This is a genomic window from Mycobacterium colombiense, from assembly GCF_001665835.1.
Classification (GTDB): domain Bacteria; phylum Actinomycetota; class Actinomycetes; order Mycobacteriales; family Mycobacteriaceae; genus Mycobacterium; species Mycobacterium colombiense_A.
In genome coordinates this window covers 170,963-219,177 of record NZ_LZSX01000088.1, presented here as the reverse complement: position 1 = coordinate 219,177, position 48,215 = coordinate 170,963, and the positions used below count along the sequence as shown (strand labels likewise).

Genomic DNA, 48,215 nt, shown 5'->3' with positions numbered 1-48,215 from the left:
ACCGCCCATGGAACAGAATCTGCCCTTTGACCTCGATGCCCTGCTGGTATTCGGCAAGGTGGTGGACTGCCGCAGCATCTCGAAGGCGGCGACGGCGCTCGGCATGCCCAAGTCCACGGTGAGCCGGAAGCTGACCAAGCTGGAATCCGACCTGGGCATCAAGCTGCTGCGGAAGAACACCCATCAGCTGACGGTCACCGACATCGGCGAGCAGATTTACGACCACGCGATGAACATCTTGACCGAGGCCAACGGCGTACGGGCGCTCGTGGAGGGCAGTCGGCAGGAACCCCAGGGTGAACTGCGGGTCGCGATACCGGTGAGCCTGGGCATCGACTACGCATCCCGTGTCGGCGCGACGTTCTTGCAGCGTTACCCGAACTCGCGCTTGGATATTCGGTTGGTCGACAACATAGTCGATCCGGTCAAGGACGGTTACGACGTCGTGTTCGGACCCGGACCGCTTCAGGATTCGACGCTGATCGCGCGAAAGGTTTTCGACCTGAACCTTTTCCTATGCGCCTCAACCGATTTCGTGGCGCGACTCAATGATCCGATCACCGAACCCGCGCAGGTGAACACTCTGCCGTTCATCGACTTCGGCTTCTGCGGGCCCCAAAAGCTCAAGCTGGCCGTGACCAGACTCGACAGACGACACGAGTTGTCACCACGAGTACGCGCGCGGGCCAACAACTTTCAGGTGTGCAAGGAGTACATCCTGCAGGGGCTCGGTATCGGCGCCATGCCCACGCAGATCATCTGCACCGAGGAACTACGCGACGGCACCATCGTGCCGATACTGCCCGACTGGGCGGTCGAGCCTCTGGCCGTGCACATGATCTATCCCTTCGAGCTGTCCTTCTCCACCCTGATCAGCGCCTTCTACGACACGGCCTGCCAGATCATCGTCGAGAACATCGCCAGGGCGCAGGCCTAGAGTCGTCCGAATCGAGAGATAATCGCCTCATGCCCAGTGAACCCCGACATCCACCGCGGCCCGCGCCGAAACCCGAGCAGGTGCACGTCACGCCCGAGGACGTGGAGCGGTTCGGCGACGAGGAGCAGGTGCGCGAGGCGTCCGACGAGCGCCGGCTGCGCGACGAGCAACCGCCGCATCACCACTAGCCCGCCGCGCCCGGCAGAAGGCACTGGCGAAGCTCGACGCCACTGAGTGAGACTGGAAGGTATGAGTTTCGTGGAGAAGCTGCTCCCGCAGGTGCTGCGGGTGCACAACACCGTCTATCAGAAGACGAACGGCTGGATCGGTCACCGCACGCTGTGGATACCAAGTCTGCTGCTGCATACCGTTGGCGCGAAGACCGGTAAACGACGCACGACCTCGCTGACCTATGCCCGCGACGGGGACAACTATCTGGTGGTGGCCTCCAAGGGTGGTGCGCCCGAGGCCCCCGGCTGGTACCACAACCTGAAGGCCAATGCCGACGTCGAGATCAACGTCGGCCCAAGATGTTTCGCCGTCACCGCGCGACCGGTGCTGTCCGGCGATCCTGACTATCCGCGGCTGTGGCAGATCGTCAACAAGAACAATCAGAACCGGTACAACGAATACCAGAAGAAGACGTCGAGACCGATTCCCGTGGTCGTCCTGGCCCCGAAATCTTGAACTTCAGCTGAACAAACCAAGAACCGCCGGTGTGAGTGCAATCGGTTCCAGCGGGCGTCTTGCCGGACGTCACGTCGGTCATGGAAAGCTACGTCGTGTTCGATGGCCGGAACTAAGGAGAACAAGCAGTGAGAGCCCTCGTCGCGGGCGCCGCCGGGTTCCTGGGGTCCCATCTGTGCGATCGTCTCCGCCGCGACGGCATCGAAGTCATCGGACTCGACAACTTCTGCACCGGCAGGCGCGAGAACATCATGCAGCTCGATGAGGACCGGGGATTCAGTTTCGTCGAGCATGACATCACCCGGCCGGTCGACGCGGTCGTGCCGGGTCCGCTGGACGTCATCTTCAACCTGGCCTGCCCCGCTTCGCCGCGCGCCTACCAGCGGGATCCCCTGTTCACCCTGGAGACCAACTACGTCGGGACCAGAAACCTTCTGGAACTGGCGCGCGAGCGGGGGGCGACGATTCTGCAGGCCTCCACCAGCGAGGTCTACGGGGATCCGACGATCCATCCGCAGGCCGAGAGTTACTGGGGCAACGCCAACTGCTTCGGGGTGCGGGCCTGCTACGAGGAAGGCAAGCGGGTCGCGGAGACGCTGATGCTCGAGTACGCGCGTCGGTACCGCGTCCCGATCAAGGTCGTCCGCATCTTCAATACCTACGGTCCGAGGATGGATCCAGCGGACGGCCGAATCATCTCGTCGTTCATCGTCCAGGCGCTGCGCGGGGAACCGATCACCGTCTTCGGGGACGGCAGCCAGACCCGTTCCTTTTGTTATGTCGAGGATCTCGTCGAAGGGCTCGTGAAGATGGCGGCGAGCGACGCTTGGTTCACCGGACCCGTCAACGTGGGCAGCCCGGCCGAACGCACCGTCCTCCAAACCGCGAGCGTTATCAAGGAAATGACCGGATCGCCTTCGGCGACGGTCTTCGAGCCACTGCCGCCGGACGACCCGAAGCAGCGCAGGCCGGACATCGCCCTCGCCGAGTCCACCCTCGGCTGGGTTCCACGAGTCTCGTTCGAAGAAGGCGTCGAACGGACGATCGAATATTTCAGAGGCATCGTCGGCCCTGGCTCCGATGGGGGCGTCCAGCGATGAGAATTGTGCTGGCAACCTTGGGAACTCGGGGTGATGTCGAGCCGTGCGCCACCATCGGCCGGGAGCTGCAGCGCCGAGGTCACGATGTCACCATGGCGGTGCCGCCCAACTATGTTGGCTTCGTCGAGTCGGCGGGCCTTGCCGCGATCCCCCACGGCCCCGACCAGGTACGGCAGAACGCGGATATCGCCCGGAAGTACGGGGAGACACCGAATCCCGTCTTCATGGCGTGGGTGATTTCCGAGGATCTCAAACGACTCTGGCCGCAGCTGGGCACGGCGCTCACGTCACTGGCGGACGGGGCCGACCTGTTGTTGACCGACGCAAGCCAGCAGGGGCTGGCCGCCAATGTTGCGGAATACTACGATATTCCGCAGGCCGCGCTGCACATCTACCCGCTCGGGCGTGACACGTGTTCGCAAGTCACCAAAGAGGCCGAAGACGCCTTCCGCCAAACATTAGGCCTGCCGGAGGAAACGGGGCCCTCGGCCCGACAACCGCTGGAGATTCAGGCCTACGACGAACTCTTCTTCCCGGGACTGGCAGCCGAGTGGGCGAAATGGGATGTCCGACGGCCTTTCGTCGGCGGGCTGACGCTGGAGTTACCGACCGATGTCGACGACGAGGTCTCGTCATGGATTGCCGCGGGAACGCCGCCGATCTACTTCGGCTTTGGCAGCAGCGCGCGAGTCGCCTTTCCCGCCGGCTTGCTCGAGATGATCAGCGGGGCCTGCGCGCAATTGGGCGAGCGCGCGCTGATCTGCAGCGGCGTAAGTGATTTGGCCGGCATCCCGCAGTTCGACCATGTAAAGGTTGTCGGCGCGGTGAACCACTCGGCCGTCTTTCCCGCTTGCCGCGCGGTCGTTCACCACGGGGGTCCCGGCACCACATTCGCCGGCATACGCGCCGGCAAACCCACGCTGGCCCTTGCGGTTTCGGTCGATCAGCCGATGTGGGCCGCCGCGGTCGGCCAGCTGGGCGTCGGCATCGGACGGCACTTCTCCGCAACCACCCCGCATTCGCTGCTCGCCGATCTGCGTGCCATCCTCACCCCGCACTGCATCGCTCGAACCCTTGAGATCGCCGCCCAGATGGCCACACCCACCGAAAGCGCTGCCACGGCCGCCGATCTCCTGGAAGCCACGGTCGGCCAAACCTCGGGCTGACCGCCCGTCAGTGCTCGTCGGCCGAGTGGTGAATCTGCGTGTCCGAAACGCTCCGATATGAAGGGAAGTCGAAGTCGGGGAAGGCGCAGATGTCACCGCGATCCCGGACCCGTTCCAACCAGTAACTCTGATCAGCGGCCGACGTGCAGGCATAGAGCTTCATATACGTCGCCGCGAACGGGAACACGAAGCCATTGCCGACGGCCTGCCAGACGGCCGCCGCCACGCCGGGGGTTTCGACCCCTCGATAGTCGTCCATCACGATCACGCCCCGTTCGGCCGTGTGAGTCACGGCGAGGCGGATGTCATTGGCCACGCACTGGTAGGCGTGGCAGCCGTCGATGTGGACGAAGCGCAGCGCCCGCTCTCCCAGATCGAGCGCCGATGATTCGCAGACCTCCAGCGTCGGCCGGCGGGTGTGGAACCGATCCCAGTTGGTCAGGAACTGCTGCTGGTCCAGGCCCGAGTACTCCTGGCGTGGGGCCTGCGCGATGTCGGCGTGATCCATCACGGCGCCGAACAGATCGCAGATCACCAAGTCTTCATCGTCACGCAGGCCGTAACCCATCAAGATGGCGGACTTGCCCTGGTACGCGCCGATCTCCAGCATGTCACCCTTGATGCCCTCGGCCGTCTGGCACGCGAGCAGCTGGCTGAAGAGCTCGACGTCGGCCTCGAAGAACCAGCCGTCGACGTTGTTCATCTGCTCGGTATAGAGAGCCCAGGCGGCATCGCTCATGACGCGCTCCTGCGCATGAACTCCTCCAGTGCGGTTGTGGGCTGGCGAACTTTACGGCGGCCAAATTGGCGGCCGTGGGTTGACCGTATCAATTCTGCGCCCAGCCGCAATCGATGCTTTAGCCAAGCACTGTTCTCAGTGCGGCTTTCGGTCCTGTAGAGCAAGAGTGAAGACTTGCACTAAAGCGGATTTGCCCTTCAAAGCGTGCGTTCCCCGATCGAGCAGTCCGTGCGGTCGACTGGTCAGCGCGTCCACGCACGAACCGGTGAGCAGCATCGCATCGCCCGTGGCCTTGGTGAGCTGCTCGACGCGGGCCGCGACGTTGACCGCATCACCGATCAGCGTGAACTCGAGCTTGCCTCCGCCGCCGATGGTGCCGGCGATCACCTTTCCGGTATTGATGCCGATGCCGATGCGAAGCTCACCGCCGAATCGCTCGCCGACGAGACGCTGAATCACCATGGCGGCGTCCACCGCGGCATCGGCATGGTTTGCGAGATCGTTGGGGGCGCCGAACACGGCCAGTGCGCCGTCGCCGAGGAACTTGTTGACGTGCCCACCGGCGTCGACGACGGCGGGCACGACGATCTCGAACAGCGCGTTGAGCCGGGCGACCGTGTCCTCGGCGGTGTTCGCCTCGGCGAACGGTGTGAAGTCGCGGATGTCCACGAACATCACGGTCACCTCGCGCCGTTCACCGGTGAACACGTCGTCGCCCTGTTGAAGCAGCCGCGCAGCGAGAGCCGGGTCGACGTAGGTGCCGAACGCGCCCTGAAGTCGTTGTCGCTCAGCCAAACCCGTCTGCATGCGGTTGAACGATGCGGCCAGTACGCCGAGGTCGTCGTCCTGAACGACCGGCAAGCGTTGGCTAAAGTCCCCTGCCGCAACACGTTCGGCGCCTTTAGCGAGGTCGCGAACGGGTTGCAGAGAGTGTGAAAATCCGATACCGACGGTGACCGGCACCGCGAAAGCCAGCGTCAACACGCATCCGATCACGGCGGACAGGATCGGTGCGTCGCTGATCGGGTTGAGCACCGTCGCGAACATAGCGCCGGCGACGGCGTAGGCAAACGCGGCTGCAAGCATGGACACGTTCGACCGCGTGGCAAAACTCGGGCGCGAGTGCGGCAGCGAGTCCCCGATCCCCGTGTCGCCGGCAAGGGCGATCCTGACCGGACGCTGCATCGCCTCCAGGATGCTGTGATAGGCGATCAGCTGCACCGCTATTCCGACGACGGCGCCGCGGATCCCGTATTGCACCAACCGGGTCCATGCGGCTCCGGCGATCGCGGCGACGACGACCGACAACGCGGCGGCCCATACGCCGGTGGCCCAGACCGTCAAGGCCGACGATTTGCGGCTGTAGCGGTAGGTCTCCTCGAGTGCGGCCGCTCGATCGATTTTGCGACCGGCTGCCCACTGCTGCATAAAGCGAATCCATTGGCGACCAGGAAGGACCATGATGCATACGAGCAGCAGCACGGTGATAACGGTGACGACGGTCGCGTCAACGTACCGTCCGGACTTCTCCGAAGCGACGATTGGCACCAATATGAACACGGAGTAGACGGGAAGCGAAACGAGATACGCGGCAACGCACAGCGCCCACCAGTAATACCTCGGCCCACAGCGATCCCAAGTCCACTGCCAGATGCGATCCATGTCGGGAGATTAAATCGTCGTCGCCCGCGATGTGCGGGAAAGGGGCCGCATCGGATCGGCTGCAGCGTCGAGGCACCATGTCTCTCATGGTCGCCGTCTACCGCGCGCCGATGCGATCCCGCAACGCTGCCGTCGAGCCACAAGCCACCATCGATCGCGCTCGCCGGCTCGGCGTGTGCGGGTTTGGCCGACTTGTGAGCAGTTCAGCCGAACAGGGCCGGCTTGCCCGTCGGGTCGCCCGATTCGCCGAGCTCGACGAAGGCTCGTTCGTCTGGACCCGCGACACGCACGGCTGGTTCTGGCTGGGCCGCATCTCCGGGCCTTACGGCTACGACCCCGGCAAAACCGCTAAGGCGGTGGATTTGGTGCACATACGCCCCTGCGAGTGGCTGTCCATCCCAATCCTGGAACAGGATGCGCCCGCCGCCGTCGTCGCCACATTCAATCGAGGTGGACGGAACTTCCAGGAGATCGACAACCCCTCGGTCGGTGTGGAGACACAACGGATTTGGGATTCGCGGATACATCAGCCGGCCGAAACCTAGAGCACGGCGGAAGCCGTATCCCGTCAACCCTCGACGGCGAACAGCCCCCACTCGCCCGCCACACCCTTGAGGGCGTGCTCGCCGCGAGCGGCGAAGCTGAGGCCCGACCCGGCGACCAGGTCGACGACGATGCGCGAAACGAGCACCTCGCCGGCCCCGGCCGCTGCCGCCACACGCGCTGCGATGTGGACGGCGATGCCGCTGATGTCGTCGTCGCGCAACTCGACCTCACCCGTGTGGACGCCTGCCCGCACCTCGAGGCCCAGGCTCCGCATTACGTCGCGGATCGCCATGGCGCAGCGGATGGCGCGGGCGGGCCCGTCGAACCGGGCGAGGAAGCCGTCGCCCGTCGTGTTGACCTCACAACCCTGGAATCGTGCGAGCTGGCGCCGTACCTGGACGTCGTGCCTGCCGAGCAGCTCCTTCCATCGCTGGTCGCCAAGCTCGACCGCCCGCTTTGTGGAGTCGACGATGTCGGTGAACAGCACGGTGGCCAGGACGCGCTCGACCGCCGGCTGTGGGCGGACGCCGGTAAGGAACTCCTCGACCTCATCGAGCAGCGCATCGGCGTCGCCAGTGAAGAACAGATGGTCGGCGCCGTCGATCTCGATGAACTTGGCCCCGGGGATGCGGTCGGCAAGGTAGCGACCCATCTGGCACCTCACCATCCGGTCGGCGCGCCGGTGCACCACGAGCGTCGGCGCCTGGATCGCGGGCAGCACGTCACGGATGTCCAGCTGCGGATAGAGCGCGAAGATGTTGCGGACCATGCCCGGGCTGGCGGCCACGCGCTGCAGCCGCGCCCACCACCGCCGGAAATCGGCGTCGCCCCGCCGGCTTGGAGCCCAGGCACCCAATCCGACGCCCTCACCCCAGCCCTTCGCACTCACCTCAACCAACGCCGACAGCTGCTCCTCGGTGACGCCGAGCGGGTAGTCCGTCGTTCGGAGCAGACGGGAGAACGAGCCATATAGGACAAGCGCATTCACGCGATCGGGATGGCCGGCCGCTGTCAGCATCGCCATCGTGCCACCCTCCGAAACGCCCACGAGGTCGGCGCGTTCACATCCGGCCGCGTCCATGACGGCGCGCAGATCATCGACGGACTCTTCCAACGTCGGCGCGTGCATCACCGGATCCGAGAGACCGGTGCCCCGCTTGTCAAAGGTGACGACGCGACGAAAGGACGCGAGCCGCGAGTAGAAGTGAACGACCGACGGCTCCTCCAACATGATGTCGAGGTGCGAGATGAAGCCGGGCGCGACGACGAGGTCGGGACCCTCTCCGGTCACCGAGAACGCGATGTTGAGGCCACCGCTCTTGGCATAGTGAATGTCCGGCGGGGCGTTCATGGTCGAACCTTACGCCTGCGTGGGCCACGCCAGGTGCCACCGGGCGATCCGCCAACGACGGCCGCGCATGCAGGGCAATATTGACGCGAACGTCTCCGCCAAGGTCTTGCAGCAGTTGAACCTCCGCCGGTCTGGGTAGGTCCTGCCTTTTTTGGGGCGGATGCCTCATGCGCCGCCAACGGTGTGCGGTGGACGATTCCTGCATAGAAACTTCGACATCGCACGCGAAGCCGCTCGTGGATCAGCGGCCTCCCGCGAAGGAATTGGGAGGCAACCGTGTTCACCATCGAAGAGCTGGCCACCATTCCGCTCTTCTCGACGCTGGGGGACAAAGAACTGGAGTACCTTGCTGGCGCCGTGGAGGACATCCACCTCGTCGCCGGTGAGTACGTGGGCCACGAGGGCGAAGGAAGGTCCCTGGCGATCGTGGTCGAAGGTAAAGCCGAGCTGACGAAGCTGGTGAACGGAGTCGAGGAAGTGATCGGCGAACGGCTTCCGGGCGAAGTCGGAGGCGAGATTCCGATGACACTCGGTACGCCGTTGCCCGCCAGCATGCGAGCCGTCGAGCCGTCGCGGGTAGTGAAATTGACGGTCGAGGTGTTTCACACGCTCGCCGCCATGGCCCCCCAAATTTCCGAAACGGTCGGTGCCGCCGCGTTGGAGCGCATGGAGATGCTCAAAAGGGCCACCGCGCACCCGCGCGAGCCAGCGATGTTCGTGATCGGCCCGCGCGTCGACCCCGGAGTGCACGCCTGTGGCGTCTTTCTCCACCGCAACCAGATTCCTTTCGAACGCCTAGGCCCGGACGATCCTGCAGCGCTCGCACGCGCCGGAGGCAATCCCTCCGCCTGTCCGACGGTGATGCTGCGCGACGGCACGCGACTGACTACCCCGACGATGCGCGCGGTTGCGAAGGCCGCTGGACTGACGGTCGAGCCAAACCGGTCGCATTACGACGTGGTGATCGTAGGCGGCGGCCCGGCGGGTCTGACGGCGGCGGTCAACGGCTCCTCCGAGGGTCTGCAGACGGGCCTGATCGAATCCTTCGCTCCCGGCGGGCAAGCCGGCACCTCAACCCGGATCGAGAATTACACAGGCTTCCCGTTCGGTATCTCCGGTGACGACCTCGCAGCGCGGACGCTGCAGCAGGCGAAACGGTTGGGTGCCGAGATCGTCGTGACCCGTCAGGTGGAAGACATCGACCCCACCGACATGACCGTCACGCTGGATGGCGGCGATGTTCTCCGAACGAGGTCGATCGTGCTTGCGACGGGTGTGGAGTGGCGACGACTCCGGGTCGATTCGATCGATCGATTCGTCGGCTCCGGTGTCTACTACGGCGCGGCGCGTAGCGACGCGGGCCTGGCGCAGGGCAACGATGTGTATTTGATTGGTGCGGGTAATTCGGCCGGCCAAGCCGCCGTCTTCCTCAGCAACCACGCCCGATCGGTCACGCTCCTCGTGCGGGGCGAGTCGCTCGCCGAGAGCATGTCTCACTACCTCATCCAGCAGATTGCGACAAAGGCGAACATCCGGGTGGAGACGCGATCCGAGGTCGTCGCCGTGCACGGAGACGAAGAACTCAAGGCGATCGAGGTGATCGATCGAAGGGCGGGTATCTCATCTCGGCGGGACGCAAGCGTGCTCTTCGTGCTCATCGGCGCCGAAGCGACGACAGATTGGCTGCCCTCCGAGATATCGCGCGACGAGCACGGATTCGTATTGACAGGGACCGCAGCGATGCAAGCGGGACAGTGGAACGTCGATCGTGAGCCGTTCGCTCTGGAAACGAGCGCCCCCGGGATTTTCGCAGTCGGCGATATTCGCTCGGGATCAGTGAAGCGCGTCGCGGCATCGGTCGGTGAAGGCAGCATAGCGATCGCCCTCGTACATCGCTTCCTGCAGCTCCCAGCTAGACACGGCTGTCCTGCGCCTATCCCGCTCGGCGATCCGTAGTCGCACCTGTCAGCCGTCCGTAGCGCGCACACCTCGTGTCGCACCGCGCAAGGTAGCCAGTGGCCGCAAGAGGGCGGGGGACCGCTCATAGCGGAAACCGCTACGGTGCCCTCATGCGTCGTGTGGACTACGTCATTCACTATGTCGAGTCGCTGCGCGGATCGGTGGCGTTTTACCGCGACGTGATCGGTCTTCGGGTGCGCATCGAGGGCGACGGCTATGTCGAGTTCGAAATGGAGAACACGAAGTTCTCGCTCTTCGAACGCTCGAAGCTGCCGGAGCTCATCGGTCGCGAGGGCGGCAACCCGCCCTGCGGTGAGATCGGCTTCCTGATCGACGACGTCGACGCGGAAGCGGAACGGTTGCGTGGGCTCGGTGTCGAGATTCTCAGCGGACCGGTGGATCGGCCATGGCACGAACGGACGCTGCACATCGCCGACCCGGACGGCAACATCATCGAATTCGCGCAGAAGCTGCGGTGATCCTCGCAGTCGACCTCGGTAAGACCTCCTGCCGGGCCGCGGCAGGTGGCCGCAGGGCCGAGGGCGCGGGCGCGCCGGGGCTCGCGGCGCCCGGCGGCGTACGGGCCGCGGAGGCGGCGATTCTGGCAGTTGCACGCGAGCTCGGCCCGGTCGACGAGGTGATCGTGGGCGCTGCGGGGGCGCTCGCGGCGCCGGACGCAACGCGCTCGCTGGCCGACGCGTTGCTGAAATCGCTTCGGGCGCAACGCGTCGCCGTGACGAGTGACGCGGTGATCGCGCACGCGGGCGCGCTGAACGGTGAGCCGGGCGTCGTGCTGATCGTGGGCACCGGCGTCGTGGCGCTCGCCATCGACGCGAACGGCGCGCTGCGCACGGCCGACGGTTGGGGCCCTTGGCTGGGCGACGAGGGCGGCGGCGCGTGGATCGGCGCCGCCGGGCTGCGCGCGGCGTTGCGCGCTCACGACGGCCGCGGACCGTCCACCACGCTGCTCGAGGCCGCCCGCGCCCGCTTCGGCGTCCCGAAGACCTGGCCCGCGCAGCTCACCGGTGCAGCCGCACTCGCGTCGTTCGCGCCCGACGTCCTGGCCGCGCAGGGTGACGCCGCGGCGCTGGCGATCATCGGCGCCGCCGCCGAGGCGCTCGCCGCGACCGCCCGCGCGGCCGGGGATGGCCCGGTGGCGATGGTCGGCGGACTAGCGGGAGTCCAGGCGCTGCGCGCGCAGCTGGATCTCATCCCGGCCGCCGGCGATGCGCTCGACGGCGCGCTGCAACTACGGGCAATCCACGAGCCGTATGTGATTCGCGTGCACGAGGATGCGAAAGCCGTTGTTCCACAAGGGCTCGATGCGCTCGCCACCGAGGCGGTTCGGCCAGACCTCTACGATCTCGACGCGCGCCCCATCGCCGAGGTCGTCGCGCTGCTCGTCGCAGCCGAAGCCGAAGCGCACGGCGCGGTGGCCACGGCGGTCCCGCGGATCGCGGCGGCGGCCGAGGCGATCGCCGCGCGGCTCGAGCGCGGCGGCCGCCTGGTCTACGCCGGAGCCGGGACACCTGGGCGGCTCGGGGTGCTTGACGCGGCGGAATGCGCGCCGACGTTCGGCACCGACCTGGTGCGTGGCGTGATCGCCGGTGGACCGGCGGCGCTGACCGAGGCGATCGAGGGCGCCGAAGACGCGTTCGATCACGCCGATCTCGCCGACCTCACCGCCGCCGACGCGCTTGTCGGGATCACGGCGTCGGGCCGCACCCCGTATGTGCTCGGGGCGCTCGAGCACGCGCGCGCGGCTGGTGCCCTGACCGTCGCGATCGTCAACAACCCGGGCAGCGAGGCGTCCGCCGACGTGTTGATCGAGCTGCTGACCGGGCCCGAGGTGCTCGCCGGCTCGACGCGGCTGACCGCGGGCACGGCCCAGAAGGTGGTGCTCAACGCGCTCTCGACGAGCGTGATGATCGCACTCGGCAAGGCGTACGGACCGCGGATGGTCGACGTGCGCGCGACCAATGCGAAGGTGCGCCGCCGGGCGGTGCGGATCGTCCGCGACGCGGCCGGCGTCGACGAGGAGACCGCGACCGCCGCGCTCGCCGCCGCGGGCGGTCACGCCAAGACGGCGATCGTGGCGCTGCTGAAGGGCGTCGACACGACCGAGGCCGCCGCCCGGCTCGACCGGGCGCGTGGACGCGTGCGGGACGCCCTCGGCGGGACATGAATGAAGGCGTCCCACGGGCGTGCGTCACGCCCGTATCGTGAGGACCGTGTGTGAGCCAGCGTGCGGCCGGCCAGCTCCTGTCAGCCGCCGTCAGCTGCTGATGGTGGCCGGCAGCGCCGGCGTGGCGTCCCTGGTCGGCGGCTGTTCGAGTGCGACATCTGAGACGACCTCTGAGACCCGCCCGAAGCCACCTTTGGCTCCGGCTCCTCCCCCGACGTCGACAATCGGTGCAAGCCTGACCGCTGCGGATTCGGCACTGTTGCTATGCCGGGACGCGTGGGGCGCGCGACCGGCCCGCTCCGGGGGGAAGCGCCACACCATCACCCGGATGACTCTCCACCATGAGGCCGTCGTCCTCGGCGAAAACCGCAATGCCCCAAGCCATCTCCGCCAAGATCAGCGATATCACCAGGACCAGCACGGTTGGATCGACATCGCCTATCACGTCGGCGTCGACCGCAATGGCAACATCTACGAACTGCGCAGCACCGAGATCGCGGGCGATACCGCGACGGACTACGACACGACGGGCCATTTCCTGGTCCTCTGCGAAGGAGACTTCGATCAAGAGGCGGTGCCGGAGGCCCAGCTCCAGGGAGCAGCTCGCGCGTTCGCATGGGCGGCTCAGAATTTTCACATTTCGACCGGCACGCTGGCGGGCCATCGGGATCTGGCCCAAACCTCTTGCCCGGGTGCAAACCTGTACACCCACCTTTCGTCGGGCGCCCTCAAGCGCCGCATTGACGACCTACTCGGCGGGGGCGGAGTGGACCTCCAGCGCTTCTGCGGTCCCGACGCGGCGGCAAGAGTCGCGTCAATCGAGGCCGGCAACTGACCCCTGCTCCCCTGAGGCGCTCGTCGGCGGAGCCGGCCGGGACTCGAATCGCCGGAATGTTTGTAGTCCCGCAACAGCGGGCATTTCGCTGAACACGCGCAAAAAAGGGGTCAGCATGTCGGTCACACATTTCAGCGGTTTCGCCAACGCCTGCCAGGAGGCCGTGAAGGCCGTCCTTCATGCCATCACCGCTCAGGGAGAGGAACGACGGGGACACCTCTCGGAGGCCAAATCGGCAGTAGACATGGCGTTACGCGATGCCCATAGCGGTGAGGAATGGTCCTTGGCCGAACACCTGCGCCAGGGAATCAAGGACGTGGAGACCCGCCTGCGCGACGCTTCCTAGTCGCGGACCGATCCCCTTGGCAGACCGAGACAACCACGAAGCCCCTGGCGATTAACCGGGGGCTGATTTGCGGAAATCGCCACGGCGATTTCGGCCCTGGACGTACACTCCCCAGCTATGACCAGGGGGAAGAAGGTCCTGTTAGCGCTGGTGTTCGCGTTCGCCGTCTCAACGACGACGTCGAGTTGCGTTCCTATTGTCAGCATCCCCAGCTGCCCCGCAGGTGGCAGCTTCGTCGGCTGCTGATCGGATGCCCGAGCCAGTCAGCTGGTGACGCGCAGTCCCTTTCGCTCCTCAAGCTCCTCGTCGGTAACCCGTTCGAGCATCGGTTGCCCTGGCACGCACACCAACGTGAGGACGAAGCTGCACGGAATGTCTGTGCGGTTGTTGGCGTCCCGATAGTGGATCACGTCGCCGCCGGGTCCCCAGAACGCGTCTCCAGCCCGGAGGACGCGTGGCGCTTCACCCTCGAGCTCGAGCAACATCTCACCGTCAATCATGTAACCGAATCCCGGACCGCCGGGAAGGCGATGTGGTGGGTAACCGGGAGCGCCCGGTGGATGTTTGATGAGAACCGTCATCACATGGGCGTCTTGTGGAATCAACGGTGACGGCACTTCCTGCAACACGGTCATGGTTGATTTCGGTTCCGAGTCAGTCGTATTCAACGGTTCAGCCTCCTTAACTGCGGCGCGCGTCGATCCAGTCGGAGTATCGAGTAGTGAAGATGGTGGCGTTCTCGTCGGGCGCGAGGGTGCGATCGTCGATCACCGCACCGAAGTATGGCGCCCGGGCGTCGGTCACGACCCGACGTCGATCACCATCGGCGGCAAGGCCCCTACGGACAAAGTCGTCCATCCTCATTACCTCGGGTCCAGCGATCTCCGTCACTGCGTTGGTTGGACGCCCGACAGCGGCGCGGGCCACGGCGGTGGCGACATCGTCGGCGGCGATAGGACGAAACAACGCGTGCGGCAACCTGACAATGTCTCCCTCCGTCGCGGAATCGGCCAAACCAACCGCGAATTCGAAGAAGGGAGTCGCTCGCACGATCGAATAAGGCCGGCCCGATTCCCTGATCAGGTTCTCCTGGGCCGCTTTCGCGGTGTTGTAGCCGCTATCTGGCATGACCTGCGCACCCACCACCGACAACGCCACATGGTGTTCGACTCCGGCTTCCCGTTCAGCTGCAAGGAGATTCGTGGTCGTGGTGGTGAAGAAGCGCATCACAGGTTCATCGTCGAACTCTGGCGAATCCGCGACGTCGACCAGGACATCCGCACCGGCGAGCGCGCTGGCAAGGCCTTCACCGGTGAACGAATCGACACCTGATCGACGTGAGGCGATGACGACGTCGTGGCCCTGCGCGCTGAGCTTGGACGCGACTTTCGAGCCGATCAGCCCGCGACCGCCGATGACTACGATCTTCATGATGAACCTTTCAAAGTTGCGTTCAACTGGTCACTTCGGTTTCGTGCCTTCCGCCGCCGATCTAATTCCTGCAACGATCCCTCGCGCCCGGCGCAGCCCGGTTAGGTGCTGTCGGGCGCAGCGGGCCGCGACACCGGGCGGAGCAATCCCTGATATTGGTCCGTCACCAGATCCCGGTATTCAGGATGGCGCAGGATGTAGTCACCCGTGATCTTGCACCGCGGAATAACCGTGTGCCCCGCCCTGCGGATCAGTGTGAGCACACCACTGATCATCGCTGAGGAGACACCCCGATCACGCCATTGCGTATCGACTTCGGTGGCCATCAACACGATGTGGCCGCGGTAGCGGCGGTAGGGCTGCCGACGAATCACCTGGTCGTCTACGGTGGCCTCGAACCGCCCTTCTTGGGTGTTGTCGGTGATGATTGTCAGCAGTCCATGTTGAGCACTGCGTTCGATACTGCCCATCGGCGTTGGTGATTCACTCACAGTCAAAAATCCCTTCCATGTCATCACAGGCGGCAACTCGGCGCACATCAAGCTCGTGCAGCCGCGTCCTCATGCTGTTGCCCGGCCTCGCTCGTCGGTGACTGCCTGTCAATCCAGTCAGCAGCGAATTGTGTTCGGAATCATCCTGGAGAGTGATGCCTTGATCACCAACTGGCGCACGGGACCTGGGCTAGCGGTCAGCCGACGTCCTCGTCGTCCTGGTCAAACTCTTCGCGCGCCACACCGTAGAACGATGGGCCGTCGTGTGGGCTGCCACTGATCTGACCGCGGTGGCGCCGGGGCCTTAGCGGCGGTTCCTCGGTGTAGTCGAACTCGGGCTCCTCAGCGGCTAGGCGCTTATCCAGCGTCAGATTTTCCTTAGGCGAGATCCAGCGCAATGGTGCGTCGACCACGATGTCACCATCGTCGTTGCGCACCTCGTCGGAGTCCAGAGATTCGCTGGGACCCAGGGTGTTATCGGGCCCCGGGTCGTCGTAATCGCCGTCCATGGTTGTCCTCCTTGATGTTTCGCTGGCGCACGGCTGGCCTTCCCGCCGACTTTGCTTGGGGATACAGGGATTTCAGACCCCGCGGTTCATTATCAAATAGGTTCACCGGGGAATTTCAAGTCGAACCGTTTGCATAGTTCTGGGACGCTGTCGACGTCCATCTCCAGCTCGTACCGCGCACAGAGTTCGTCTAGCGTCTCTGTCGATATCTTGTCTATGCCGCCGAGGTCAGAAAGTTCGTCGAAGAACTGCTCAAATCCTGCGGGGGAAATAATCTCCAGGATGCGGGCCGGCTCATCGCCCGCGTTCCAGAATGTATGCCATTGGCCTCGTGGCTTGAAAATGAAGTCGGCTGGTCCGCCGTAGAGCACCTCGTCGCCAAGCAAAGCGCCTACGCGTCCCTCGATGATCCAGCTGTACTCATCTTCATTGTGGTGGCGATGAAGTGGTGCGGCCAGCGCTCGGGGTGACATTGGATGCTCGAGCACTGAGAAACGCCCTTCCGCCTGAAACTTATCCAGGATGTGGCGGACACCGACCGTCCCATTGAACACGGACTTGCCTTCGGTGCGGCCGACAGACTTGGCCGGCGGGCCGCCTGGCCTCAATATATCGATTGTCACTGCAATCTCTCCTCGACTGCTTCTATTTTCAAAGAACACTAGATTTTGAGGGTATAGTCAATTGTCCTGCGCGCCAGAGGGTTTCAGACTGGCTTCCTAACGCCCCCAGGAACTCCATCGGGTTAGTTGCGACCAGCCATGATGCCGCCGTCGACATTGAGAATCGCGCCGGTGACCCAGCTGGCCGCGTCGGAGAGCAGATAGCTGATGGCGTTGGATACGTCGGCGGGGGTGCCGACTCGCCCCAGGGGATGAATCGGCGCGAAAGTGTCCAGGGTGGAGTCGATCTCGTCCTTCGGGACCCACCGCTCGAGAGCGGGCGTCTTGACGGCGGCCGGTGCTACGGCGTTGACGCGGATCTGGTGCCCGGCCAGCTCGATGGCCAGGTTATGGGTGAGCGCATGCAGCCCGGCTTTTTGCATCGAGTGCCCGGTCGACGGGGTAACGCCGATCGCCTGATGCGCCCACATGCTGCCGATGTTGACGATGGACCCGCCCTCGCCGCGGGCGATCATCCCCGCAACGACGGTCTGCGTCAGGAAGAACAGCGCAAAGTTGAGCTCCATGTAGGAGTCGTAGTCCTGCGAGTCGTAGGCGAGAAACAGCTTCGGGATGAAGAATCCGGCCGCGTTCACCAGCAGCGTCGCATCGCTGTGATTCTCCGAAAGCGCGCGCTGCGCGTCGGCGACCGTCGCGCGGTCCGTCAGGTCGGCGGCGATGCCCCAGGCTTCGCCGTGGCTCGTCAGGTCGGCGACGGTGTCGTCGACGCGCGCTTTCGAGTGTCCGACGATCACCGCGCTACCGCCGTGACCGACGATGTCGATCGCGACCTGCCGGCCCATGCCGGCACTACCGCCGACAACAATGACCTTCTTGCCATCAAAATGCATACTCGGGGTCCCTTCCTGGTTCTCCTGACGGCTATGAGTGGACGCCGCTCTTCGTTTCGACGACGCGTAACGCCCTCTGCTGGGACGCCCCGGAGTGACAATCGCGCCGGGCCGTGCTCGTACTGAGACTGCGGCCGGCCCGGGTGAGCTGTCATCACCCCAACCACCCATTCACCCGGGTGAGTAATGCGCCGCCGTGCGGCGAAGCGTGAATGAATAGGGCGGTGAAGATAGTTAATTTCGTTCGCGTAAATGCGGTGGTTACCTTCAATTGCACGCCATTTGCTTTGCGAAACTAGTTTGTTTGCCTCGATCTGAAACAGCTTCGAATTAGGGCTAAAGCGCGTACCCTGAGCGGTATGGCCAAGACCAAGGTCTGCGTACATTGCGGCCATACGTTCGATCCGAACGACCGGCCGCGCGAGCTGTCCGATCCGGAATGGCTTCCGGCCGCATCAGTCTATTGTTCGCATGATTGTAGTGACCGGTTCCATTGCGATATGGGGCATTGCTGCTCGGCCCACGCGAAGGAGAAGGCTCGGCGCGACGCCGCCAAGGCGGCGCGTTAGCCGACACAATCCGCAATCGGCGACGCGGCTGATGCTACGTCTGCGGATCCGACGGGACCCCGTGCCGCGGGTGGTACAAGAGGGCACGAACCAACGGACGCGGCCCCACCGACCGAAGCATCTGGCTGGCCGGGCGGACGCGTACCCGCTTCGGCCACCAGAACCAGCGTCCCATCACCGTCATGATCGACGGCGTGATGAGCGATCGGACGACAAAGGTGTCGAACAACAGGCCGATGCCGATCGTCGTGCCGAATTGGCCGATCGCCCGGAGATCGCTGGTGATCATCGTGGCCATGGTGACGGCGAACACCACACCGGCGGCAGTCACCACCGGGCCTGTCACGCCCATGCCGCGGATGAGTCCCGTTTTCAGGCCGGCTCCGATCTCCTCCTCGATTCGGGACACCAACATGAGGTTGTAATCGGACCCGACGGCCAAGAGCACAATCAACGCGAATTCTGTTGCCACCCAGTGCAGCTGGAAATTCCCAAGGTGCTGCCAGATCAGTGTCGAGAACCCGAATGCTGCCCCCAGCGACATCACGATGGTGCCGACGATGACACCCGCTGCGACCAACGCGCGGGTGACGATCACCATGATGATGAAGATGAGCACGATCGAGGCCACCCCGGCGATCATCAGGTCATACTTCGCGCCGTTGGCGATGTCGTAAAACGTCGCGGCCGTACCGCCGAGGTAGATGTCGGCATTTTCCAGTGAGGTGAGTTTCAAGGCCTCCTTGGCCGCTTGACGCTCCTGATCGACGGACGCGATTCCCTTTGTGGTCGCCGGATCCACTGCGTGAGTGATGATGAAGCGAGCGGCCTTGCCGTCCGGCGACACCATCAAGCTCAACCCCAGCAAAAAGTCTGGGTTCTGGAAGATCTCGGGTGGCAGGTAAAAGAGGCTCTCCACCTGAGAGTCGTTGAAGGACTTGCCCATCACGGCGTTCGTGTCGGTTAGCCGGTCGAACTGATCGATCAGACTGTCGAACGAGCTGTAGATGGTCAGCGTCGTATCCCGGATCGACTTCGAGACAGCGATATTCTCGGGAATAATTGCCAGCAATTCGCGCGTGGCCGCAGCCGTGTTGGTGAGGTCGCTAGTGAGGGCGTGGAACTTTTCGGCCAGCTGATCGAACCCGTCCAGGGCGTCGAACAGGCTTCGTAGCGACCAGCAGATCGGGATGTCGTAGCAGTGCTTCTCCCAGTAGAAGTAACTGCGAATCGGTCGCCAGAAGTCGTCGAAATCCGCGATGTGGTCTCGAATCTCGTCCGTGATAGCCGCCGTCTCCCCCGTGGTTTTCGAGCTGTCGTCCGCGGCGTTCGCGAGCTTCTGGGTCACCGCGTACTGGCGCTCCAACAGTGCGATCTGAGTGTCGAGGAAACCGGTGATCTTCTTGATGTCGCCGACGCGGTCCTTCAGGTAGTTCAGGTTGCTGCGGATCGGCGCGCTTTGCACACTGAGCTGGAACGGAATGGATCCGTCTTGAATCGGCGGACCGAGAGGTCTGGTGATGCTCTGCACCCGTTCGATGCCGGGCACCCGGAAAATGGCGCCGGCAATCTTGTCCAGGACCAGCATGTCCCTGGGATTGCGCAGATCGTGGTCCGATTCGATCATCAGTAGGTCCGGGTTCAATCGGGCCTGGGTGAAGTGTTGATCGGCCGCGGTGTACGCCTTCACTGATGAAGCACTCTGCGGCAGGTAGTACAGGTCGTTGTAGCGCGGAGTGAAGCCCATCAAGCCAATTGCGCCGACGATCGCCAGGATGACGGAGGTGGCGAGGATGGGCGCCGGCCACCGCACGATGGCCGTCGCCAAGCGGCGCCACCGGGTGTAGTTGAACTCGCGCTTCGGGTCGAACAGGCCGAAGCCGCTTGCGAAGGCGATCAGCGCCGGCGTCAGCGTGACCCCGGCGGCCACCACCACCAGCAGACCCACTGCGCACGGAAACGCCAGCGAACTGAAGTACGGCAGCCGGGTGAATTTCAGACACGCCAATGCCCCGACGATCGTCAAACCCGAACCCAGCACCACTTTGGTGACCCCGGCGAACGTGTCGTAGTAGGCGGCTTCCCGATCCAGCCCCCGTTCGCGGCCCTCCTGGTAGCGGCCCACCATGAATATCGCGTAATCGGTACCCGCCGCGATGGCCAGTGCCGTCAGCAAGTTGACGGCGAAGGTCGACAGCCCCATGATGCCGGTCTCGCCCAGCAGCGCTACCACCCCGCGGCCGGTGGCCAGTCCGACGAACAGGATGACCATCGTCAGCAACACCGTGCCGATGGATCGATAGACGAACATCAGCATGATCGCGATGATGATGATGGTGATGATCGTCATCTTGGCCAGGCTCGCGTCGCCGACAACGATCGTGTCGGCCGTCAGGGCTCCCTGACCGGCGACGTAGGCCTTCACCCCCGCCGGCGGCTTCGAATCCGCGACTATTTGGCGAACCGCGGCCACCGATTTGTCGCCGATGGCTCCGCCCTGGTCACCGCGCAGGTTGACCTGGACATAGGCGGCCTTGTGGTCGTAGCTCTCGACACCGGAGGCCGTGAATCGCTGCCCCCAGAAATTCAGCGCATGCTCGACGTGTTCGTGGTCCTGCTGCAGCTTCGTGACCAGATCGTCGTAGAACCGGTGAGCGTCCTCGCCGAGAGGTTTGTCACCGACCAGGGTCACCAGGACGAGGTTGTCGGAGTCGTACTCCTTGAATTTCTCTCCGATGTGCTTCATCCCGGTCACCGACGGCGCGTCGGATGGCGAGAGCGGCACCGAGACCTCCTCGGCAACCTTCTCCAACTGTGGGACGAAGACGTTGACGCCGACTGCGATCAGCAGCCAGACCGCGATGATCGGCAGCGCCAAAACGCGGATTGTGCGGGCTAGACGCGGTTTGTGCTCAACAGTGGTGGGTTGCGCGACGGGGATTCTGTCGGTGTCGCTCGTGTCGTCGGTCACGCGGACTTGTCCAAGCAGGAAACCTGCGCGTCCCGGGTGTTGGCCTGCTGTTGATCGACCAATTTGCCGTCGACGGTGATGCGGCAGCCGATGGAAGGACTGTCACCTTGGGCGACGACGTAGGCGAAGATGCCGGGCATCTGGGCGACGATCGTCTTCGACCACGGCAATGTGGTGAAGCTGGCCTTCTGCGGTAGTGAGTCCGCGTCCATCCAGTTGACAACGCCGGTCGTCCCGGGCGGTCCCAGGATTTCGTAGATGGCGGTCTTGGCCGCATACGGCGGGGTCGCGTCCCGGGGATCGGGCTTGGGCAGGCCAGGTCCCGGGAAGACGCCATTGAGTCGGAGCACTGCCACGCCGCCGATGATCAGCGCCACTGTCACGACCAGCGGAACCCATGCCCGCTTGAGAAGCGTCAACACCGTGCCCCCCGATCAGGAATGCTCGATGGGCTGATATTAAGGCATCTCTTCGAGTGCGCCACGGCTAGCCGAACGCCATAGCGGTCGAGTTGATTCCCGGGGTGGTCGCCAGAGCGGCGCTGCATCAGCATCTTGTCCACCATCTCCAGCTCGCGGCCGTCAAACCCCTCGGTTACAGTGTTTCTCACTATTACCTTTCGGCGATCGCGTAAACGACTACTGCGGAGGGACGGATTCGGTTGCGGCCGAAGGGCTGCTGGCCAGGGCCGGTTGCACACCGGGCCGGTCACGGCACAACGCCGCGATGTCGCACGGCACAGGTTGGCACCCGGCAGGCGGATTGGTTATCAACAGCGCGGCGCACAATGCGCCCAGGGCGAATAGTGCGGCGCTGACCTCTAACACGTGGGCGAATCCGGTGGCGCTCACCGTGCCAACGCTGATCAGGCCGATCGACCCGATCGACATCAGCGCGGCGAGTCGTGAGACGGCGTTGTTGATGGCCGACGCCAGGCCGCTGTGTTCGGTTGGGACCGAGGCCAACGCCACCGATATCAGCGGTGTGATAGTCGCGACCAGCCCGATGGCCAGCACGGTCATCCCGGGAATCAGGTCGGTGATCGCGTGGAATCCATTGGGTTTCGGGCGGATCAGCAGCAGCCCGATCCCCGCTATGGCGGGGCCGGCGATCAGGAACGCGCGCGGTCCCACGCGTGCGGCGATGCGGCCGACGTGACGGGCGAACACGAATGACAGCGCCGGGATCGGGAGGGTGGCCAGTCCGGCCGCGGTGGCTGAGTAGCCGCCGACTTCTTGGGTGTAGAGGGCGATGGCCAGCGATGCCAGAGTCAACGCGCCGTAGACGAACGCGGTGACCAGATTCGCGGCGGCAAAGTTGCGAAATGTGAACAGCGGCAACGGTATCATCGGGCGCCTGCTGCGGCACTGCCAGCTCACGAAGGCGGCCAGTGCGGCCATCCCGATCACCAACGGTGTGATGACCATCGGGTCGGTCCAGCCGTCGCGTTGCGATTCGATCAACGCGTACACGGTCGCGGCCAGCCCGACCGCCGACAGACCCGCCCCGGCGGTATCGACGCGGGCTCCTTCGACCCGCCCCGACGTCGGGCACAGCCAGAACGTCAGCGCATACCCGACCGCCATGGGGATGGCCGACAGCACGAAAATCCAACGCCAGCCGAGGAAATCGACACACAATCCGCCCAGCAGGGGGCCCAGCGCGAAGGCGGTTCCTGTCCACCCGGTCCAGACGCCGATCGCCGCGGACTGGTGCGCTTTGTCGAACACCGTGTTGATCAGCGCCAGCGAGCCCGGCACGAGGAAGGCAGCACCCACGCCCTGGATGAGGCGCCCGGCGATCAGCATCGCGGGTGAGGCGGCGACCGCCGCCAGAACCGACCCCGCCCCGAAAGCCAACAGCCCGAACCGCATCACCGGGACGCGTCCGAACAGATCCGAGATCGACCCGCCGGGCAGAATCGCGGCGGCCATCGCCAACAGGTAGCCGTCGACGATCCATTGTTGCAACGCCAGGCCGCCGCCAAGGTCGTGCTCGGTGGCCGGCAAAGCCAGGTTGATCACGGTGGAGTCGAGGAACGCGACCATCGACACCATCACCGCGACCACCATCGCACGGCTGGTCGGTGCCGCGTCGCGCAATGTCACTGCCGGCGCCGTTGCGCGCGTGATGATGACTGGGCACTAAACCTGTTGCGGCTCACCATCGGTCGAAATGCAGCACGTCGTCGAGCGGAATCCGTTTGGCACGGCGGAAGGTCGTGCCGGTGTAGTACGCGGTGGGGATGGTCGTGGCGTGATAGACGTTGTCGGGCAGCCCGAGGATGGCCCGCATCTCGTCGTCGGCCATTATGGTCACCCCGGTCCACGTGGTTCCCAAGCCCCGAGAGCGCGCGGCGAGCATGTAGCTCCAAGTGGCGGGCATGACCGAACTCCAATACTGGTTGGCGTTTTCGGCCGTCAGCCTGCCGTCACCGTCGATGACCTCGACGCACGGGATCATCAACACGGGAACCTCGCAAAAGTGCTCGGCGAGATACGCCGCACTGTCGGACACTTTGCGCTGCTCGCGATTGCGCGCGGGGTCGTTCTTGAACCGATCAGCGACCGCGAAAGGGGACGCGACAATCAAGTCCCATGTGCGGCGGTACACATCACCAATCGCGCGACGCTGTTCGGCATCGGTGACGACGATGAAGCTCCAGTTCTGCACATTGGCCGACGTCGGTGCCTGCACCGCGATCTCCAGGCATTCCCGGATCAGGCCGATGGGAACAGGTTTGGTCAGATCGAGACGTTTGCGCACCGAGCGCGTCGTGGTCAGCAGCGCGTCGGTGGACAAGTCGACGATGGGGTACTCGCTCATGACCGCAGGATGGCGGTGACTTCGACTTCCACGCGGATGTTGGGCCACACCAGCCCGTCGATGATGCTGAACATGGCGGCGGGTTCGTGGCGGATGATCTCTTTGCTCACCGCCAGGTAGGCGGACGCATTGTCACGGCTGGTGACCCATTGGCGCATGTAGACAATGTCGGTGAGCTTGGCGCCTGCCTTGCCGAGCGCGTTTTCGACATTGGCCCAGCACTGCCGGGCTTCGTCGGTGAAGTCCTCGGGCAGGGTGCCGTCTTCGCGTACCCCGGGCGTTCCGGAAACGAAAATCTGTGTGCCGCCGCCGGATACGACGACAGCGTCGGCGTATTTGCCGATGTGATCGGCCACTCCGGTACGGATCCGGGTCATGGTGGTCATCTCGAGACTCCTTGGTGGTGGGAGATTTTTTCGGCGTGTGATGGCGAGCTTCGTTATATGTCTTTCGTGATGACCACCCCGTTGGACTCGTAGCCTGCGACGACGTGCGCGAGGGCGGAGGCGGCCTGATCCAGGCCGCAGGAGCGCGGGGTCGGCATGCTCAGCCGGCGGGAGGCGAGTAGCGCGGTCAGGCGGTCGAGTTGAGCGCCGTCGGAACGGACGTAGACCGCGGTTACGTTGATGCCGCGGGTGGGTGCGGGCGGGTCGGGGGTGATGGTGGCCAGTCGGCCGCCGTCCGCAAGCGCGGTCATCGCCGCAGCAGCGCCTCCGGGGGCCGCGTTGGCGACGGCGTCGATAGGGCCTTGTGCCAACGCCTTTGCGTGCTGTGGCCACAGGCGATCGCCATAGTCGATTACTTCGCGGGCGCCATGCCCGCGGACTCGGTCGGCGCTGCGCGGGCCGGCGGTGGCGAGCACATCGGCACCACGCAGGGCGGCCAGCTGGACAATGAGCCCGCCGGTGATTCCGCCCGCGCCATGAACGAGCAACGTTTCGCCACCGTGAAGGGCCAACGCCTCGCCGACCACCTGCTCGGCGGTCAACGCCGGCACCGGAAAGATCGCTGCGGTCTCCCACGGAATCGCGGGCGGCTTGTGGGCGAGCGATCCCACGGGTGCGATCAGAAACGGTGCCCACGTGCCTTGGTCGCGCAGCGGCACCGGGTGGCACAGCACCTCATCGCCCACACTGAATCCGCTCGGACGGTTACCAACGGCCTTGATGACTCCGGCAGCCTCGACGCCGAGCGCCAGCGGCGGCCTCGTGCCAACGTCCCAGCCACCGTAACGAATGATGTTGTCCCAGTTGCCAATCCCAGCGCTCCGAACGTCGATGAGGACCTCGTCCGCTGCCAACGGTCGCGGGTCGGCCACGTCGAGCATCTCCACTTTGCCGCCGAGCGTGCGGACCCCCGCTACCAGCATGGTCACAGGGAGACGACCGGCCAGTCGTAGGTCATTGTGGTTCCTCTCAAGGATCGAGGTCTAACGGGTTTGATGGGTAAGGCGATTCGCTTAAGCGCTCTTCTGTGCTTTCTGCGTCCCGTTTTTCAGTAACGGGGCATGGTCGGACTCTTGGGCGACCAGCAGATCCCAGACCTGATTAACCGTCGGATGCGGCGCGACAGCATGGCGTAGCAGACTGACCGGGACCTTCGCGACGATAGCCAGGGTGGCTGCTTGAATTAGTTCCGAGAACTCCGGGCCGACGAACGTCGCTCCGAGCAATGTGTTGGTCTCGGCGTTGATGACCAGCTTCGCCCACCCTTGGAAGCCATCCCTGAAAAGGGACAGAAATGACAGTGTGCCGGGGTAACGGGCGGTTCGCGTCCGTACCACGAACCCTTCTGCTCGAGCCTGACTTTCCGTGCGCCCCGCCCAGGCCACTTGAGGCTCAGTGAAGATAACCTGGGCAAGACTGCCGGCATCACGCGCGATCAACTCGTCCTCGGACAGTTCTCGCCCTGCGGCTCGGGCCGCGATGATGTCCGCCACGACACGGCCGTGGTAGGTGGAGATATGAGACAGCCGAGCACGCCCGGTGGTATCTCCCAGCGCGTAGAGCCAGCCGCCCGCGACGCCGACCGCCTGTAGATGGTCGTTCACAGAAACGAACCCGCCGCCTGGCAGGCCAAGGGTTTCCAGCCCGATGTTGTCGGTGTTGGTGCGCCGTCCGGCCGCCAGGACGATTTCGTCTACCTCGACGGTCTGACGGTGGAAAGTCGCGGTGACGGGGCCGCCCGCCACGGGGCGGGCTACCGTCGACAACTCTGTCTCAAAGTGAATCGTGACGCCTTTGCTTCGCAGTGACTGCGCGACTAGCTCACGGGCTTCGGGTTCGCAGTTGGGAAGCAGGGTGTTGCCACGTACCAGAAGGGCTACCGCGGAGCCCAAACCGTTCAGGATGGTCGCGAATTCGACGCCGACGGGGCCGCCTCCCACCACCAGCGCGCGGGGTGGCACCTCTGTCATCGTCGTCAAGTCCCGATTGGTCCACGGGCGTGCTTGCGCCAACCCAGGTATCTCCGGCACGTTAGGACGAGTGCCGGTGGCCAGCACGACCGCGTGGCGTGCGGTCAGGACGGCTTCGGTGGTATCCCCCAGGGTGTAGGCCACGCGCACTGTTCGTTGGCCGCTCAACTGGCCGAACCCATGAAACACTGCTACACCGGCTTGCCGCAGTGATGCTGTTCTGTCTTGATCCGAGAGGTGCTCGATGATCGTGTCGCGTTTCGCGAAGACGGCCGCAACATCCAGTTCTGACTTCGAAATGGCTTCTCGCACACCAGGAACAGCCTTCGCGAGATTGAACACCTCGATCGGGCGAAGTAGCGTTTTGCTCGGGTTGCAGCCCCAGTAATGACACTCTCCACCGAATAGACGATCCTCAACGAGCGCTACCGAAAGGCCTATGGACGCAAGCTTCCGCACTGCGGCCACTCCACCCACACCGCCACCTACGACGATCACGTCGAAGTCTTTACCAGCTTTCATCTACCCTCGTTCCCGATGATCGGTGCGTCCAGCTGTGTTCGCGACTGGACAAGGCGCCCGTGGTGTTTGGCGCCAGGGGTATGTGGGGACCATGATGTGCCGAGTATGGCGTAGGCCGCGGCTGCGCTTGCCGCAGAGAAGACGTTGTAGCTAAGCGGTGATTCCATACCGAGGGACACAGCCATCGCGGTTCCAAAAATTATGAGCAACGAGCAAGTTGCCGCGCCAACGAGTTTCGGGCGCCAGCCCGCGATCAGCAAGGCCCCCAGGGTCGCTTCGGCGGCGGTAGCAGCCCACACAATGAAGGTCAATAACCATCCAGAAACAAACGGAACCAGCTGGTGGGCATAGTCGGTGAAGCGGGCCATGCTCCCCCAGCTACCCTGCCCAAACGGCTCCCACCAACCGAACCGGTCGGCAACAGCGGACAGAAAGGACGCCGCCAGCGAGAACCGCAATGCCATCCGGACAACTTGGATCGGATCAGGGGTGCGCATGGACTTCTCCAGGAAATAGGAGCGTCAAACTATGAATGTCGAACGGTGCGAACATTTTTCATCGTTGACGCGGCAGCTCATTTTCGCGCGTTGTCGTCCGTGGTAAGCGGGCTGTCTCCGGTATCGAGCAGGAAGACTGCGAGTAATTCAGCGGGTTCGGTGGCGCTGGCATTTTCACTGATCGTATGGTGCGCGCCCGGGGCTTCACTCCACGTCTCGCCGGCGTGATAGACGCGTTCAGGCTCACCTTCGACTTGGCTGCGGATCGCTCCGGAGATCACGTACGCCATGATGAAAGCCGATTTCGCGTGGTGGTGAGCTCCGCTTTTAGCTCCGGGCGGATAGCTGACGGTCACTGATTCAAGTGATTTGCCCGGAACATTGGTAGGTTGATTGAAAACTGGGCGGACAACCGGTTTTTGATCCGAATTCTCGGGTGCCGGCTCAGCGTGGGCCGCGGGCGCGAGCATCACCGCAACTGTCAGTGCGGTGAGTGGCATTCTTAGGGCCATTCTTGGCTGCCTTCCGTCTTCAGTCTTCGGCGACGCGCAGGATCGTCTTGCCAGGGATGCGCTTGCCGGGAGCGAACGCAGCGGCAGCTTCGGCGAGCGGCAGCACGGCACCCACCACCGGCTTGAGGCGTCCATCCCGTACTCGCGCGGCGAGGTCGGCGAGCTGGGCGCGATCGGCTTCGACAAGGAAGAAAATTGCCCGCCCATCGCGCGGCAGGGTCTTCGGCGGCTCGGCGATGGTGACCAGCGTTCCGCCGGCCCGCACCAGAGCCGCCGAGCGGGCCAGAATGTCTCCACCGATCACGTCAAACACGACGTCGACTTCGCCTGCGTCCTCGAGGTTTTCGGTCTCCAGGTCGAGGAAGGTGTGGACGCCGAGCTCCCCCGCCCGGTCGCGGTCTGCGGTCCGGCCGGTACCGATGACGCGCGCACCGACCTCGCGAGCGAGCTGCACCGCGATCGATCCAACCCCACCGGCGGCGCCGTGGATCAGAACCGTTTGTCCGGCGGCGAGGCGGCCGTGGTCGAACAGACCCTGCCAGGCGGCCAATCCAGAGATCGGCAGCGCCGCGGCCACAGTGTGGTCGATGTCCATCGGCAGCGGTGCGAGATTACGGGCTTCCACAGCGGTGTACTCGGCCAGCGAGCCGTTGCGTGCCCAGTCGGCGAGCCCGAAAACCCGCTGACCGACGCTCAAAAGGGTGGTGCCGTACCCCAACTCAACCACGACGCCTGACAGCTCGTGGCCGGGCACGCTTGGTGTCCGGTCATGACCCGCGCGGTCGATCCAAGTGTGCGGCCACTCAAGCTCCCCGGGTGTGAAACCGGCGGCGTGTACCCGCACGACGACATCGTTGTCGGCCGCCTCGGGGTAGGGCAGGTCCGTCAGCGACAGGCCGGCGACACCGGCGTCGCGATCTGAAACAGTGATGGCTTGCATTACGGGTCCTTTCTGATGTGGGGTTTTGTCGTCGGGTCGGCCGCAGGCTGCGGTTGTACGCTGACGAGCTCGAGGCCTAGATCGCGGACCCGGTCGAGAAGTCCGTAAAGCTGTGACTGGTCGCGGATTTCACCGGTGAAGACGGTTTCGTTCGCACCAGCCTCGAGGCGCATCCCTTCAAATACGTACCCCAGCCGCTCGGTCACGCGGCCTTGAATGCACATCCGGTACGTTGTCGGCTGCATCTGCCCTCCGCTCGCCAGCTGCTGAGTCAGCATTCACCGACGCGGGGTGAGTCGTCATCACCCGGCGAGCTGATTCACCCGGGTGAGTACAACGGCATCACTGGGGCGGATCGGCGCGCATCAGGGCCCGTTGTGGTTATCCGGCGGGCGCGGCGTCACAGTGATGGTGATCGTGGGCCGGCCCTGAGGGGGAGCGCCGCGGATGCCGCGTACGGCCATACCCGCCAAAAGCATTTCGTTGAGCAGGTTTTCCGGGATCGCTGCCAGGACCGTCGGGGCGGCACCGGGGAGGGTGTTCGGCCACGCTACCGCGGCGCGTCTGATCGGCGGGGCGGCTGCGGACCAACTCGGGGGCACCGACAGCGCGCCGATTGAGGAGGCTCGGCTTAAACCCGCCGACGACACAGGTGCCGTACCGCTGCCTGTCCCCAGGTCTGCCGAGCCCGATGACGCTATTGCGCCAGTTCCTGAGCCTGCCGGAGCCGCCCCCAAACGTTGCAATATGGCATCCATCTTGCTGGCACCGTCTGGGTCGTAGTGCGCCGCATATCCCAAGCCCGCGTACCACCCGGCCATGCCCGTCGACGTGATGGCCGTCGACCCCGACGCAACGGCCAGGTTCACCGGGCTCAGTAAGCTCAGCAATTGCGAGCACGATGGCAGTGATGCCGCGGCGGCCGGTAAGGGCAGTGCAAGTCCCTGAAGCGCATTGGGTACTGCAGAGAGCAGCTGCGATCCCGTCGAGATGATGGTCTGGGTGGCTGTGCCGGCTGGCTCGGCGCTGGCGTGGGCAACCGCAGCAACCTGGCCGGCGACCCCGGCTGGATTTGTGGTGGGCGGGGGCGGGGTGAACGGCGGTAACGCCGAAGCGGCAGCGGACGCGGCGGCATACTCGTACATCGCCCCGGCATCCTGGGCCCACATTTCGCCGTACTCGGCTTCGGTGGCCGCGATTGCCGGGGTGTTCTGGCCGAGGATGTTTGTCGCGATCAGCAACATCAGCCGCGCGCGGTTGGCTGCGACCACCGGTGGGGGCACCGTCATCCGCAAATGCGGCCTCGTAGGCCGCTGCGGCGGCGCTGGCCTGGGTGGCGGCCTGCTCGCACAGCGCAGCAGTCGTCGTCAGCCACCAGACGTAGGGTGCGGTGGCGGCCGCCATCGCCACCGACGCGGGACCCAGCCATGGTGCGCTGGTCAGGTCCGAGATCACCGACTGATAGGAGCCCGCTGTGGAATACAGGTCGGTGGCCAACCCGTCCCAGGCTGCCGAGGCAACCAGCATCGACCCACAGCCGGGCCCGGAATACATGCGGCCGGAGTTGATTTCTGGTGGCAATGCCCCGAAATTCATCTTCGAAAACCTCAGGGTCCCTTGGTCATCCGGTCGCTTGGCGGATGTAACGGCCGATCTGGCGCAGTGAGCGGGTGGCTTCGGGGATCATCGGCGCGGCAAGTTGGAACACGTGGATTGCTCTCAGGCCGGGGCGCGGTGAACCCGACGCGGTGGCTGGTGCGCTCATGTCAATACTTCCGGGCCGCGCTCATCGTGCTCTCTCTTAGTTGAGGACCGGCGCGCACGCCCCGCATAAGCGCGCGCCCTGCCGGTCAACGAATCTGGGTGAGTCGCTTGGTTTTTGGCGCGCGGCTCCGCATAACGGGCACTGTTGGTCGGCAGCCGCTTGCCGGTCACGGCGCTCCCAGACGGCCGCTCGTCCCCGCGCCACCGCCTTGCGGCGTCGCCTGCCCGCGTAGGCGATCAGCCCGGCCGCGACAGAGGATCCCGCGCAAACGGCAGCGGTGACGACGAAATCGATTAGCTGACCATTGATCAACATGAGGACCGCGTTATCACCGGAAACCACAGCCACAAACAGCAAGGCAATGTGTAGTCGTCGGGTCATGGTGCCAGCCCCTCGGGCCCGATCGGGCGCACAGCGAAGACACTGCGCAGGTATCCAGTGGCACGCCCGCAGGTGGTGCACACCGGGTGGGCGCCGCATCGCGACGCCATCTCGCGTTTGTCTCCCACGTAGCTCGCCATCGCCCATTGCAGAGTGGACAGGCAGGCTTGACAGAGCGTCTCGACAAGGTCGCCATCTGGGCTCAGCCCCATCTGGTCGCATCCGTCGATGGCGTGTATCTCGGCGACCGCCACCGCCGGTGCACCGCATATAAAGCCGGTCGACACCCGCTGGGCACTGCAGATGGGCTGCAGCGCGTGAAGTTGATCCTCGATCGCCGGGACGGTGTCCATCGCGGCATCTCCTATCCGGTGCGCCCAACGCCGTGCAAAGGCGGCGGCGTCCCGCATTCGATGCGGCAGCCATGGTGCTCGCGCGGCGCCGGAGCCGTATTCAGCAGGCGGTCGTTGAAATTGGCGACGCTTCATCTGGTTTCTCCAATTTGTCGCGATGGCGTTCCGCGGTGATCAACGCAGCCAGGTCGTCCACCGTCATCGCGACCCGTTGCTCGCTTATGCGGCCCCGAACGCAGATCCGAAAAAACATGGCCGGCTCCACGTACCGTCTGATCGCCATCTGTCAAGCGAGCATTAACCGATGTGGGATGAGTGGTCATCACCCGGCGAACTGATTCACCCGGGCGATTTGGCGACTATCACGAGCGGCGAGGGAGAACTCAAGTTTGCTATTGCGGTAATGGCGATTAGGGGAGAAGCGCCCGCCTATGCGAGCAAATGATGAGGGACGCGGCGCTTCGCATTATGCTTGTGGGCCAATGCTTTTGGGCTGACAAACGTAGGGGTGTTACGCGATGCCGCAGTCGTTTGTCTTGCGGTAGATGGTCGCCCGCGACCTTCCCAGGGCGCGAGCCGTCTCTGCTTGTTGCCGCCGTTGTCTTGCAGGCTATGGAGCCGTCGGTCAATCGAAGTCAACGACCGCGACCTCACGGCGATCACCGACACGTGGGGCATGCGAGTCTTCTGACCGAGGTGGGTGCGCGGCGTCCCACTGCGCATCGATGCGGGTCACGCGGCGAAGCTCCATGGCGAGCCACAGTGCTCCGGCGACCGCGCCGAGAACGGCGATGAGCACCGTGGTGGAAAGCCATTCGTAATGCCGATAGGCCGCGGCTGCCGCCGTGCTGATCAGTCCGAACATCGCTACGACCAGCAGGATCAACCCTGGCCAGAAGAAGTTATCCTTCACCGCGATACCCGCACGCGGCTGCGTGGTCCGTGAGTGATCCGTCGGATCGTTATGCGTGTCTCCCATCACCGCTCCCTCCGTCGCCGGATGGGATATCAAATTTTGTCCACTGCGGGATCCGGGCGAAATGCAGAATCTCGACGCGGACCACCGACGTACACCCGTTTGCGCCGGCGTGTATTTGGTCAGGTCGAGCCGCCCCGGCGCGGATGAGCAGCTCGGGCAGCGTAATCGCCCCGATCGTTGTCACGAGCCACACCACAACCGTCGTGGCCAGCCAGGATGCCATGCCGTCAATAGTGATCCCGTGCGTCAATACCGACGCGAGGATCAACGCGACGATCGTCAATGCCAAGCCGGTGCCCCCAAGGACCAGGGACGCATACCGACGGGGCAACGTCAAGATCGACAAGGACAGGATCGCCTGCGCTACCGCGAACACCACTACGGCGACCATGAACCCAGGTACCGACAACGAAACTCCAGGAACGATCCACGCCGCAACCAGTAGTCCCATCGCCCACGATGCCAGAAGCACAACTGCCCGCAGCAGGATTTTCCTCATCGCAATAAGCGTGGGTCGCTGCGCTGGGCCCACGTCCAACCGTGTTGGGCACCGACCTCGTTTCCGATTGTGAATCGCCAGCCATGGAGGTCGATGCCCGGAGTCGGTCCTGCCTGCAGGACTGGGAAGTCCGCGGTCAGCCGTTGACCGGGTGGCAACTGGCGGGCCGACTCCGCGTGGTGGCCGCTAAAGCGTTTGTTGACGATCGTCATTGGTGCTCCCGTCGTAGCAATGATCAAGTTGGCCCCAGGCTTGACCCCGCCGGTCAGTCAGCTCGGCCACGGTGTCATCGACACGACCTTTCGAGCGTCCAATGATCACCGCGCTGCCCCCGTGATCGATGACGGCGAGCGCGGCTTGGCGTCCTATGCCGGCGCTACCGCCGACCACTACGATCTTCTTACCGCCGAACTCTGCGCTCATCGCTCAGTCCCTTTCCCGTTTCTTCACCTGCTACACCGTGCGCAACGTTTGGTTGCGTGGCGCCGAAAACGATCGGTCATCACCGCGCAGGTCCGTCGGAAGTCAAGCCTGGCCCGCCGCGGGGTGAGCTGTCTTCATCCCGCAGCGCCAATCACCCGGGTGAGACATACCGGGGGCGCGATTGAGACCAGTCATCCCCTCGGGCGCGGTGTAATTGCGCCGCACCAAAGGGCCACGCGTTCAGAGATAGTCATTGACTTCGCGGACGAGGTCCGATTTTCCGCGTGCGCCCACGATGCGGCGACGGGTTCGCAATCCTTGACAACGATCAGGGGGGATGGACACAACCTGGTACTGCTTGAACCGGCAGGGTTGGCGTCAACGTCGAGCGTTGCCACGCTCGGCACATTCCCCCGCTTTGGCTACCCGGAGCTGGTGGGAGCAAATGGCGAGGGACGCGGCAATTCACGATGAAGATTGTGGCCAACGTGTTTGGGCCGACGATGCTAGCGGTGTTACGCGATGCCGTAGCGGTTTAGTTTGCGGTAGATGGTTGCGCGTGACATGCCCAGGGCGCGTGCCGCCTCTTGCTTGTTGCCGCCATTGTCTTGAAGGCTACGGACAATCGCGTCGCGCTCGAGGGCTTCCATTGGAGTCAGCTTGTGCCGCGTGACGGAGCGGCACTCCGGTGGCAACTTTTCGGCGCTGATAATGCCGGATCGTTGTCGGGCAACGGTTTCGGTCAGAACCCGACGCAGCTGCGAGACGTTGCCCGGCCACGGCAGCCTACTGAGTTGTCTCATGGCATCGGGTGCCAACTCCACATCAGCACCCCGGGTGATCTCGCGCAGCAGCAGCGGCACCAGTTCCTCGAGATCGTCAATCCTGTGTCGCAGCGCCGGCACGCTGACAGTATGGGTAAACAGCGGCAGCAGCTGCGTGATCGGTGCTGAAGAAGTCGCGCCACTTGTGGTCGCCGCGATCCATCCCCGGCCTGCGCGCGCGGCCAGCATCGAGGTGATCGATTCGAGCGTGTCCTTGTCGATGGCATCTACGTCGGCGATCACCACGGCGAAGTCCTCATCGCCGGACAGTGTCGCCAGCTCGGCGACGAAAGACGCGGCGCTGGCATATGTTTCGGCGCGCATCACCCGAACCGTTCGGCCCGACTTAACATACTGCCCCACTGCCTGGGCCAGCCGTGTCCGACCAGATCCTCTCTCCCCCTCGAGCATCACCCATTCTCGGTCGCGACAGCATTGCCGTACCTGCTGACAGCAGCGCAGCCACGCGCTATTACGACCTGCCAGGCCAGGGATACGAATGTCCGCCAAGCGGCCGCTTTGAGGCGGGTGCGAGCTGGTCTCGGTGGAAAGATCAACGTGGAAAACGACGTTGGCGCGGCCGGCGCCTGTAGTCGACCGGTCGGCGGTAGAGATTTTGGCGACTCGCCCGCTTGGCAGAACAGCCAGCGCCGTGCCCGACAGCGTGCGGCCGATCAGATCCGAGGCGTGTTCGAGCAATGCGGTCTGCTCGTGGCCGTCCAGTGTCCGGCGCAGATAGGGGTTCATCAACACCACATCGCCACCCATCGCAACCACACCGCTCGTAGATCGCCGCGTCTGCTGCAGGTACGCCTCCAACAGCGCGGTCTCACCTTCATGAGCCTGCACCCGCATGCGATCCTCGATGTGACGACCGGCGCTGGTAGCCAACGCGAGCAAGAGTGGATCGGATTCGCTGGCAAGACAACTCAGATTAACGGCGCCGATTACCCTGCGCGTTATAGGATCCCGGATCGGCGAACCTGCGCATGCGAAACCGGTGAACATCGCGACGTAGTGCTCGCCACCACGGATGAACGCGGGCCTCCCAGTCTCGAGCGCGGTGCCAATCCCGTTGGTGCCCGCCACCTCTTCAGCCAAGCTATAGCCCGGTATCAGGCTCACCGTATCCAACGCGTTGAGGATGGACACTTCTGCGGCGGTCCGTTCAAGCACCACGCCGTCAGTTGATGTCAGGACAACGCTGACAGCTTGCGCAGCCAGGTCATCGGTAACGCGATGCAGCACCGGCGCGGCCGCACGCGCCAACCGCGAACCCCTGTTGGGTTCACGCACATACGGGAGCTCGACCCGGTCGGGGTGTACGCGCAGGGCCTGCGACCGACGCCAGGAGTCCAGAACAGTCGGCCGCAGAATGTCCTCGTCGAGTGGGCGCGCAGCGTCAAGGGACTCCACGGACAGGAACTTTTCCCTGGCGGTCTCCGCCTCCAAGGCCCCCTCGGACAAGAAGCGTTCCCTCACCCGGCGAACGTCGGTTTGGAGGTCGGCCTGCAAGCTCATCGCGGCATGGACCTCGCTCCCCCACCGAGCGGTGCAGGCGCCCCGCAATTCCGGCGTCTCAGATTGAGACGCGCAACCCTGCTCAGATTGAGACGTTCAGCATACGCCCGCGGCTGTGTCATGGGTCACATCAGCTAACACATCGGACCCATCGGAAGAGTGACGGTGAGGCAAGCAACGGCGGCTCGGCTGTCAGGCGTATCGATGCCGGCCATCCCGGCACGAGCGCCCGATGCAGCGCAACAACCACAACGTGATCCAGCGAAAGGTATGGAGAAATGACTATCTATCAGGTGACCGATCGCCTACACGATGGCCGTACCGTACGTGTCCAAGGAGCAGATCACATCGCGGCGACGGTGGCCTCATGGCTGGCCGAGTTGGACGCCTGCAGTCCATTAGTCGAGTTGCTTAGCCGAGCGTTGCGCGATGGTGACTGGCCTGCAGCACACGGCATAGCCGACTACCTGTCGGTGGAAGTCCAGGTGGCAGCATGACATCGGGCGGGGAGTCGAAGCGTCTTTTCGAGGCATACTCGGTCAAGCCAGCAGCTTCTGTCACATATGTTCCCTTGGATAATCCACGCACACCAGGGCGCCCGAATGTGCCGGGTCCGTCGCAACGAATGGTCGTACGCGCGACGCGTGCTGCGGCGCCCGCCCAGCCCGACAAGCCCAATGGCGCTATCCACGAGCCTCCGTTAGGCTTCCGGCAATCCGGGACCACGGACCCGGGGGCGGGGGTTCGCATGAGCACCGCGAGGGCGTCAGGGAAGCTGCGCATACCGCCGATTCGTGGGCGGGCGAGCGAGCTGAAGGAGATCGGCGCACTGATCGCGGCCGTCGCTCACGGGCGCGGCGGCGTACTGGCCATCGAGGGGCCGCCGGGCATCGGGAAGAGCCGCTTGTTGACCGAGGTCTTCGCGCTCGCCGAGAAGGCCGGTGTTCGGGCACTGTTCGGCGAGGCGTTCGAGTACCAGCAGACGGTACCGTTTTTCTCGCTATTCATGGCGACCCTGCGCGCGGAGCCCCCTGTCGGTGATGCGGAGGCTTTGCGTCGCTTGGGCACGTCTGCCGATCTCCGCTACTGGGTGGTGCGCGATCTGCAAGCCGCCATACATGCGGCTGCGTCCCGAATACCCTTGGCGATCGTTCTTGAGGACATCCACTGGGCCGATAACGCCACCCTGTTGGCGCTGCGGTCGCTGGCCGCGACAAGGCCCGATGCCCCGGTGCTGTGGGTGCTAACCGCACGAACCGGCGCCGGCGGCCCCGTCGTTCGCGAGACGCTGACCGCGCTGGAACGCGAGGGTGCCAGGTTTCTGCGGTTGACGGCCATGACACCGAGCGCGGTCGCCGACATTGTGCAGGACGCCGTGCGAGCCAACGCGGATGTGTCTCTCCTGAGCCTGGCCGACAAGGCGCACGGCAACCCGTTCCTGCTAACGGAACTGCTGCGGGGACTGGACGAGGAGGGCCGACTCGATGTCAGCGGCGGGCGCGCGGCCGCCACTGGAGACACGTTGCCGCGACGGCTCAGCGACACTATGCAGCAACGACTCGACCAGCTCTCCCATCCCGCGAGCCAAGTCGTGCAGGTAGCCGCAGTGCTGCCTGACCGGTTCTCGGCCCGGCTGCTCGCCGCGATGTTGGAACGCCGGCCCGCTGCCCTGGTATCGGCGGTAGAAGAGGCTGTCCGCGCCGACTTACTCGTCGAAGACGGTGATCAGATGAGATTCCGTCACGATTTGCTGCGCGAAGCGACCCGGCAGTCGTTGCCTCAGTCGCTGCGCCGAGCGATGGAGCGGCAATCGGCAACCGTCATGCTGGACATGGGGGCCGCGCCCGAGGAGGTCGCAACCCAGCTCGCCCGCAGCGCAGAGGTGGGCGATCAAGCCGCGATCGCCGCACTCCGCGAAGCCGCACAGTCTCTGGCCTATAGCGATCCGAGCGCCGCGTCGGATTTGAGCAAGCGCGCGTTGGAGCTCCACCCCGCCCAAGACTCAGAACGCGCGCCACTCGTGACAGAAACGATCGTGCTGCTCAATCGGGCCACACGCTACGAGGAGGCGGAAAGGTTGGCCAGCACCACCCTGTCTGCCGCGCTGGCGCCCGAAGAGGAGGCCGAGATTCTTCTCCGGCTCCGGACGCCAATCACCGATACGACAACGCGACACATCGAAGACAACCGCCGGGCACTTCAGTTGCCCAACCTCAGCGAAATCACCCAGGCACGACATCGGGCATGGCTGGCATACAACCTGGCGATGTACGGCCAACACGGACATGACAGCGCGGCAGCTAACGAGGCGGCGGCCGCCGCCACATCCACCGGTGATCTCGAGTCGAGGATTCTGTCCGGAGTAGCACTTGCCTGCCTCGACTGCGCGGACGGGTACGCGGACCGCGCTCTCCACCGCGTTGAGCCGCTGCAAGACCTGACCCCCGCGGGCGATATGACCGCTCATAACCTCGCCGCATGCCACCTAGCAAACCTGCTTGCGGTGGTCGGGCGGTTGGACGATGCTGCGGCGCTGATCGCGAACTGCACGGAGAAATCCAAGAAGGAACGCGACGGCATGGCGCTTCACATCTGGGCCCTGACGGCGGGGGTCGTGCAGGTGGCCGCGGGCCGATTGTCGGCTGCCCGCGCCGCCATCGAGTGGCTGCCCACGCCAGAGCGAACGGGGTCGACGTTCGTAACCGCGATGCGCATGTTCACCCTGGCGGAGGTGGCGGCGCGCACCGACGACCGAAGGTTGTTGCTAGAGACGATGAGTGAGGCACGTGATGCTTACTCCGGCGGTACACCGGCCGTACGTCGCGGGGCGGCGGCCGCGCTGGGGCTGGCGGCGTGGCAGCGCGACGACGTCCACGAAGCGGTGCGGTGGCTCGGCGGGGATATCTCGCTACTCATGACACCGGTCTTACCGATCGTCTTTGATCAGCTGACCTTGACCGCGCGCGTAGCGTCAGCCGCCGGTGATGCCGGCCTGCGAGCGCGCCTTCTGGACGCCGTTGACGTGCTGGAACGCGAGCGGCCCGGGGTTCCGTTGTTCTCCACAGTGGCCCAACACACCCGCGGGATACTCGAGCGTGATGCGCAGGCGCTGGTGGCTGCCGTGGAGTTGCTTGAATCGTCGTCGCGGCCGCTCCTTTACGCCGCGGCTGCCGAGGACGCCGGCCGCGAGTTCAGTCGTGCACAGCGCAACGCTGAGGCGATCGACCAGCTGAACGCGGCATTCGACACCTACATCGAGTGCGAAGCGGTTGCCGATGCCCGCCGGGTCGGCCGCGCACTGCGCCGATTAGGTGTGGAGCGGCGCATCGTCACCGCGCGGGCAAAAGCGGGCTGGGACAGCCTCACCGATTCCGAACTCAGGGTCGTCAACCTCATTGCGCAGGGCGCGACCAACCGCGACGTCGCTACCGAGCTCCACCTCTCCCCCCACACGGTGAAGACCCACATCCATAACGCATTTACCAAGCTCGGCGTGTCTTCCCGCGCCCAATTGGCGCAGCTCATGCGCGGCGCTGATTGACCGGCAGCAAATCGGATAGATGGCATGCGCGGGCCTACAATGACGTGCACTGCCATGGCAGTCCGGTCAACGGTAGATAGGACACACACCCGATGGGGCCTTCAACCGGTCTTTTTGACGTCGATGGCCCGGGCCTGGTCACTCCGCCGATTCGGGGGCGGGCAGACGAGCTGAAACTGATCGGCGCACTGGTCGCGGCGGTGGCCCAGGGGCGCGGGAGCGTGCTGGTGATCGAAGGCCCGCCCGGCATCGGCAAGAGTCGGTTGCTGACCGAGGTGTTGGCGCTGGCCGACAAGTGCGGGGTGCGCACGTTGTTCGGTGAGGCGTTCGAGTATCAGCAGACGGTGCCGTTTTTCTCGCTGTTCATGGCCACGCTGAACGCCGATTCCCCGGTGGGCGACGCCGAGGCGTTGCGCCAGCTAGGCGGCTCGGCCGATCTGCGCTACTGGGTGGTGCACGACTTGGCCGACGCGATTCATGCCGCGGCCGCGGAAACGCCGCTGATGATTGTGTTGGAGGACGTTCACTGGGCCGATAACGGCACGCTGTTGGCGCTGCGGTCGATCACCAGCGCGCGGCCGGATGCGTCAGTGTTGTGGGTCTTCACTGCCCGCACCGGGGCCGGCGGGCCTGCGGTGCAAGAGACGTTGTCTGTGCTGCAACGCGCGAATGCCACATTTTTGCGATTGGCGGCCATGACGCCGGATGCGGTCGCCGACATGGTTCAAGACGCCGTGCGGGCGAAAGCCGATGTGTCGCTGCTGAACCTGGCCGCCAAGGCGCACGGAAATCCGTTTTTGGTCAGTGAGCTTGTCGGGGGGCTGGGCGAGGAGGACCGACTGAACGTTACCGGTGGGCGCGCGGTGGCCACCGGATATGAGCTTCCGCGGCGTCTGGGCGCCAGTATGCATCAGCGACTCGACCTGCTCTCCGAGGGCGCTTCAGAGGCGGTCCGGGTGGCCGCGGTGCTACCGGACCGGTTTTCGGCTGGCTTGCTGGCCGCGATGCTGGAACGATCGCCGACGTCGCTGCTGTCGGCGCTCGAGGAGGCGGTGCGCGCGGATCTTTTCGTCGAAGACGGTGAGCAGTTGAGGTTTCGGCATGACTTGCTGCGCGAGGCCACCCGGCAGTCGTTGCCGCAGTCGTTGCGGCGGGCGATGGAGCGCCAATCGGCGTCGGTCATGCTAGGTATGGGCGCGGCGCCAGCCGAGGTGGCCACCCAGCTGGCGCGCAGCGCCGAGCCGGGAGACCGTGAGGCGATCGACGCACTGCGCCAAGCCGCGCAATCGGTTGGCCGCGGCGATGCGAGCGCGGCCGCGAACTTGAGCAAGCGCGCGTTTGAGCTATTGCCCGCCGACGACGCCGAGCGTGGATCCCTGGTCGCAGAGACGGTGGGGTGGCTCAACCGGGCCAGTCGCTATGGCGAGGCCGAAGAATTGGCCGACGTGGCGCTCTCGGAGGCAGCGTCGCCCGAAGTAGAGGCCGAGATCCGTCTCCGGCTTCCAGTCCACACCAAGCACACTGACCGGCGGCGGGTGGCGGAGAATCGGCGGGCGCTCGAGTTGAGCGGGATCAGCGAGGTCACCCGGGCACGGCATCTGGCGTGGCTGGCGTACAACCTGGTGTTCGACGAAGGTGGGCAACGGCGCGAGGCCGCCGACGAGGCTGCCGCGGCCGCGGTGGTCACCGGCGATCTCGAGGCCACGATCATGGCCGACGTCACCCTCGCTCTGCTCGATGCTGGGGAGGGGTACACAGCCCGCGCACTACGCCGTTTCGAAGATCTCAGCCCGCTTGCTCACACGAATGAAACGGCGTTAGCGCATGCCTATGCCGGAATGTACGACGCAAACCTGCTTGCCGTGGTCGGCCGGTTCGACGACGCGGCGGCCCGGGTCACCGACGGGATAGAGCAAGCCCGCCGGGAAGGCAACGCGATGGCCCTCGCCATGTGGGCCGTCTTCAGCGGGCTTGTGCACCTCGCTGCGGGCCGGCTGTCGGCCGCTCGCGATGCGACGGAGTCCCTTCCGCCCCCACAGTCGACGGGGGCAACCGAGCATGACGTACTTCGCACGGTGATTCTCGCCGAGGTGGCGGCGCACACCGATGACCGGAACTTGCTGCAGCAGATGGTCAATGATGCGCGCGATGCCCACTCCACTGGCTCCGCCGGCATACGCCGAGGGTCGGCATATGTGCTCGCGCGGGCGGCGTGGCAGCGTGACGACGTTCATGACGCGATGCGCTGGCTCGGCGACGTGATCCTATTGGCGACACCATTTTTCCCCCACGCATTGGTTCGGCTGATCTTGGGTGCGCGGGTGGCCTCGGCAGCCGGTGATGCCGGTTTGCGCGCCCGGGTCTTGCAGGCCACCGAGGTGCTTGAGCGTGAGCGGCCTCCGGTGCCGCTGTTGGCGGCGGTGGCCGGGTATGCCCGCGGCATCCTCGAACACGATGCCCAGGCGTTGGTGGCTGTTGCGGAGTCGCTTCGCGCGTCGGCGCGGCCGCTTCTTTATGCAAGCGCTGCCGAGGACGCCGGCGGCGAGCTGGCTCGCACACAGCGCAACGCCGAGGCGATCGACCAACTCAACGCGGCATTCGACACCTACATCGAGTGCGGGGCGACCGCCGACGCCCGCCGGGTCGGCCGCGCGCTGCGCGGGTTGGGCGTGGAACGGCGCATTGTCAACCACCCACGGGCAAAAACGGGCTGGGACAGCCTGACCGACTCTGAACTCACCGTCGTCCACCTCATCGGCGAAGGCGCGACCAACCGCTCCGTCGCACAGCAACTGCACCTCTCCCCCCACACCGTGAAGACCCACGTGCGCAATGCGTTTACCAAACTCGGCATCACTTCCCGCGCCCAATTGGCTCAGCTCATGCGTGGCGCTGACTGATCGACGCGAATCGGGTGGCTGCACGTGCGCGGCCTAGAATGACGTGCACTGCAGTGGCAGTCCGCTAGACGGAAGACAGGGAACCCCGTGGGGTCTTCAACCGGCCTATTTGATGTCTGCGGCCAGAGGCTGGTCACTCCGCCGATTCGGGGGCGGGCAGACGAGCTGAAAATGATCGGCGCACTGGTTACCGCGGTGGCCCAGGGGCGCGGTGGCGTGCTGGTCATCGAGGGCCCACCGGGCATTGGCAAGAGCCGCTTGTTGACCGAGGTCTTGGCTCTCGCTGAGAAGGCCGGTGTTCGGGCACTGTTCGGCGAGGCGTTCGAGTATCAGCAGACGGTGCCGTTTTTCTCGCTATTCATGGCGACCCTGCGCGCGGAGCCCCCTGTCGGTGATGCGGAGGCTTTGCGTCGCTTGGGCACGTCGGCCGATCTGCGCTACTGGGTGGTGCACGATTTGGCCAACGCCATTCATACGGCAGCCGCGGCAACGCCGCTGGTGATTGTGTTGGAGGACGTTCACTGGGCCGATAACGGCACGCTGTTGGCGCTGCGGTCGCTGGCCACCGTGCGGCCGGGTGCGCCGGTGCTGTGGGTGTTGACTGCCCGCACCGGGGCGGGCGGGCCTGCGGTGCAAGAGACGTTGTCGGTGCTGCAACGCGCGAATGCCACATTTTTGCGATTGGCGGCCATGACGCCGGACGCGGTCGCCGACATGGTTCAAGACGCCGTGCGGGCGAAAGCCGATGTGTCGCTATTGAATCTGGCCGCCAAGGCACACGGAAATCCGTTTCTGGTCAGCGAGTTGCTCGGGGGGCTGGGCGAGGAAGGCCGACTGAACGCCAGCGGCGGGCGGGTGCTGGCCACCGGAGACGCGCTGCCGCGGCGTCTGGGCGCGACAATGCACCAGCGGCTGGACCTGCTCTCCGGCGACGCGTCAGAGGTGGTGCGAGTGGCCGCGGTGCTGCCCGACCGGTTTTCGGCCGGGCTGTTGGCCGCGATGCTGGAACGCCAGCCGGCGTCGTTGCTGTCGGCGCTCGAGGAGGCGGTGCGCGCGGATCTGCTCGTGGAAGATGGTGCACGGCTGAGGTTTCGGCATGACTTGCTGCGTGAAGCCACCCGGCAGTCGTTGCCGCAGTCGTTGCGGCGGGCGATGGAGCGCCAAGCGGCGTCGGTCATGCTGGGGATCGGCGCGGCCCCGGCGGAGGTGGCCACCCAGCTGGCACGCAGCGCCGAGCCGGGAGACCGGGAGGCGATCGATGCGCTGCGCCAAGCCGCGCAATCGGTTGGCCGTGGCGATGCGAGTGCGGCCGCCGACTTGAGCAAGCGCGCATTGGAGCTATTGCCCGCCCACGGCGTTGACTACGGGTCACTCGTCGCCGACACGGTGGAGTGGCTGAATCGGGCGACCCGGTATGACGAGGCCCACGCGCTTGCCGACAGGGCGCTCGCAACGCAGCTGTCGCAAGACGACGAAGCCGAGATTCGGCTGCAGGTGGCCGCGGGCACCGAGGACCCGGAGCAACGCATTGCCGAGCTCCGTCACGCGCTGCAATTGGCCGGCATCAACGACATCACCAGGGCGCGCCATCAGGCCTGGGTGGCCTACTTCGAGGTGGTCAACGGCCTGCATGCGGACGCCGCGGCAGCGGGCGTGGCCGCGGCCGCGGCCGCGGCGACCGGCGATTTGGAAGCCCGGATCGTCAGCGCCACCGCGCTTGCCCTGATCGACTATCAGGACGGTTATGCGGTGCGCGCACTTCGGAGCATGGACAAGGTAGAAGCGCTGACGCGCAGCGGTGAGGCTACCTTCGGCGGCATCTACGCGGCCAAGCGCCGCGCAGGCCTGATTGTTTGCACGGGCAGCTTGGAGGACGCCAGCGCGCAAGTTGCCGAGGGTACCGAGAAAGCGCATCGCGAGCGCAACGCGATGGCGCTTCCCGGCTGGACCCACCTGGGCGGGATGGTTCATGCGGCGGCGGGTCGTTTGGCCGCGGCGCGCGGCACCATCGAGGCGCTGCCCCGGCGCGAATGGGCGAACAGTACCGAGGTCAACATTGAGCGCATGCTCGTTCTGGCTGAGGTCGCCGCGCGAACAGGTGACCGAAAGTTATTGCAAGACCTGGTGTCTGAGGCACAGGGCCTGTATCCCAGCACCTCACCTTTGTTGTCCTGCGGCGCGGCTTACGTGGTCGCGCTTGCCGCGTGGCACCGAGGCGACGTTCACGATGCGGTGCGCTGGCTCGGGGGCCAGAACACGCGTGTCATCACACCGCTGTGGCCTAACGTGTTCGACCAAGTCATCTTGATGTCGCGGGTGGCGTCAGTGGCCGGCGACGCCGGGCTGCGCGCGCGGGTGCTGCAGACCGTCGAGGTGCTGGAACGCGAGCGCCCCGGAGTGGCGTTGTTCGCGGCGGTCGCCCAGCAGGCCCGCGGAATCCTGGATGGTGATGCTGATGCGCTGTTGGAAGCGGCCAACGCGTTGGGTACGTGGCGTCCGCTTCTTTACGCCGACGCCGCCGAGGACGCCGCCGAGGAACTAGCACGCGCCGGACGCGATGCGGAGGCGACCGAGAGCCTCGATAAGGCATTCGACACTTTCGTGGAATGCGAAGCGCTCGCCGATGCCCGCCGGGTCGCCCGCGCGCTGCGCCGATTAGGCGTGGAACGGCGCATCGTCGCCCAGCCGCGGGCAAAAACGGGCTGGGACAGCCTCACCGACTCCGAACTCAAGGTCGTCAACCTCATCGCACAGGGCGCGACCAACCGCGACGTCGCCACTGAGCTGCACCTCTCCCCCCACACGGTGAAGACCCACGTCCACAACGCATTCGCCAAACTGGGCATTACTTCGCGCGCCCAATTGGCGCAGCTCATGCGCGGCGCTGGTTGACCGACACGTGAGATGCGGGGCCGCCTAGTACTGCATCCATCTGCCCCTAAACATCAACCCTCGGGCGATGGTTTTGCACTGCCCGCACGACGACCGTAGTACTCGACGACTAATTGCGTCCTCACCCGAGCGACGGTCGCGGCGCAGTCATACACCCGCCAGTGAGCACGCAACGGAAAGAGCGAACAATGCTGAACGCAGCTAAGGAATGCTGGCAATGCTGCCGGTGACGTTCTGGCTTGCCGGGTACGCGGCGGTGTCGCGATGACCGCACGCTGGCCCGGCCCGATTGCCGAATCAGCAAGCCGCACTATCGATACCGACGCGCGGGTGCGACGAGCGGGGAATGGCGAACTTGCAACCATCATCCAACGATTGCGTGCCAAACGGGCGCAAAAACGCCGCGAGCAAGTGGAATTCGAAGCATGGCTACAGATCACCGCGGACCCACTTTGGTAGAGGCTGTTGGCCATCTTGATGGTCAGACGATGTTATGTCTGAATTAGGGCGACTAATCACGTTCTAACCCGAGCGACCGCCTCGTAATTCACATTGGGGCGACTGCTCCCTGCCGAGCCTGATCAAGCTTCGCGATTATGCCGCTGGTGTCATGGCCGTGTTCAGCTTGGTCGTCGAATATCTCGGCGGTGGTTGGGCCTGCCGTCTCAGCCCATGACCTGAACCATCGGCTGTGCTGTTTCACCTCAACGGCTTCCCACGCGTCGGCCTAAGTACTAGACCCGTCGGCCCCTAAACATCAACCCTCGGGCGATGGTTTTACACTGCCCGCCCGACGACCGTAGTACTCGACAACTAATCACGTTTCTCACGCAAAGCGACGGCCCAGCCAGGCCACACACCGTGCCGGTGAGCGCACAAGGGAAAGAGCGAACAATGTTGAATGCGGCGCTTGGAATGCTGGCGATGGTGCCGGTCGCGTTCGGTGTCGCCGGGTACACGATGGTGTCCCGATGACCGCCGGTCGCGCCAGCTCGCTCGCCGAAACAGCGAGCAGGACTGTACATCTCGATGGCCATGTCGGGTGACACGGCGATGACGCCAAAGAGGCCGCCACCGCGATGCAGCCGTAGGCGAACGCCCGGCACACGTCGATCGCTGGCCTGCGACCGCACAGTCACCACGAGCGATGGCGTCTCGCTGTCCGTTCGTGACTGGGGATCTCACGCCGCTGGCCATACAGTCGTACTTCTCCACGGCTTTTGCTTGAACAAAGAATCGTGGAACATCCAGATAACGCAGTTGATCCGTCGCTGGGGCAACAACATCCGGATCATCAGTTACGACCACCGTGGTCACGGCGAATCCGGCAATGCGTCAATGCACACGTACCGGATAGACCGACTCGCCGACGACCTCGCCGAATTGCTGGTCGCGCTTGGCGTTACGGGCACGCTCACCCTGGTGGGGCACTCGATGGGCGGGATGACGGCTTTAGCCTATCTTCGCCGGCCGGCCCGCAAGCGTCCCGTTGACCCGGAGAGCCTTGTTCTCGTCGCGGCCGCCGCGGGAAATCTCGCCTCGCACGGTCTCTGCCGGCTGCTGAGTACCCCCGCGACCAGCATGCTCTACTACCTCGTACACCGCATGCCTCGCGCTGGTACCGATGAGGTCGTTCAATTCCTGGCCCGGCCGGTGTGTGCGGCCGTGACCAGACGTGGCGGATACGGAGAAGCCGCTCCGAAATCGTTGGTCGCTATGTCCGCGGCCGCCGTCAACGCCACCCCGTCGACGACCAAAGTCGGCTTCTTACGCGGCTTAAAAGAGTACGACTGCTCTCAAACCCTGAGCTCTATCACGGCCAAGACAACCATCATCAGTGGAGGAGCGGACAAGCTCACGCCGATGTGGCACGCGCGCGAGCTGGCCGACGGTATCCCAGGGGCGACGCTCATCCACCGGCCCACCGCAGGGCACACGCTTTTGCATGAAATCCCGCAGGCGGTCACCGAAGCCATCAGCTCCGCCATCGCCGCCACCAGCCCAGCTCTCGCGGCTGGGAGCCAGGTGAGTCGGTTGGCACAGTCCGACGCGGTAGCCCGGGTCGTCGATTACGGCCATTCCGGAGCCTATGGCCCGGGGATGTCCGCGGCATCGGAAAAGCCGCTAGGCGGCGACTTCCGCCTCGACCATTGCGATTCGGCATTTAAGGCGTCACCCGGCGAAGTTGAGGAAGGAGTCTCATGACCCGGCTAGCCAGAGCCTCCGTTTTACTCGGAATCTTCGCAGGCGGTTACGCATGTCTTCGACGCAACTCATGCGGCGCTCGAGTTGACCGGTGCGCCGAATATCAAGGCCACTAGGTATACACCGACCCAGCCCTAAAGATCACCCGTTGGGCGATGGTGAGGCGGTACCCGCGCTGCCAACGTAGTCATTGAGCCTGAATTGCCAACGACACAGACGAATTGAGAAAACGATGATGAACGCAGTGTTGGGAATGTTGATGATGATGCCGCTGGTGTTCGGCGTCGGTGGGTACGCGTTGGCGAACCGACGACCATGAGTACGCCCAGACGACGGGTCGCCACCCGCACGGCGTCTCACTTTGAGACGCTCATTCACCTCATGTTGAGACGCTAACTCTCTGCCCGCGGCGGTGTCATAAGTCGCACGAGCCAATACATCGACGCACAAGAGGAGAAATACGGTGAGCGGGCACAGCGTGAGCGCGGCTCACGAGACAATCATTGAGCCCTTAAGCTGGGATGCTGAGATGGCGGCGTCCACCCAGGACGCGTCAAGGCCGACTTTTCCCGCCCGGCTGCTGGATTCAACAAATTCGCGGAGTTCGGACATGAACGGCTCAGCTGGGCGCAGCGACAACGGCGTCGGAGAAGCCGCTGCGCGAGCAGTTCTGCTCGCCACCAAGTTGCACGTCCCTGCCATCGGCGCGCAGCTCGTTCACCGGGCCGCCCTGCTGGACGCACTATCGGCGGGACGCCGCCGCAAGCTGACCCTACTGAGTGCGCCGGCAGGCTGGGGCAAGACGACATTGCTGGCGCAGTGGGCTTTGGGCGCGGGCGAGGACGAGCGGTTCGCCTGGCTGTCGCTTGACTCCTCCGACCACGACCCGGTGTGGTTTTGGATGTACGTGGTCGCCGCGCTGCAGAGGGTCAGTCCCGGGACGGGGATTCGCGCGGTCGAACTCCTGGCGATGGGTGCCGACCCAGTGCAGGTCGTTCTGCCTACCCTGCTGAATGATCTGGACACAATCGCTAGTCCGGTCGTGCTCATTCTTGATGACTATCATCTGGTGGTAGGTCGAGCGGTGCATGAGCAGCTTGCGTTCTTTATCAGCCGGATGCCGGCGAGTCTTCACCTGGTGTTGGCCACCCGCTCCGATCCGATGTTGCCGTTAGCTCGGCTGAGGGCCAGCGGCGAGCTTGCCGAAGTGCGAACCGAGGAT

At 64.7% G+C, this 48,215-nt stretch carries 44 protein-coding genes and 2 pseudogenes (1 of these 46 cut by a window edge); 20 read left to right on the top strand and 26 right to left on the bottom strand.

Annotated elements, in window-relative coordinates; translation table 11 throughout:
* Positions 1–7: 7 nt before the first annotated feature.
* The 5 genes from A5760_RS21900 to A5760_RS21885 all read left to right on the top strand — a co-directional run bounded on the left by A5760_RS21900 (position 8) and on the right by A5760_RS21885 (position 3,890).
* Positions 8–937, top strand: a complete 930-nt coding sequence (locus tag A5760_RS21900; RefSeq protein WP_064884643.1) for a LysR family transcriptional regulator — start codon at positions 8–10, stop codon at positions 935–937.
* Between the two features lie 29 nt (positions 938–966).
* On the top strand, positions 967–1,125 hold the full coding sequence (locus tag A5760_RS27035; protein ID WP_196772162.1) for a hypothetical protein: 159 nt from the start codon (positions 967–969) through the stop codon (positions 1,123–1,125).
* Between the two features lie 61 nt (positions 1,126–1,186).
* Entirely contained in the window at positions 1,187–1,624 is a 438-nt protein-coding gene (locus A5760_RS21895) for a nitroreductase family deazaflavin-dependent oxidoreductase (protein WP_064884641.1), read from the top strand.
* A gap of 128 nt (positions 1,625–1,752) precedes the next feature.
* Complete coding sequence (locus A5760_RS21890; protein ID WP_064884639.1) at positions 1,753–2,724, top strand: UDP-glucuronic acid decarboxylase family protein; 972 nt, start codon at positions 1,753–1,755, stop codon at positions 2,722–2,724.
* Positions 2,721–3,890, top strand: a complete 1,170-nt coding sequence (locus A5760_RS21885) for a glycosyltransferase (RefSeq protein WP_064884636.1) — start codon at positions 2,721–2,723, stop codon at positions 3,888–3,890. Before A5760_RS21890 ends, A5760_RS21885 begins: the two co-directional genes overlap by 4 nt.
* 7 nt (positions 3,891–3,897) lie before the next feature.
* Here A5760_RS21885 and A5760_RS21880 read toward each other — a convergent pair whose 3' ends face one another.
* Together A5760_RS21880 and A5760_RS21875 are read right to left on the bottom strand one after the other, a co-directional pair.
* Positions 3,898–4,629 carry a class I SAM-dependent methyltransferase gene (locus tag A5760_RS21880; protein ID WP_064884634.1) on the bottom strand — a complete coding sequence of 244 codons (732 nt, stop codon included), beginning with the start codon at positions 4,627–4,629 and terminating at the stop codon, positions 3,898–3,900.
* A 135-nt stretch (positions 4,630–4,764) separates the two neighbouring features.
* A complete protein-coding gene (locus tag A5760_RS21875; protein ID WP_064884632.1) occupies positions 4,765–6,291 on the bottom strand; it encodes an adenylate/guanylate cyclase domain-containing protein in 1,527 nt (508 codons plus the stop codon).
* Positions 6,292–6,377: 86 nt separating this feature from the next.
* Here A5760_RS21875 and A5760_RS21870 point away from each other — a divergent pair, with 86 nt between their 5' ends.
* Positions 6,378–6,836 carry a GAF domain-containing protein gene (locus A5760_RS21870; RefSeq protein ID WP_082279566.1) on the top strand — a complete coding sequence of 153 codons (459 nt, stop codon included), beginning with the start codon at positions 6,378–6,380 and terminating at the stop codon, positions 6,834–6,836.
* A 23-nt stretch (positions 6,837–6,859) separates the two neighbouring features.
* Here A5760_RS21870 and A5760_RS21865 read toward each other — a convergent pair whose 3' ends face one another.
* On the bottom strand, positions 6,860–8,188 hold the full coding sequence (locus A5760_RS21865; protein ID WP_064884628.1) for an adenylate/guanylate cyclase domain-containing protein: 1,329 nt from the start codon (positions 8,186–8,188) through the stop codon (positions 6,860–6,862).
* Between the two features lie 276 nt (positions 8,189–8,464).
* On the opposite strand from A5760_RS21865, the gene A5760_RS21860 reads away from it, so the two are divergent.
* From A5760_RS21860 to A5760_RS21840, 6 genes and pseudogenes are all read left to right on the top strand, one after another.
* Positions 8,465–10,144: an FAD-dependent oxidoreductase gene (locus A5760_RS21860; protein ID WP_064884626.1), complete on the top strand. Its 1,680-nt coding sequence runs from the start codon at positions 8,465–8,467 to the stop codon at positions 10,142–10,144.
* 113 nt (positions 10,145–10,257) lie between these two features.
* Positions 10,258–10,626: a VOC family protein gene (locus tag A5760_RS21855; RefSeq protein WP_064884625.1), complete on the top strand. Its 369-nt coding sequence runs from the start codon at positions 10,258–10,260 to the stop codon at positions 10,624–10,626.
* A pseudogene (locus tag A5760_RS27845) lies at positions 10,554–11,348 on the top strand (BadF/BadG/BcrA/BcrD ATPase family protein); the annotation flags it as partial. The gene A5760_RS21855 and the pseudogene A5760_RS27845, both read left to right, overlap by 73 nt.
* Positions 11,349–11,429: 81 nt before the next feature.
* Positions 11,430–12,332 (top strand): N-acetylmuramic acid 6-phosphate etherase, encoded by a 903-nt coding sequence (gene murQ, locus A5760_RS27840; RefSeq protein WP_064884686.1) that lies wholly within the window; start codon positions 11,430–11,432, stop codon positions 12,330–12,332.
* A 259-nt stretch (positions 12,333–12,591) separates the two neighbouring features.
* Entirely contained in the window at positions 12,592–13,167 is a 576-nt protein-coding gene (locus tag A5760_RS21845) for an N-acetylmuramoyl-L-alanine amidase (RefSeq protein ID WP_269199202.1), read from the top strand.
* A 115-nt stretch (positions 13,168–13,282) separates the two neighbouring features.
* Positions 13,283–13,513 carry a hypothetical protein gene (locus A5760_RS21840; protein WP_064884623.1) on the top strand — a complete coding sequence of 77 codons (231 nt, stop codon included), beginning with the start codon at positions 13,283–13,285 and terminating at the stop codon, positions 13,511–13,513.
* A 263-nt stretch (positions 13,514–13,776) separates the two neighbouring features.
* Here A5760_RS21840 and A5760_RS21835 read toward each other — a convergent pair whose 3' ends face one another.
* From A5760_RS21835 to A5760_RS21810, 6 genes are all read right to left on the bottom strand, one after another.
* The gene (locus A5760_RS21835) at positions 13,777–14,148 is read right to left on the bottom strand and encodes a cupin domain-containing protein (RefSeq protein ID WP_064884621.1); all 372 of its coding nucleotides are present in this window, start codon (positions 14,146–14,148) and stop codon (positions 13,777–13,779) included.
* A 46-nt stretch (positions 14,149–14,194) separates the two neighbouring features.
* Positions 14,195–14,944: an SDR family oxidoreductase gene (locus A5760_RS21830; RefSeq protein WP_064884619.1), complete on the bottom strand. Its 750-nt coding sequence runs from the start codon at positions 14,942–14,944 to the stop codon at positions 14,195–14,197.
* 101 nt (positions 14,945–15,045) lie between these two features.
* Positions 15,046–15,483: a GNAT family N-acetyltransferase gene (locus A5760_RS21825; RefSeq protein WP_231122705.1), complete on the bottom strand. Its 438-nt coding sequence runs from the start codon at positions 15,481–15,483 to the stop codon at positions 15,046–15,048.
* 149 nt (positions 15,484–15,632) lie between these two features.
* Positions 15,633–15,944 carry a hypothetical protein gene (locus A5760_RS21820; protein ID WP_064884615.1) on the bottom strand — a complete coding sequence of 104 codons (312 nt, stop codon included), beginning with the start codon at positions 15,942–15,944 and terminating at the stop codon, positions 15,633–15,635.
* A 92-nt stretch (positions 15,945–16,036) separates the two neighbouring features.
* Positions 16,037–16,567: a cupin domain-containing protein gene (locus tag A5760_RS21815; protein ID WP_231122704.1), complete on the bottom strand. Its 531-nt coding sequence runs from the start codon at positions 16,565–16,567 to the stop codon at positions 16,037–16,039.
* Between the two features lie 122 nt (positions 16,568–16,689).
* Positions 16,690–17,457 (bottom strand): SDR family NAD(P)-dependent oxidoreductase, encoded by a 768-nt coding sequence (locus A5760_RS21810; protein ID WP_064884614.1) that lies wholly within the window; start codon positions 17,455–17,457, stop codon positions 16,690–16,692.
* Positions 17,458–17,816: 359 nt separating this feature from the next.
* Here A5760_RS21810 and A5760_RS26355 point away from each other — a divergent pair, with 359 nt between their 5' ends.
* The gene (locus A5760_RS26355) at positions 17,817–18,026 is read left to right on the top strand and encodes a ferric uptake regulation protein (protein ID WP_082279565.1); all 210 of its coding nucleotides are present in this window, start codon (positions 17,817–17,819) and stop codon (positions 18,024–18,026) included.
* A gap of 34 nt (positions 18,027–18,060) precedes the next feature.
* Here the strand turns inward: A5760_RS26355 and A5760_RS21805 are convergent, their stop codons facing one another.
* The 17 genes and pseudogenes from A5760_RS21805 to A5760_RS21725 all read right to left on the bottom strand — a co-directional run bounded on the left by A5760_RS21805 (position 18,061) and on the right by A5760_RS21725 (position 35,455).
* Positions 18,061–20,997, bottom strand: a complete 2,937-nt coding sequence (locus tag A5760_RS21805) for an RND family transporter (protein ID WP_064884612.1) — start codon at positions 20,995–20,997, stop codon at positions 18,061–18,063.
* A complete protein-coding gene (locus tag A5760_RS21800) occupies positions 20,994–21,416 on the bottom strand; it encodes an MmpS family transport accessory protein (protein ID WP_196772161.1) in 423 nt (140 codons plus the stop codon). Before A5760_RS21800 ends, A5760_RS21805 begins: the two co-directional genes overlap by 4 nt.
* Positions 21,417–21,635: 219 nt before the next feature.
* Positions 21,636–23,069 (bottom strand): MFS transporter, encoded by a 1,434-nt coding sequence (locus A5760_RS21795; protein WP_064884680.1) that lies wholly within the window; start codon positions 23,067–23,069, stop codon positions 21,636–21,638.
* An 88-nt stretch (positions 23,070–23,157) separates the two neighbouring features.
* Complete coding sequence (locus A5760_RS21790) at positions 23,158–23,799, bottom strand: nitroreductase family protein (protein WP_231122702.1); 642 nt, start codon at positions 23,797–23,799, stop codon at positions 23,158–23,160.
* Between the two features lie 20 nt (positions 23,800–23,819).
* Entirely contained in the window at positions 23,820–24,209 is a 390-nt protein-coding gene (locus A5760_RS21785) for a Rid family hydrolase (RefSeq protein WP_064884606.1), read from the bottom strand.
* A gap of 53 nt (positions 24,210–24,262) precedes the next feature.
* Positions 24,263–25,192, bottom strand: a complete 930-nt coding sequence (locus A5760_RS21780) for an NADP-dependent oxidoreductase (protein WP_231122712.1) — start codon at positions 25,190–25,192, stop codon at positions 24,263–24,265.
* Between the two features lie 90 nt (positions 25,193–25,282).
* Positions 25,283–26,761, bottom strand: a complete 1,479-nt coding sequence (locus tag A5760_RS21775) for a dihydrolipoyl dehydrogenase family protein (protein WP_064884602.1) — start codon at positions 26,759–26,761, stop codon at positions 25,283–25,285.
* Entirely contained in the window at positions 26,758–27,258 is a 501-nt protein-coding gene (locus tag A5760_RS21770; RefSeq protein WP_231122701.1) for a hypothetical protein, read from the bottom strand. The genes A5760_RS21775 and A5760_RS21770 overlap by 4 nt, the downstream gene beginning before the upstream one ends.
* A 77-nt stretch (positions 27,259–27,335) precedes the next feature.
* Positions 27,336–27,770 carry a cupin domain-containing protein gene (locus A5760_RS21765; protein WP_064884600.1) on the bottom strand — a complete coding sequence of 145 codons (435 nt, stop codon included), beginning with the start codon at positions 27,768–27,770 and terminating at the stop codon, positions 27,336–27,338.
* Positions 27,771–27,789: 19 nt separating this feature from the next.
* Positions 27,790–28,710: an NADP-dependent oxidoreductase gene (locus A5760_RS21760; RefSeq protein ID WP_064884598.1), complete on the bottom strand. Its 921-nt coding sequence runs from the start codon at positions 28,708–28,710 to the stop codon at positions 27,790–27,792.
* On the bottom strand, positions 28,710–28,988 hold the full coding sequence (locus tag A5760_RS21755; RefSeq protein ID WP_064884596.1) for a hypothetical protein: 279 nt from the start codon (positions 28,986–28,988) through the stop codon (positions 28,710–28,712). Before A5760_RS21755 ends, A5760_RS21760 begins: the two co-directional genes overlap by 1 nt.
* An 87-nt stretch (positions 28,989–29,075) precedes the next feature.
* Positions 29,076–30,306, bottom strand: a pseudogene (locus tag A5760_RS21750) (PPE family protein).
* 546 nt (positions 30,307–30,852) lie between these two features.
* On the bottom strand, positions 30,853–31,209 hold the full coding sequence (locus A5760_RS21745) for a phosphoenolpyruvate carboxylase (RefSeq protein WP_231122700.1): 357 nt from the start codon (positions 31,207–31,209) through the stop codon (positions 30,853–30,855).
* A 625-nt stretch (positions 31,210–31,834) separates the two neighbouring features.
* Positions 31,835–32,188, bottom strand: a complete 354-nt coding sequence (gene usfY / locus A5760_RS21740) for a protein UsfY (RefSeq protein ID WP_231122699.1) — start codon at positions 32,186–32,188, stop codon at positions 31,835–31,837.
* A complete protein-coding gene (locus A5760_RS21735; RefSeq protein ID WP_155764416.1) occupies positions 32,172–32,687 on the bottom strand; it encodes a phage holin family protein in 516 nt (171 codons plus the stop codon). The genes usfY and A5760_RS21735 overlap by 17 nt, the downstream gene beginning before the upstream one ends.
* A 186-nt stretch (positions 32,688–32,873) precedes the next feature.
* On the bottom strand, positions 32,874–33,110 hold the full coding sequence (locus A5760_RS21730) for an SDR family NAD(P)-dependent oxidoreductase (RefSeq protein ID WP_064884592.1): 237 nt from the start codon (positions 33,108–33,110) through the stop codon (positions 32,874–32,876).
* A gap of 515 nt (positions 33,111–33,625) precedes the next feature.
* Positions 33,626–35,455, bottom strand: coding sequence for a sigma-54-dependent Fis family transcriptional regulator (locus A5760_RS21725; protein ID WP_064884590.1), 1,830 nt, complete (start codon positions 35,453–35,455; stop codon positions 33,626–33,628).
* Positions 35,456–35,733: 278 nt separating this feature from the next.
* Here A5760_RS21725 and A5760_RS26350 point away from each other — a divergent pair, with 278 nt between their 5' ends.
* From A5760_RS26350 to A5760_RS21700, 7 genes are all read left to right on the top strand, one after another.
* Positions 35,734–35,952, top strand: coding sequence for a hypothetical protein (locus A5760_RS26350; protein ID WP_082279564.1), 219 nt, complete (start codon positions 35,734–35,736; stop codon positions 35,950–35,952).
* A gap of 251 nt (positions 35,953–36,203) precedes the next feature.
* On the top strand, positions 36,204–38,996 hold the full coding sequence (locus A5760_RS21720) for a helix-turn-helix transcriptional regulator (protein WP_064884679.1): 2,793 nt from the start codon (positions 36,204–36,206) through the stop codon (positions 38,994–38,996).
* 92 nt (positions 38,997–39,088) lie between these two features.
* Positions 39,089–41,896 carry a helix-turn-helix transcriptional regulator gene (locus tag A5760_RS21715; RefSeq protein WP_064884588.1) on the top strand — a complete coding sequence of 936 codons (2,808 nt, stop codon included), beginning with the start codon at positions 39,089–39,091 and terminating at the stop codon, positions 41,894–41,896.
* Positions 41,897–41,983: 87 nt separating this feature from the next.
* Positions 41,984–44,788 carry a helix-turn-helix transcriptional regulator gene (locus A5760_RS21710; protein WP_064884586.1) on the top strand — a complete coding sequence of 935 codons (2,805 nt, stop codon included), beginning with the start codon at positions 41,984–41,986 and terminating at the stop codon, positions 44,786–44,788.
* Between the two features lie 264 nt (positions 44,789–45,052).
* On the top strand, positions 45,053–45,247 hold the full coding sequence (locus tag A5760_RS26805) for a hypothetical protein (RefSeq protein WP_155764415.1): 195 nt from the start codon (positions 45,053–45,055) through the stop codon (positions 45,245–45,247).
* Between the two features lie 570 nt (positions 45,248–45,817).
* A complete protein-coding gene (locus A5760_RS21705; RefSeq protein ID WP_331237122.1) occupies positions 45,818–46,993 on the top strand; it encodes an alpha/beta hydrolase in 1,176 nt (391 codons plus the stop codon).
* A 610-nt stretch (positions 46,994–47,603) separates the two neighbouring features.
* On the top strand, positions 47,604–48,215 hold the 5' portion of the coding sequence (locus A5760_RS21700; RefSeq protein WP_064884677.1) for a LuxR C-terminal-related transcriptional regulator. It continues 1,665 nt past the right edge of the window; the window shows 612 of its 2,277 coding nt (coding positions 1–612); it begins with the start codon at positions 47,604–47,606; the stop codon falls past the right edge of the window.

Coding starts and splice junctions, on each gene's coding strand:
- A5760_RS21900 (WP_064884643.1), top strand. CDS start 8: ATGGAACAGAATCTGCCCTTTGACCTCGATGCCCTGCTGGTATTCGGC.
- A5760_RS27035 (WP_196772162.1), top strand. CDS start 967: ATGCCCAGTGAACCCCGACATCCACCGCGGCCCGCGCCGAAACCCGAG.
- A5760_RS21895 (WP_064884641.1), top strand. CDS start 1,187: ATGAGTTTCGTGGAGAAGCTGCTCCCGCAGGTGCTGCGGGTGCACAAC.
- A5760_RS21885 (WP_064884636.1), top strand. CDS start 2,721: ATGAGAATTGTGCTGGCAACCTTGGGAACTCGGGGTGATGTCGAGCCG.
- A5760_RS21880 (WP_064884634.1), bottom strand. CDS start 4,629: ATGAGCGATGCCGCCTGGGCTCTCTATACCGAGCAGATGAACAACGTC.
- A5760_RS21875 (WP_064884632.1), bottom strand. CDS start 6,291: ATGGATCGCATCTGGCAGTGGACTTGGGATCGCTGTGGGCCGAGGTAT.
- A5760_RS21870 (WP_082279566.1), top strand. CDS start 6,378: ATGGTCGCCGTCTACCGCGCGCCGATGCGATCCCGCAACGCTGCCGTC.
- A5760_RS21865 (WP_064884628.1), bottom strand. CDS start 8,188: ATGAACGCCCCGCCGGACATTCACTATGCCAAGAGCGGTGGCCTCAAC.
- A5760_RS21855 (WP_064884625.1), top strand. CDS start 10,258: ATGCGTCGTGTGGACTACGTCATTCACTATGTCGAGTCGCTGCGCGGA.
- A5760_RS21840 (WP_064884623.1), top strand. CDS start 13,283: ATGTCGGTCACACATTTCAGCGGTTTCGCCAACGCCTGCCAGGAGGCC.
- A5760_RS21835 (WP_064884621.1), bottom strand. CDS start 14,148: ATGACCGTGTTGCAGGAAGTGCCGTCACCGTTGATTCCACAAGACGCC.
- A5760_RS21830 (WP_064884619.1), bottom strand. CDS start 14,944: ATGAAGATCGTAGTCATCGGCGGTCGCGGGCTGATCGGCTCGAAAGTC.
- A5760_RS21825 (WP_231122705.1), bottom strand. CDS start 15,483: ATGTGCGCCGAGTTGCCGCCTGTGATGACATGGAAGGGATTTTTGACT.
- A5760_RS21820 (WP_064884615.1), bottom strand. CDS start 15,944: ATGGACGGCGATTACGACGACCCGGGGCCCGATAACACCCTGGGTCCC.
- A5760_RS21810 (WP_064884614.1), bottom strand. CDS start 17,457: ATGCATTTTGATGGCAAGAAGGTCATTGTTGTCGGCGGTAGTGCCGGC.
- A5760_RS26355 (WP_082279565.1), top strand. CDS start 17,817: ATGGCCAAGACCAAGGTCTGCGTACATTGCGGCCATACGTTCGATCCG.
- A5760_RS21795 (WP_064884680.1), bottom strand. CDS start 23,069: ATGGTGGTCGCGGTGATGGTGTCGATGGTCGCGTTCCTCGACTCCACC.
- A5760_RS21785 (WP_064884606.1), bottom strand. CDS start 24,209: ATGACCACCATGACCCGGATCCGTACCGGAGTGGCCGATCACATCGGC.
- A5760_RS21780 (WP_231122712.1), bottom strand. CDS start 25,192: ATGCTGGTAGCGGGGGTCCGCACGCTCGGCGGCAAAGTGGAGATGCTC.
- A5760_RS21775 (WP_064884602.1), bottom strand. CDS start 26,761: ATGAAAGCTGGTAAAGACTTCGACGTGATCGTCGTAGGTGGCGGTGTG.
- A5760_RS21770 (WP_231122701.1), bottom strand. CDS start 27,258: ATGCGCACCCCTGATCCGATCCAAGTTGTCCGGATGGCATTGCGGTTC.
- A5760_RS21765 (WP_064884600.1), bottom strand. CDS start 27,770: ATGGCCCTAAGAATGCCACTCACCGCACTGACAGTTGCGGTGATGCTC.
- A5760_RS21760 (WP_064884598.1), bottom strand. CDS start 28,710: ATGCAAGCCATCACTGTTTCAGATCGCGACGCCGGTGTCGCCGGCCTG.
- A5760_RS21755 (WP_064884596.1), bottom strand. CDS start 28,988: ATGCTGACTCAGCAGCTGGCGAGCGGAGGGCAGATGCAGCCGACAACG.
- A5760_RS21745 (WP_231122700.1), bottom strand. CDS start 31,209: ATGGACACCGTCCCGGCGATCGAGGATCAACTTCACGCGCTGCAGCCC.
- usfY (WP_231122699.1), bottom strand. CDS start 32,188: ATGGGAGACACGCATAACGATCCGACGGATCACTCACGGACCACGCAG.
- A5760_RS21735 (WP_155764416.1), bottom strand. CDS start 32,687: ATGAGGAAAATCCTGCTGCGGGCAGTTGTGCTTCTGGCATCGTGGGCG.
- A5760_RS21730 (WP_064884592.1), bottom strand. CDS start 33,110: ATGAGCGCAGAGTTCGGCGGTAAGAAGATCGTAGTGGTCGGCGGTAGC.
- A5760_RS21725 (WP_064884590.1), bottom strand. CDS start 35,455: ATGAGCTTGCAGGCCGACCTCCAAACCGACGTTCGCCGGGTGAGGGAA.
- A5760_RS26350 (WP_082279564.1), top strand. CDS start 35,734: ATGACTATCTATCAGGTGACCGATCGCCTACACGATGGCCGTACCGTA.
- A5760_RS21720 (WP_064884679.1), top strand. CDS start 36,204: ATGAGCACCGCGAGGGCGTCAGGGAAGCTGCGCATACCGCCGATTCGT.
- A5760_RS21715 (WP_064884588.1), top strand. CDS start 39,089: ATGGGGCCTTCAACCGGTCTTTTTGACGTCGATGGCCCGGGCCTGGTC.
- A5760_RS26805 (WP_155764415.1), top strand. CDS start 45,053: ATGACCGCACGCTGGCCCGGCCCGATTGCCGAATCAGCAAGCCGCACT.
- A5760_RS21705 (WP_331237122.1), top strand. CDS start 45,818: ATGGCCATGTCGGGTGACACGGCGATGACGCCAAAGAGGCCGCCACCG.